Origin of the sequence: Campylobacter sp. US50a (genome assembly GCF_004379015.1) — a bacterium.
Lineage (GTDB): Bacteria > Campylobacterota > Campylobacteria > Campylobacterales > Campylobacteraceae > Campylobacter_D > Campylobacter_D jejuni.
On record NZ_RYYJ01000003.1, the window covers coordinates 57672 to 115342 of the forward strand.

Genomic DNA, 57671 nt, shown 5'->3' on the forward strand with positions numbered 1-57671 from the left:
AATTTTATCCTTGATTTTGAGTTCAAAAAAAGCTTGCCCTAGTTTATAAACTTCTAAATTTAAAGCATTATTTTCTTTTTTTAAAAAAGCTGCATCATTGATTTTTATCATAGGAGAAGCAATCAAAACCATCAAGCTTTGACTTGAAAAATTTTGATTTTTCACACTACAAGCACAAAGAAAAAAAATAAAACACAGAGCTAAACAATGTTTCAAATTTGACCTTATTTAAGATTTTTAAAACTGATATTTAACTCTAAATCAAGCTCTTTTACAAGCTTCATCACAGCTTGCAAATCATCGATTTGTTTTGCTACAACACGAATTTCTTCACCGCGAATCGAAGAATTAACTTTAAGCTTGCTATCTTTTATAGCTTTATTGATTTTTTTAGCATTTTCACTATCAATAGCATCGTTTGCTTTCAAATTTAAACGAAACATTGCTCCACTTTCACGAGAAAGCTCTTTAATAGCATTAGGATTAATTCCTCTTTTGATAAGTTTAGAAATCACTATATCTTTTAAAACATCAAGTTTTCCTTCACTAGAAGAACTGAGTTTAAAAATACTCTCTTTTTCGTTTAAATCAATCTCACACTTAATTCCTTTTAAGTCATAACGACTATCAAGTTCTTTTTTAGCTTGTTCAAAAGCATTTTTTAACTCTTGCTTATCTAAAGCTGCTGAAATATCAAAACTATGTTCACTTGCCATTTTCTATCCATTCTTTTAAATTATTATAAACTATATCCATTAAAGCATTTAAAGCTTCCTTACTCGCCCATGCAACATGAGGAGTGATAATAAGATTTTCTTTATTTTTAATGCTTAAAAGCGGATGATTTTTCATCATAGGTTCAATTTCTAAAACATCAAGTCCTACACGAATATTTTTTTCATCTATGATTTTAGCTAAATCATTTTCATTGATAATCCCACCTCTTCCTACATTAATCAAAATCGCATTATCTTTTAAAAGCTTTAATTCTTCAAAGGTGAGTAAATTTTTAGTTTTTTCACTTAGAGGTGCGTGAATACTTATAATATCGCAAGTTTTTAATAAATCTTTTAATTCCAAATGTACAAAATCTGCGTTTTTATTAGCTCCACTCGTAGAATAATAATAAATTTCAGCTCCAAAAGCCTTTGAAATTTTTGCCACTTCTTTACCTATAGCTCCTAAGCCTATAATACCATGTTTTTTACCGCTTAAGGTATTTAAAATTCTGCTATAATCTGTAAAAATAGGACTTTCACACCATTTACCCTCTTTACTCCATTTGTCATAATAAAGCACTTGATTTAAAAAAGCAAACATAAACGCAAAAGTATGTTGCACAACGCTCATAGTAGAATACCCAGCAGCATTTTTTACAATAATACCTTTTTCTTTAGCATACTCAATATCGATATTATTAACCCCTGTGGCAGTTTCTAAAATGAGTTTTAAATTTTTACAAGCATCAATCACATCTTTATCAATTACAACCTTGTTTGTCATGGCAACATTAGCATCTTTTAAACGCTCTATAGTTTGCTCTTTATTTGTTGTAGTATAAATTTGTAAAGAACCAAATTTTTCAAAAACACTTAAATCATAATCCCCTAAAGTTGCCGCATCTAAACAAACAATTTTCATTTCTAATCCTTTATAATATGTCCTACAAATTTAGAATAATTATCAAGCACAAGACCACCTTTTCTAAATCCTAAGCCACACCCTTCATAGGCAAAGAAAACACCTGCTTGATAGTATTCGTTTTCACATGAATTAAACTCTACATATTCTTGATAAATAGCCTTATTATTCCCATAAGGACCTACATTTTCATGCAAAGTTTTTCCATCTTTAATTATACTTATATTTGCGCCTTCTCTACCAAAAACAGGTTTTTTAACATAATTTTTACCCTCTAAAGGAGTATCTTTTGTTTCTAAAAGTAATGGATGATTTGGATAAAGCTCCCATAAAATTTTTAAAATTCCCTTAGATTGAAATAAAAGCGTATAAGCAGGATTTAAAATAATCGCTCTTTGATTACGCATGATCTGAGTTAAAAGCATAGCAAGTTCACCCTCTTCTATAGCTATATCCTCCCAAGGAATAAGCTTAAACCAATACTCATAATTTTCACCCTCTTTAAAAATTCCTTCTTCACTAAATTCTACCTCATCTACAAAGGAAAAATTAGTTTGAAAACCTGCTTCATTGGCTATATGGGAAAGTAATTTTGTAGTGATTTCTTCTTCTTTGCTTCCTGCAACACTTGAAAAAAGAATTTTCCACCCTTGGTAATGCTCTTCAAACTCTTCAACACTTTCATCAAGGGTAATAAGTCTTTTAAAATTATCCATCAAACTTTCATAAATGCTATTAAATTGTGCGCTTTCATCCATTCCATTTTGTTTTAAAAGTGCCCATTGTAAAATCGCACTTTCAAAAAGAGCAGTAGGGGTATCAGCATTAAATTCTATAAGTTTTATAGGCTTACCATCAAGCCCACCCGCTAAATCAAAACGCCCATATAAATGCCAATGAACCTCATTTTCCCAACTCATTTTAATCGCATCAATAAGATTAAAAGGGATTCCAAGCTCATCAAAACGATCATTGTCAATCACTTCTTGCGCTGCAGCAATAAACATATCATAAAGCTCATTTACCGCTTCATAATAAGCATTAGCTTCACTTTCCTTAACACAAACTAACTTATTGCTAATATAATCACTTCCATCTTCATCTGTATGCCAAGAAAAACCTATATTTTCTAAATAATCTTTTTGAAGTTTGTCTACTTGTAATAATTGCATTATTTATCCTTAAGAACCAAAAGAAGAACTAGAACTTGTGGCTTTAGAGCCTCCACTAAAAAAACCTGATTTTTTAGCACTTGAAGCGGAGCTTGTTGTACCTGCTTTATTAAAACTATTAACACTCCTTTGATAAGCACTTTGACTTGAAAAAGCACCGCGTTGTTGGTTGGCAAAATTTTGATTATTGAAAAGTTTTGAACCTATCCAACTTCCCAAAATAGCGCCTGCAGCACTTGCGAGTAAAGTTTCTCCCAAACTCAATCCTCCACTACTGATTTGTCCATTGTCTTTAGTTAAATTTGAAGTTCCATTATCAATTTTAGCTGCTTCTTCTTTAATCAAAGCATCCATTTCTTCTTTGGATAAAATTCTTTCTGTACCATTAAGATCTTTTAAAACTACCCTTGTTTCATCACTTGGATATTGATCTTTGATTTTATACTGCCCTGGAGCTGTTTCTTCGATAATTACAAAAGCTCCTTGAACATTAGCTGCTTGATTTAAAGTATCTGCATTGTCATTATTACTTCCACAACCTGCTAAAGCACCTCCAGCAACAGCTGCTAAACCACCTATCATACCAATTTGAATGATTTTTTTGATTTTTTTCATAAGTTTATCCTAAAAACAGAAAATTTAAATTAGAAATTTTAACAAAAAATAATAAATACTTTTTAATACCGAATGAAGATTTGTAGGTATAAAAAAAGCCCTTTCGGGCTTTTGGGTTAGAGTCTTGACTCGTAGCGTCTAAGCATATAAAGTCTTTTAAGCATTTTTTTGCGTGCTGAAATTTTTTGTTTTTTGCGAATTTCAGTCATAGGCTCGAAAAATCTTCTTGCTCTTACTTCAGTTACAACTAGATTTCTATCTACTTGCTTTTTGAATTTACGATACGCTTCATCAAAAGACTCGTTAGGATGCACCTTGATTCCTGGCACAGTCCTCACCACCTTTCTGTGTAAATTTTTGTTGTGAAATATAATTATAAAACACTTCTTATTAATTCTAACTTAGAAAGCATTTAAAAATTGTTTTAGTTTTTATCGGCTATAATCCTTAGTTACAAAGTGCTAAAAATTATAATTAAGGTCTAAAAATGCAAGGACACATTACAAACTATACAAAAAAACGATATTTTATATATTTAATTGCAAGTATGGTCATATTTGCTCTACCTTTCATAAGAATTAATGAAAATCGTTTTTTTCTTTTAAGTTTTGATCACTCTAAATTAAACCTATTTTTTATTTCTTTCTCAACACAAGAATTTTATCTTATGCCTTTTGTTCTTATATTTCTTTTTTTATTTATTTTTTTTATTACAACTTTAGGCGGAAGAATTTGGTGTGCTTGGAGTTGTCCACAAACGATTTTTAGAGTTATATATAGGGATATTATACAAACTAAATTTCTTAAAATTCGCAAAAATATTAATAATAAACAAAAAGAATATGAGGGACAATATTTTAAAAAATTTCTTGGAGTAATAATTTTTTATTTTATATCTTTAGTTGCTATTAGTAATTTACTTTGGTACTTTATTCCTCCTGAAGATTTTTTCAATTATATTCAAAACCCTGGTGAGCATCTACTTTTACTTGGAATTTTATTTTGCGCTAGCTTACTTTTTACTTTAGATATTACCTATTTACAAGAAAAGTTTTGTGTTTATGTCTGCCCTTATGCAAGAATACAATCTGTAATGTTTGATCATGATACAATGCAAGTGATCTACGATGAAAAACGCGGAGGTTTGATTTATGATGGACACACCAAACTTCATAAAAAACCGCCTGAAGGAGAATGCATAGGTTGTGAAGCCTGTGTTAGCATCTGTCCAACTCATATTGACATACGCAAAGGAATGCAACTTGAATGTATTAATTGTCTTGAATGTGCCGATGCTTGTTCTAAGGTACAAAGCAAATTTAATCGTCCAAGTTTGATCAATTGGACAAGTGCAAAAGCTATTGAAACGCGTTCCAAGGTTCATTATTTAAGATTTAGAACGATAGCATATTTTGTAGTTCTTTTAATTGCTTTACTGGCTTTAATCATCATGGGAAGCAAAAAAGAAAGCATGCTTTTAAATATCAATCGTAGTAGTGAATTATATAATATTTCAAATGTTAAAGGCAAATTAGTCATTTCAAATGCTTATACCTTTTTGTTTCAAAATACAGATTCTAAACCTCATGAATATTATTTTACAGCAAATTTAGAAGGAATAAATGATGGAATTGAAATCATAAGACCAAACAAACCTTTTAAATTAAAAGCGGGAGAGCAAGTTAAAAAAATAGTTGTTATCAAAGCTACAAAAAATTTAGTAAACAACGATAAAAAAGATGTAATCTTTCCTTTACATATAAAAGCTTATGCAAAAGATAATGAAAAAATTTCGGTTTTTAGAAAAAGTATATTTGTATACCCCAAAAACACTCTTACAAAGGATAAAAAATGAACTCAAATAGAACACCATCACAAAAAGTTTTAGCTAGACAAGAGAAAATCAAAGCAGTGGCCTTAGAGCTTTTTTTAACAAAAGGTTACCAAGAAACAAGTTTGAGTGATATTATTAAATTATCCGGAGGATCTTATTCTAATATTTATAATAGTTTTAAAAGCAAAGAAGGATTATTCTTTGAAATTTTAGATGACATATGTAAAAAACATTTTCATCTTATTTATTCCAAAACACAAGAAATTGAAAATGGTACTTTAAAAGAAATTTTAACTTCTTTTGGTTTAACTTTTATAGAAATTTTTAATCAACCAGAAGCTGTAGCTTTTGGTAAAATTGTTTATTCTCAAGTTTATGATAAAGATAGACACCTTGCTAATTGGATAGAAAACAATCAACAAAATTTTTCCTATAACATACTTATGGATTTTTTTAAGCAACAAAATAATTCTTATATGAAAAAAAATGCAGAAAAACTTGCTGTTCTTTTTTGTACTATGTTAAAAGAACCTTATCATCATCTTAATGTTTTAATTAATACTCCTGTGAAAAATAAAAAAGAACAAAAAGAACATGTTGAATTTGTTGTAAATGTTTTTCTAAATGGGATCAATGGTTCCAAAGCTTAAAAAATAATTTTATTAACCAAAATTAAGATATAATTAGCCAAAAATTTTTGTAATAAATATTACAATTTTTAATTTAATTTTTCAAGGCAAAACCATGAAATTATTTCAAAACAATACTATTTTAGCTTTAAGTGTTGTGCTTTTACTCACTGCTTGTAGCAAAGAAGAAGCACCAAAAATACAAATGCCGCCTCAACCTGTAACAACAATGAGTGCTAAATCTGAAGATTTGCCACTTAGTTTTACTTATCCTGCTAAACTTGTCAGTGATTATGATGTTGTTATAAAACCTCAAGTTAGTGGCGTAATAGTAAATAAACTTTTTAAAGCTGGAGATAAGGTAAAAAAAGGACAGACATTATTTATTGTAGAGCAAAATAAATTTAAAGCTAGTGTTGATTCAGCTTACGGACAAGCTTTAATGGCTAAGGCAACTTTCGAAAATGCAAGCAAGGATTTTAATCGTTCCAAGGCTCTTTTTAGCAAAAATGCAATCTCTCAAAAAGAATACGACTCTTCTCTTGCTACATTTAATAATGCAAAAGCTAATATAACAACTGCTAGAGCACAACTTGCAAATGCAAAAATTGATCTAGATCATACCGAAATAAAAGCTCCTTTTGATGGTACTATAGGAGATGCTTTAGTTAATATAGGGGATTATGTAAGTGCTTCAACAACTGAACTAGTTAGAGTTACAAATTTAAATCCTATTTACGCAGATTTCTTTATTTCAGATACAGATAAACTAAATTTAGTCCGCAATACTCAAAGTGGAAAATGGGATTTAGACAGCATTCATGCAAATTTAAATCTTAATGGAGAAACCGTTCAAGGCAAACTTTATTTTATTGATTCCGTTATAGATGCTAATAGTGGAACAGTAAAAGCCAAAGCTGTATTTGATAACAACAACTCAACACTTTTACCAGGTGCTTTTGTAACAATTACTTCAGAAGGTTTTATACAAAAAAATGGCTTTAAAGTACCTCAAATAGCTATTAAACAAGATCAAAATGATGTTTATGTTCTTCTTGTTAAAAATGGAAAAGTAGAAAAATCTTCTGTACATATAAGCTACCAAAACAATGAATACGCTGTCATTGACAAAGGATTGCAAAATGGCGATAAAATCATTTTAGATAACTTTAAAAAAATTCAAGTTGGTAGCGAAGTTAAAGAAATTGGAGCACAATAATGTTTTCTAAATTTTTTATCGAAAGACCTGTTTTTGCTTCAGTTGTTGCAATTATCATTTCTTTAGCTGGAGTCATCGGTCTTACAAATTTACCCATAGAACAATATCCTTCTTTAACTCCTCCTACAGTTAAGGTAAGCGCAACTTACACAGGAGCTGATGCACAAACCATTGCTTCAACAGTTGCAAGTCCTATCGAAGATGCAATCAATGGTGCAGATAATATGATTTATATGGATTCAACTTCAAGTTCTTCAGGAACTATGAGTTTGACTGTTTATTTTGATATCGGCACAGATCCTGATCAAGCCACCATAGATGTTAATAATAGAATTTCAGCTGCAACCGCAAAAATGCCAGATGCAGTTAAAAAACTTGGAGTAACTGTTAGAAAAACTTCTTCAGCAACACTTGCTGCAATTTCTATGTATTCAAATGATGGTTCAATGAGTGCGGTGGATGTATACAACTACATCGCTTTAAATGTTTTAGATGAGTTAAAAAGGGTTCCGGGAGTTGGAGATGCAAACGCCATAGGAAATCGTAATTATTCTTTAAGAATTTGGCTAAAACCTGATTTATTAAATAAATTTAAAATCACAGCTACTGATGTAATTTCTGCGGTTAATGACCAAAATGCTCAATACGCAACTGGTAAAATTGGAGAAGAGCCCGTAACTCAAAAATCCCCTTATGTTTATTCAATCACTATGCAAGGAAGACTACAAAATCCTAGCGAATTTGAAAATATTATTTTAAGAACAAATGATGATGGATCATTTTTAAGACTTAAAGATATAGCTGATGTAGAAATAGGATCACAACAATACAGCTCACAAGGACGATTAAATGGCAATGATGCAGTTCCGATTATAATCAATCTTCAATCAGGGGCAAACGCATTGCATACAGCAGAACTTGTCCAGGCTAAAATGCAAGAACTTTCAAAAAATTTCCCAAAAGGTTTGACATATAAAATTCCTTACGATACAACAAAATTTGTAATAGAATCAATCAAAGAAGTTGTTAAAACTTTTGTTGAAGCTTTAATTTTAGTTATCATTGTTATGTATATGTTCTTAAAAAATTTCCGTGCAACCCTTATTCCTATGATAGCTGTACCTGTTTCATTGTTAGGAACTTTTGCTGGACTTTATGTTTTAGGTTTTAGTATTAACCTACTTACGCTTTTTGCTTTGGTTTTAGCTATAGGGATTGTTGTAGATGATGCGATCATAGTTGTAGAAAATATCGATAGGATTTTACATGAAAATGAACAAATAAGCGTAAAAGATGCTGCCATTCAAGCGATGCAAGAAGTTAGCTCTCCGGTTATTTCAATTGTTCTTGTACTTTGTGCTGTTTTTATACCCGTTTCTTTTATATCAGGTTTTGTTGGAGAAATTCAAAGACAATTTGCCCTTACCTTAGCAATATCTGTAGCCATATCAGGTTTTGTTGCTCTTACTTTAACACCTTCTTTATGTGCACTCTTTTTACGACGTAATGAAGGAGAGCCATTTAAATTTGTAAAGAAATTTAATGATTTTTTTGATTGGAGTACTTCTGTATTTAGCACAGGAGTAGCATATATTTTAAAAAGAACCATTCGCTTTGTTTTAATTTTTTGTATTATGCTTGGGGCAATTTTTTATCTTTATAAAGCTGTACCAAGCTCTTTAGTTCCTGAAGAAGATCAAGGTTTGATGATTGGCATTATTAATCTTCCTTCGGCTTCAGCACTTCATAGAACAATCTCAGAAGTTGATCATATAAGTCAAGAAGTTTTAAAAACTAATGGAGTTAAAGATGCAATGGCTATGATAGGATTTGATCTTTTTACAAGTTCACTCAAAGAAAATGCCGCTGCAATGTTTATAGGCTTGAAAGATTGGAAAGATAGAAATGTGAGTGCTGATGAAATCGCCATGGAGCTTAATAAAAAATTTGCTTTTGATCGCAATGCTTCAAGTATATTTATAGGCCTACCTCCTATACCTGGATTAAGCATCACAGGTGGTTTTGAAATGTATGTTCAAAACAAAAGTGGAAAAAGTTATGATGAAATACAAAAAGATGTAAATAAACTTGTTGCTGTAGCCAACCAAAGAAAAGAACTATCAAGAGTAAGAACAACCCTTGATACAACTTTCCCTCAATACAAGCTTATAATTGATAGAGATAAATTAAAACACTACAATCTTAACATGCAAGATGTTTTTAACACAATGAATGCAACTATAGGCACTTATTATGTTAATGATTTTTCTATGTTAGGCAAAAACTTCCAAGTAAATATCCGTGCAAAAGGTGATTTTAGAAATACACAAGATGCATTAAAAAATATTTTTGTAAGATCAAACGATGGAAAAATGATACCACTTGATTCTTTCTTAACTTTACAAAGAAGTTCAGGGCCTGATGATGTAAAACGATTCAACCTTTTCCCAGCGGCACAAGTTCAAGGTCAACCCGCACCAGGTTATACTTCAGGTCAAGCTATAGAAGCGATTGCTCAAGTAGCAAAAGAAACTTTAGGGGATGATTATTCCATAGCTTGGAGTGGATCAGCCTATCAAGAAGTTTCTAGCAAAGGAACAGCAAGCTATGCTTTTGCTTTAGGGATGATATTTGTCTTCTTAATTCTAGCTGCCCAATATGAAAGATGGCTTATACCTTTAGCAGTTGTAACAGCTGTGCCTTTTGCGGTATTTGGATCATTTTTATTGGTATATTTAAGAGGATTTAGCAATGATATATATTTTCAAACAGGACTTTTGCTCTTGATTGGACTTTCAGCTAAAAATGCTATCTTGATCGTAGAATTTGCAATGGAAGAGCGCTTTAAAAAAGGCAAAGGAGTTTTTGAAGCAGCTGTTGCAGCAGCAAAACTTCGTTTTCGTCCTATCATAATGACTTCTTTGGCATTTACTTTTGGGGTCTTGCCAATGATTTTCGCAACAGGAGCAGGAAGTGCTTCAAGACACTCTTTAGGAACAGGGCTTATTGGTGGAATGATCGCAGCATCAACTTTAGCGATATTCTTTGTGCCTTTATTTTTCTATCTTTTAGAAAATTTTAATGAATGGCTAGATAAAAAAAGAGGTAAGGTTCATGAATAAAATAATTTCAATTAGCGCTATAGCAAGTTTTACTCTTTTGATTTCAGCTTGCTCTTTAAGTCCAAATTTAAATATTCCCGAAGCAAACTATAGCATTGATAATAAGTTTGGAGCCTTATCCTGGGAAAAAGAAAACAATAGCTCTATCACAAAAAATTGGTGGAAAGATTTTGATGATGAAAATTTAAATAAAGTGGTTGATTTAGCACTTAAAAATAATAATGATTTAAAACTTGCCTTCATACACATGGAACAAGCTGCTGCTCAATTAGGCATAGATTTTAGCAGTTTGTTGCCAAAATTTGATGGTAGCGCAAGCGGTAATCGTGCAAAAACAGCTATAAATGCTCCAAGCAATCGAACCGGGGAGGTAAGTTACGGTAATGATTTTAAAATGGGGCTTAATTTAAGCTATGAAATCGATCTTTGGGGAAAATATCGCGATACATATCGCGCCTCAAAATCAGGCTTTAAAGCAAGTGAGTATGATTATGAAGCTGCAAGACTTTCTGTTATTTCAAATACGGTTCAAACTTATTTTAATCTTGTAAATGCTTATGAAAATGAAAATGCTCTTAAAGAAGCCTATGAATCTGCAAAAGAAATTTATAGGATTAATGATGAAAAATTTCAAGTTGGCGCTGTAGGTGAATATGAACTTGCTCAAGCAAGAGCCAACTTAGAAAGTATGGCTTTGCAATATAATGAAGCAAAATTAAATAAAGAAAATTACCTTAAAGCTTTAAAAATTTTAACTTCAAATGATTTAAATGACATACTTTACAAAAATCAAAACTATCAAGTTTTTAATCTTAAAGAATTTGACATTCCAACTGGAATTTCAAGTACCATCTTGCTTCAACGTCCAGATATTGGCTCCTCTTTAGAAAAATTAACTCAGCAAAATTATCTTGTTGGAGTAGCTCGCACGGCTTTCTTACCTAGCCTTTCTTTAACAGGATTATTGGGATTTGAAAGTGGGGATTTAGATACCTTGGTTAAAGGAGGTTCTAAGACTTGGAATATAGGTGGAAACTTTACTCTGCCTATTTTTCATTGGGGTGAAATTTACCAAAATGTAAATTTAGCTAAGCTTAATAAAGATGAAGCTTTTGTAAATTATCAAAATACTTTGATTACTGCTTTTGGAGAAATTCGCTATGCTTTAGTAGCTAGAAAAACTATACGCTTACAATACGATAATGCACAAGCAAGCGAACAATCTTACAAAAGAATCTATGAAATTGCTAAAGAACGCTATGATATAGGAGAAATGTCTTTGCAAGATTATTTAGAGTCACGTCAAAATTGGCTTAATGCTGCGGTTGCTTTTAATAATACTAAATATTCTTATGCTAATTCCATAGTAGATGTAATCAAAGCATTTGGTGGAGGATTTGAGCAAAGCGAAGATACAGGCAAAAATATAAAAGAAGAATCAAAAAATTTAGATATGTCTTTTAGAGAATAGTTTATTCTATTCTCTAAATAAATTAAAAATCTTTGTCTAAATCTGCATCTGTAATTTCATAAGCCTTGTAAATAGCAGGCAATAATTTTCTTATAGCATAATCAAAATGATAAAATTGCCTATATACCTCTTCTGGATTTAAATTTTTAGCATTCTTAAAATCAAATACTTCAGTATTATTGATTTTGGCAATATTTTCATCAAAATAAGAGTAAAACTCTGCTCTTTGTTTAAACAAAGCATTTAAATTTTGAACAATTTTGGCTTTATCCATTTTATATCCTTTTTAAATAATTTAAAAACTTAATCCCATTTTTTATTTAAGAAATAAAAAATTTACTCCTATTTTAGCTAAAAATTGATAAAGTTATATCTTAAATATTTTAATATATAGGCCACTTATGAATTTATTTCAAAATTTAGCTTTAAAATACTCTCATACTATGATGGAAAAATCCCTCCAAAAAGGTTTCAATGTCGAACTTTTAAAACAACCCGAAGAAAAAATTCCAAAACAAGACAAAAGCTATATGCTTTATGCCCATGTACCTTTTTGCCATACTTTTTGTCCTTATTGTAGCTTTCATAAATATTATTATGATGAAAATTTAGCCAAAGTGTATTTTCAAAATCTTAGAGAAGAAATTAAAATCATGAAAGATAAAGGTTTTGATTTTACTTCCATGTATGTGGGTGGTGGTACAACACTGATTAACGAAGAGGAATTATTAAAAACCTTAGAACTTTGTAAAAAATTATTTAATATAAAAGAAATTTCATGCGAAAGTGATCCAAATCATATTGATCCAAATAAGCTTTTTATGTTTAAAGGTATAATTGATCGTTTAAGTTGCGGAATTCAAAGTTTTGATGATGAAACTTTAAAAAAAGTGGCAAGATATAATAAATTTGGTTCATCTAAAGAACTTCAAGAAAAAATTTCAAAAGCTTTAGGAATTTTACCTATTTTTAGTATAGATCTTATTTTCAATCTTCCAGGACAAAGCGAAAAACAACTTTTAAATGACTTAGGAATTGCTAAAAATTTAGCCCCGCAACAAATCACAACCTATCCTTTAATGAAATCAAATCTTACCAAAGATAATATCGCTAAAAGTCTAGGAGTGAGCATTAAAGATAATGAATTTACTTATTATCAAATCATACGCGAATTTTTTAAAGACTATACCCAAAACAATGGTTGGAGTTTTTCTTTAGAAAAAAACAAGCTTAATGACGAATATGTCAGTTCTCATCATGAATACCTAGGAGTGGGCAGTGGGGCTTTTAGCTTTTTAGATGGGGAGCTTTTAATCAATGCATTTAATCTAAATGATTATGCTAAATTTATACAAGAAAAACAAAATGCTAATATAGCCAAAGCTTGTTTTGATAAGAAAGAAATTATCAAATATGTCTTTTTAACTGAAATTTTTTCAGGGAAAATAGAAATTGATAAATTTAATAAAACTCTAAATTGCAATCTCGAAAAAGAACTTTTCATAGAACTTTTAGGGCTTAAAACAAGTGGTGCCATCATAAAAGATCAAAATGCTTTAATCGCAACTGAATTTGGTCAATATCTTTTTGTGGTTTTAATGAAAGATTTTTACACAGGAATGGATCTTGTGCGTGCAGTATTTAGAGATGATAAGCGTCTTAAAAATAAAGATTATATCGATATCATGAAAGAAAATATTGATCCGCTTAACTCCGCTAGTATGGAATTTAAAGCGGAGACAAACTAAAAGGGGCGAACAACCATCATTAAAGCGATAATAATAAACATTATAGTTGGGAATTCATTATAAATTCTAAAATATTTCCCACTTTTAGCAGAAGTATCATTTGCTAAAGCTTTTAAACAATAATAATTATGTATATGGAAAATAATCAAAAGTGTAACACAGGTAAGTTTAACATGCATAAAACCCGAACCTACCATTAAAACTTCCTTATGAGCATGCAACATTAAACTTCCTGTGATTAAAGTCACAATCATTGCAGGAGTTTGTATATAAAAATAAAGTTTTCTTTCTTGAATTTTTACAATCTCGACAAAACCTTTATTGTCTTTATGTTCAGCATGATACACAAAAAGACGAGGTAAATAAAAAAGACCCGCCATCCAAGAAACAAATGCCAAATAATGCACCCATTTAATCCAAAAATAATAATCATTAATCCATTCTGTCATCTTTTTTCCTTTTTTTAAATATTTCTTGTATTAAAATCAAAGCCACACTTATATTTATCATGACATCTGCAACATTAAAAATAGCAAAATTAAACCATTTATGCCAAAAAAACATATCCACTACACCTCCATGTATAAAACGATCCAATAAATTTGAAACACCAGCACCAAGCATCATTCCAAAAGCTATACTATGGGTTTTTAAAAGTGTTTTTTGCCAAAAAAGATAAATAAAAAGCACGCCAATTAAAACAAGATGTAAATATTTTAAATTATGTTCTAAAAAACTCAACATTGAAAAAGCTACGCCTGTATTTAGAGCATAAGTTAAATCTAAGTATTCACTCTGCCATCTAAGTCCTGCTAAAGTTAAGGATTTTACCCATTGATCAAGAGTAAAAACCAAAACAAAGGCACCCCAAAAATAAAAAATAAATTTAAAAGTTTTAGCCATTTAAAGCTTTCTTAAAAAACTCCACAACATTTTTCATTTCTTTTTCTAAGAGCTTAATATCTTTAGCTTCTAGCAAAAGTCTTATCAAATTTTCTGTTCCAGAATAGCGAAATAAGGTATTAATATTTTTATTTTCTAAATCTTTTTTTAATTCTTTTAAACCTTTAATTTTATCTAAATCTTTTTTTTCTGCAATTTTAAGATTGATTAAAAGCTGAGGATAAGGTTTGACTTGACTCAAAATAGAGCTTGCAGATTTTTTCTTAGAAAGCATTAAAGCGCTAAATTGCAAAGCAGCTATCAAACCATCTCCAGTTTTTGCATAATCGCTAAAAATAATATGTCCGCTTTGCTCTCCGCCAAAATTTCCACCATTAGCTTTTAATTTTTCAAGCACATATTTATCGCCCACATTACAAGTATCAAGTTCTATGCCATGTTTATTTAAAAACTCTTTTAAAGCACCATTACTCATTATAGTAGCCACAACACTTGATTGTAATTTACCTTGTTCTTTAAGATAAAGCGCTAAAACCCCTAATAAACTATCTCCATTAGCCACTTCTCCTTTTTCATCTACAACCACCAAACGATCTGCATCACCATCAAAAGCAAAGCCCACATCTGCACGCAAACGCTTTACCTCAGCAGCTAAATTTGCAGGATGTAAAGCTCCACAATTTTCATTGATATTAAGTCCATTAGGTTTATCGCTCATTACTATAACTTCAGCACCTAATTCCTTAAAAACAGTAGGTGCTACCTTATAAGCTGCCCCATGAGCCACATCTAAAACCACACGCAAAGACTTTAAAGTAAGATCTTTTGGAAAAGAATTTTTAATAGAAACAATATACCTTCCTATAACATCATCAATTCTTTTTGCTTGACCAATTTTTTCCATATCCACCTTAGAGGCTTGTATAAGCTTATCATCAAAATAAATTTCTTCTATTCTTTTCTCTATATCTTCACTGAGTTTATTTCCATGAGCATCAAAAAATTTAATACCATTATCATAATAAGGATTGTGAGAAGCTGAAATCATAATCCCTGCATCACAACGCATATCTTCAGTTAAGAATGCAATCGCAGGAGTTGGCATAGGACCAATTTGTATAACATTATATCCTATAGAAGTAAGCCCTGAAACAATAGCATTTTCTATCATATAGCCGCTTCTTCTTGTATCTTTTCCTACTAAGATATTATTAGTAATACTTTTATCTTTAAAATAAATACCCGCAGCCATTGCTAAACGCATAGCCAAAAAACTATCTAAAAATTCACCCGCTTTTCCACGAACTCCATCGGTTCCAAAAAGTTTCATTGCAAACCTTTCTAGCAAAATTTAAAGACAATTATAACAAAGCTAAGATAAAGAAATTTAAACAAGCTCTAAAAATAGAGCTTGTTTGGAACCTTATAGTTCAGGTTTAGGAGTTTTTTCAGTAGAAATAGGAAGTTGTGGATAAACAATTGCTGGTTTTGTTCCTGTTAAAGATTTTAAGAAAGTTTCAATACTTTTTGCTTCTTTATCAGAAATTTTAATGCCAAGTTGCACACTACCCATTTCCTTAATAGCATCTTTTAGATTCCAAATAGCGCCATTATGAAAATATGGAGCAGTTTCAGCAACATTTCTTAAAGTTGGAGTTTTTACCATGCCATTTGCATCACCTTTAAAATCACCTAAATTTGCAAATTTATATTTACCAGCAACTTCAAACGCTTGCATATTGCCACCTAAATTCACACCATTATGACAAGCTACACAACCCTTGTCTATAAAAAGCTTTAAGCCTTTTTGTTCTTCTTTTGTTAAAGCTTTTTCATCGCCTTCTAAAAATTTATCAAAACGAGATGGAGTGATCAAAGTTCTTTCAAAATTTGCAATTGCATCAGCAATATTGTCAAAATTTACACCGCTTTTACCATAGATTTTTTTAAACTCACTAACGTATTCAGGCAAAGATGAAATTTTTTCTACTGCAAGTTTAGCAGGAGTTGCCATTTCAGGATCAGCTTGGATTGGACCTTTAGCTTGATCGGCTAATGTTCCTGCACGACCATCCCAAAATTGAGTATTATTTAAAACTGCATTATAAACTGTTGGTGAATTTAAATGATGAGGATTTGCTGTCCATTTATGACCTATTGCAGTACTGACTCCATCTGTTCCACCAAGTCCTACATTATGACAGGTATTACAAGAAATGATACCACTTTTTGAAAGGCGTGGTTCAAAATAAAGCTTTTTACCAAGCTCTGCTTTTTCAAGAGTAAATTCACTAGCCTTTACTCCATTTTGTTTTAAAATTTCATCAACGCCTTTTTGATCTTTTGGTAAGGCAACAAGACCTGAATTTTTAGCTTCATCTATAAGACTTGCAGCATTTAAGCTTGAAAAAGCAACTAAGGATGCGATTAGCAATGATTTTACTTTCATTTACAAACTCCTATTAAAGATAAATTAAAATAAAATAATAATCATTTAGAGCTTAAATAAAAATAAATATTATTAAAAAATATTTATAATTAATTAATACTATTTTTATCTTAAAAATTATTTTTTGTTTATTTATTTTCATAAGATATAATTTTTAGTTATAAATCTTAAAATTTTAAGATGATTTGAAAAGGATATTATGGAAAATTTAATAATTTACGCTTTTATATATCTTTTAGGTTCAATCCCTTTTGGGCTAATCCTAGCTAAATTTTTTGCTAAAACTGATATCAAAAAAGAAGGTTCAAAAAGTATAGGGGCAACCAATGTTTTAAGAGTAGTAAAAGAAAAAAATCCCAAACTAGCAAAAAAACTTGCCATTGCTACAATAATTTTAGATTTTGCAAAAGCAGCTATTCCTTTACTAATCTTAAAATTTCTTCATTATGATCAAGCTTTGCTTTGGAGCGTGGCAGTTTTGGCTATTTTTGGACACTGTTTTTCAATTTACTTGTTATTTGAAGGAGGGAAAGGCATAGCAACAGGAGCAGGTGCTATGATAGTTTTGCTTCCATTGGAAGTGCTTACAGCATTTATTGTGTGGGCAGTTATTGGAAAAATTTTCAAAATATCTTCGCTAGCTTCTTTAGCAGCGTTACTTGCTTTTGTTGCAAGTTCTTTTATATTTAATTATGACTTAGAAATTCATACACATGCACCCGTTTTCATTATCGCTTTTATTATAGTATATAAACATCTACCTAATATTAAAAGATTGATTTTTAAAGAAGAATGCAAAGTCATATAAAAATAAAATTTCACTTTAAGTGTATCATCGGTATATTAGATTTCGAAAGAAGGAAAAAACAAAAAATTATTATCAAGCTTAAAGCTAAAGCAAATGAATTTTTAAATTATGCAGAGGTAATTACCAAAATTAAAAAATGGTATAAAAAAGAAGAATTTTACACCCTTGAAGAGTCTTTAGACTTTGTAAGCTTAAATTTAAAAAAAGATTTTCCTAATTTAACCAATCTTAACATAAAAATTTTCAAACCCCATATAATAAAAAATGCTACAGTTGGGGTTAAATTGAAAAAAAAATATTAATTTTTTTTTAAAGATATCTAAACATTTACTTAAACTATGATATAATTCTTTAAATTTTTCTTAATAAGGATAGAACAAATGAGAATTTTAGTTATAGAAGATGAGATTAGCCTAAATAAAACAATTATAGACAATCTTAATGAATTTGGTTATCAAACCGATTCTTCTGAAAATTTTAAAGATGGAGAATACTTTATCGGCATTAGACATTATGATTTAGTTTTAGCAAACTGGACTTTACCTGATGGAGATGGAGCTGAACTTGTTAACACTATTAAGCATAAATCTCCAAGAACTTCAGTTATGATTATGTCTTCAAAAACAGACAAAGAAACAGAAATCAAAGCTTTGAAAGCTGGAGCTGATGATTTTGTTAAAAAACCTTTAGATTTTGATATTCTACTCGCAAGAATTGAAGCAAGACTAAGACTTGGCGGAACCAATGTTATTAAAATTGAAGACTTAGTTATTGATCCAGATGAGGAAAAAATTACTTATAAAGGTCAAGATATAGAACTTAAAGGAAAACCTTTTGAAGTTTTAACGCACTTAGCAAGACATTCGGATCAAATTGTATCCAAAGAACAACTTTTAGATGCTATCTGGGAAGAACCTGAGTTAGTAACTCCAAATGTTATCGAAGTAGCTATCAATCAAATTCGTCAAAAAATGGATAAACCGTTAAACATATCTACCATAGAAACAGTTCGTCGTAGAGGATACCGTTTCTGCTTCCCTAAAAAATCTTAACAATTTTGCACCTTCGGTGCAAAAAATTTATCTTTATTTCTATTTTTATATTTTATTTAAGTTTTGTTATTGTATAAACTAAAATTATTTTTTAAATTTTTGAAAGGTTATGATGTCTCTTTTAATTACAAAAGACTGCGTATGTTGTGATGCTTGCAGAGAAGAATGTCCTGATGAAGCTATTTATGAAAATAGTCCAATTTATGTAATAGACCCTGATCTTTGTTCAGAGTGCGTTAATGATTTTTCAGAGCCTGCCTGTATTGTTGCTTGCCCATATGAATGTATCATTCCTGATCCTGATAATGTAGAAACTATAGAAGAATTAAAACTCAAACATAGAGATAGAGAATTTTAATGGCAAAAAAAACAGCCGTTGTTGATCTTGGCTCAAACTCCATTAGAATGGTGATTTTTGAAAAAACTTCTAGATATGGTTTTTATACAACTTGCGAATACAAACGCAAAGTAAGACTTGGAGAAAATGCTTATAATAATGGCAAAATTCTCCAAGAAGAAGCCATGCAAAGAGCCGAAGATGCCTTAGCTTTTTTCAAACAATGTGCTTTAAAGCATAAGTGCAAAAAAATATTTATAGTAGGCACATCGGCCTTAAGAGATGCCCCAAATTCAAAAAATTTCATTAAAAGAATCAAAGATAATCTGTCTTTAAATATACGCTGTATAGATGGAAAAAGCGAAAGTTACTTAGGTGGTCTTGCGGCTTTAAATTTATTAAGTCCTTTTAAGGATGGAACCACTTTAGACATAGGTGGTGGTTCTAGTGAATTGTGTTTAATAAAAAATAATAGAATTATTTCTTGTATATCTCTTGATATTGGCACTGTTAGGCTAAAAGAATTGTTCTATGATACTGGAAAAATGGATTCTTTAGAAGAATTTATAAAACCAATTTTAGAACAAATTCCTAAAGAATTTTGCAATCAAAACCTTATTGCAATAGGTGGAAGCTTAAGAGCAATATCTAATTCCATTATGCAAAAAAATTCCTATCCACTGAAAAATTTACATGATTTTCGCTATATGCTAGATGAAGAAAAAGGACATATTTTAAAAATTTTTAATTCACACTTAGACTCTTTAATCAATTTTGGCATAAAAAAGGATCGTTTTGATACCATTAAAGAGGGTATATTTATTTTTTTAAAGATTGCGGAAAAAATAAAAGCCAAACAAGTTATCACGAGTGGGGTTGGAATCAGAGAAGGAGTTTATTTACAAGATTTGCTTCGTCCTAAAATCACTTTTCCACCAAATTTCAATCCCAGTTTAAAATGTTTACAAGATAAATTTTTACAATCAAAACAAAAAAATAAAACTCCACATTTTGCTCTGCAAATTTTTACAACCCTTAAAAATCTTCATAAACTTAACGATAACTATAAGCATACTTTACTAAATGCTGCTAAATTATGCCATATTGGAGAATATTTAAATTTCTATTTTGCTAATGAACACTCTGCTCATTTTGTACTAGGTGGATTAAATTATGGATTTTCACATAAAGAAAAAGCTTTAATTGCTAGCATTATTAAGCTTAATGGAAAAAAAGTTAATCCTTATAATCTTGAACCCTATAAACAACTTTTACCCAATATTCATACCATTTCATGGCTTAATTTTATTTTGTGCCTAGCTAAAACTTTAAGCACAAATGAAGATAAGATTGATTTTGCTTTTGCAAACAATACTCTTTATATATATCAAGAAAACAAAATTCTTAATTTACCCAAAGATGAGCTCAAAAAAATTGCAAAACCAGCTACCATAGCATTAGCAATCAATCAAAAAATTTAAGATTTTTTACCTTTTTGACGCTGCTCTATAAGATTTTGAATTCTTTTTTTATTCTCTTCAAAAAAAGAATCAAAATTTTTCTCTGTTTTTTCTGTATGTTTTATTGTTTGTTCCTCTGGAATTTCAACACTTTCTAAAAGCACATTGGAATTACCTATTATCATTGTATAACGTTTATTAGCGTGATCAAAAACAACAAGTTGATTATTTTTATCTAAAAATCTTTGGAAAATCATAGTAAAATCTCTAGAAACATTGTTATTTTTATAAACCATAGTCTTTTTAAACCACCAAAGCACTATTAACAAAATAACTAAAATCAGCATTACCAAGATATAATTCGTATAATCATACCCTTCTAAACTTGTACTTTTTGGTTTAGGCATTAATTCTTGAGAATTATTCGCAGTAGTTGTAGGTACAGATTCGATATTTGCTTTCCCTTGCTCTATAGCTCGTATTCTTACTCCAAATTTATCATTGATAGAGCTAAGTTCTAAATTAATATTTTGTTTATTTTGTAGCATAATATAGGTATTATTATTTTTAGAACTAATACTAATTTTATCTACAAGTTGAGAGTTAAGTTCTTTTAATTCATCTTTAGAATACGTTAAATCACTAAAAGTTAAAAGAGTTAAATTTTTTTCTTTTTTTTGAGAAATCTTGCCATTATAAGTATTATCAAAAGAAAGCATTAAATCTACTCGGTCATTTCTATCGTAGATATTATAACCAATCAACTCAACACTATATAAAGGTAAAATTAAAAAAAATAATACTAGCAATCTCATTTAAATTTCTTTTTTAAAGTATTGAAGCACAGTCTTAGAATCCAAAATTTCATTAATTCTTATAGCGAGATTTTTTTCATAAACCATAACCTCGCCTTTGCCAAAAATTCTTTTATTGATATAAAGCTCAACGCTTTCTCCAGCAGGCTTTTCAAGATCAATAACCGAGCCTACTTCAAGTTTTAAAAGCTCCGCTACACTCATATTTGTAGTTCCAAGCTCGCTTACAAAATCTACTGTAATATCTAAGATATCTTCATAAGATTGTAAAAGCCCATGATGAATATTAAACTCTATATCATCGCTCATTATTTGCAATATCCTATTCTAAAATAACAATTTTCAAATTTATAAGTTAAAGCTTCATCTAGAACTATTTCAGAAAAATCAACTTTTCCTAAATATTCCGGAATTCCGAGTTTATACTCGTCATCACCCTTGGCATCATTTAACAAATTTTTAGCATAACCTATAATCTGATTGGCGCATTCTTTAGTTAAATCGCACCAGTCATCTTCTTTAAATTTTTCATCATTAATTAAAATTTCTGCAATTTTTTTTAAAAATTCTTTTGGAAAAAATAAATAAAAATTACATTCTCCTTCGCTTTTGCCCATGATAGGAATACTCGCTCCATAAAGTTCACCGCTTATATCTTGAGCTGCTTCAATGCGAAGTCTTAAGATATGCTCGCAAAAATGAGTGATGGAATACTCAAGAATTTTTAACATAGCTACCACCTTTATAAAAAACTTAATTTAAAATTATAGTAAATATAAAATAAAAATATGTTTTAAAATTTTATTTTTTGAAAATTTCTTCAATATCTTTCATTATTATATCCAAATTTCCTTGTTTAAAACACTTTACTATGCTAGTTCCCACAATCACTCCATCAGCAACTTTTCTCATTCTTTTTACATCTTGATTATTTTGAATGCCAAAACCTACAAAAATAGGCAAATTTGTAAAAAATCTGATTTCTTTTACTTTATCTTGCAAGATTGCTTCTTCGACACTTTTCGTACCTGTAATACCTATGCTTGCTAATAAATAAATAAAACCTTTAGCATGTTTTACTAATTTTTTAACCCTTTCTTTAGGGGTTGTAACGCTTACAAGTGTGATTAAAGCTATATTATATCTTTCACACTCTTTAATTAAATCATCACTTTCTTCAAAACTCAATTCAGGCACAATCAAAGCACAAATCCCTAAAGATTTTGCTTTTTTCACAAATTTTTCCAAGCCATAAGAAAAAATTAAATTATAATAAACCATAAAAACCAAAGCTTTTTTAGTTTTTATCCTAGCTAAAAGCTCAAAAACACTATGAATATCCACGCCTTGATTAAGAGCTATTTTTGCCGCATCTGCAATAATCTCACCATCGGCAATAGGATCACTATAAGCAACACCAAGTTCTAAAATATCAATAGGGCTTTGATCTAATCTTTGCAAAAAAGCTTCGCTTGTTTGAAGATTTGGATAACCTAAAACCGTATAAGCCACATTTGCATTTTCTTTATAAAATTTTCTAAAATCAACCATAAATCACCCCTTTTTTATAATCTCTAATCATTTGCATATCTTTATCTCCCCTGCCTGAAAGATTTACTACTATCACGCTTTTCTTTTTTAAAGTTGGACAAAGTTTTTCTAAAAACGCTAAAGCATGCGAACTTTCAATCGCTGCAATAATACCTTCTTCTTTGCAAAGTAATTTTAAAGCTTGCATACATTCTTCATCACTTATAGCATGATATTGTGCTCTTTTACTTTCAAATAAAAAAGCATGCAAAGGCCCAATTCCTGGATAATCAAGCCCTGCAGAAACACTATGTATAGGCAAGATATTGCCTAAATCATCTTGTAAAACCTTGGTTTTCATACCGTGAATAATGCCTGTTTTTCCCTTATTTAAAGTCGCTGCATGATAAGGCGTATCAATGCCAAGCCCCCCTGCTTCAATACCTATAAGTTTAACATTTTCATCTTTGATAAAATCATAAAAAATCCCAGCTGCATTGCTTCCACCCCCAACAGCTGCGATAATATAATCTACTTTTTTTTTGAGTTTTTGAAGTTGCATTTTGCATTCTTTTCCTATAATGCTTTGAAAATGGGTTACCATTTTAGGATAAGGATAAGGACCTACCGCACTTCCAACCACATAAAAAATATTTTTAATATCTCCAACCCAAGCTTGAATAGCTGCAGTAGTAGCTTCTTTTAGAGTTTTAAGCCCACTTTGTACTGCATGAATTTTAGCACCCAAAAGCTCCATTTTATAAACATTTAAAGCCTGTCTTTGCACATCGGTTGCCCCCATATAAATTTCACATTCAAGTCCTAAAAGTGCTGCTGCAGTGGCTGTTGCAAGCCCGTGTTGACCTGCTCCTGTTTCTGCTATGATTTTTTTCTTTCCCATTTTTTTTGCTAAAAGGGCTTGAGCGATAGCATTATTGATTTTATGTGCTCCAGTATGATTTAAATCCTCGCGTTTTAAATAAATTTCATGCTGATATTTTTTGCTTAAATTTCTAGCAAAATAAAGCGGAGTAGGACGCCCCACATAAGTTTTTAAAAGATCGTTTAATTCTTTTTTAAAGAGTTTATCTTTAGAAAATTTCAAAAAAGCACTTTCTAGCTCATTTAAAGCAAACATTGCACTTTCAGGCAAAAACTGCCCACCAAAATCCCCATAATACGCTTTTTTCATTTTTTCAGCTCCTTTAAAATTTGTTTTATTTTGTTGATATCTTTTAAGCCTTTTTCATCTTCAAGTTTTGAATTAAGATCTAAAATTTTAGCTCCTGTTTTTACAGCCTTATGAATATTATCCAAACCTATGCCTCCAGCTAATGCAAAATCTTTAGTATAAGAACTTAATAAAGTCCAATTAAAACTTATTCCATTACCGCCCTTTAAAATTCCCTTAGCATCAAAAAGCACTAAATCAGCAAAAATTTCACTTTTTAAATCTAAACTATTTTCCACACTTATCACCTGCCAAACAAAAACATTTTGCACCTTTAAAATTTTAAATTCTTCTTTGGTAATAGTGCGATAAATTTGCATCCCATCAAGCTTAACTTCTTTAATACATCTTAAAATTTGTTCCAAATTTTCATCTACAAAAACACCAACAACTTTTTTATCTTTCTCATGAAAAATTGCACTTAAATTTCTTGCTTGATTTAAACTCACTCTTCTTGGACTTTTAGCAAAAATAAGTCCAAAAAAATCAATATTTAAAAAAGCTAAATCTTTAGCATTTTTTTCATCTTTAATGCCACAAATTTTAAGCTTTAGCATAAGCTTGATACTCCTTAAAATACTCTATAACTTTACCTGAATAAATGACTTCTAAAATCATATCTTTAGCCACTAAAGGCGAACTTGCTTTATTGGCTGTATAAAGTGCAAACATAGCATTTAAAACTACTAAATCAAATTTTGCCCCTTGCATTTTACCACTTAAAATATCTTTTAAATCCTTAGCGTTTTCATATGCACTAGACCCTATGATTTCACTATGAAAAGCTCTTTTAAAACCAAATTGTTCAGGACAGATAGAATACTCTAAAATTTCTCCTTCACAAAGCTCATAAATTTTACTTTCATCGCAAATACTAAGCTCATCCATACCATCATTTCCTCTTACCACTAAAGCTTTTTTGCGTCCTAAATTTTTTAAAACCTCTATCAAAAGCCTATGCACAGGTGCGTGATAATTTCCCATAAGTTGATATTTTAACTTTAAATTAGGGTGCAATAAAGGACCTAAAACATTAAAAACCGTTCTTACTCCAAGCCTTGATCTAATCTCTTTAAGTTCTCCTACTAAAGGATGGAAAAATGGAGCATGTAAAAAACTAAGCCCTTGATTGTTTAGTTGTTTTAAAGCTAATTCTAAAGTATTTGGAGTAGGTATATTTAAAGCTTCTAACACATCTGTACTTCCACTAGAACTTGAAATGGCACGATTTCCGTGTTTGGCTACTTTTACTCCTAAAGCTGCTAAAATAAAAGCACTAGTCGTAGAAACATTGATACTTTTAAAACCATCTCCACCCGTTCCACAAATATCAATCATCTCACTCTCATCACTAAAAGTTTGAGAATATCTTAAAATTTGTCTTACAAAAGCACTTAAAGATTTTTCGTTTAAAGACTTTTCCGTGATTAAAATCAACAAAGCCACCACTTGCAAAATTTCATAATCTTTAGACATAATAATCTTACAAATTTGCTCAAAATCATCGCTTTGTAAAAAATGATTTTCACTCATTTTTTGCAAATAAAAACTTAAAGGATTTTCTTGTTTTTGTGATTTTTTTATATCTTGTTTTAAAAAATTAGAAAAAAGCTGTAAGCCATATTCACTAAAATAGCTTTCAGGATGAAATTGCACACCATAATAAGGTAAATTTTTATGTCCCAAAGCCATAATCACACCCTTTTCATCAAGGGCTAAAATTTCAAGCTCATCACTAAGCTGTTTAACCTCTAAAGAATGATAACGCATCACGCTAAAATTTGAAGGCAAATTAGAAAATAATTCATTTTCCTTGCATTGTTTTATCAAAGAATTTTTTGCATGCATAGGCTCTTGCATCTTAACCACTAAAGAATCAAAAGCTAAAGCTAAAGCTTGATGTCCTAAACAAATGCCCAAAACAGGGATATTAAGCCTTGCTTTAAAAATTTCAAGACAAATCCCACTTTGACTTGGATGCTTTGGACCAGGACTTAAAATAATATGAGTAGGATTTAAATTTTTAATTTCACTCAGAGAAATTTCATCATTTCTTCTTACTAAAATTTCATCATTGCTGAGTTGTTCTAACATGCTTTTAACATTAAAAACAAAAGAATCATAATTATCAATTAAAAGTATCATTGATTTTCCTTTTTTAATTTTTCAAAAGCTACCAAAAGTGCCTTGCGTTTAGCACAAATTTCTGCATATTCTTTTTGACTCTCACTTTGCAAAACAATACCCGCCCCACTTGCCAAATAAGCCTTATCTTGAGTAAAAAAAGCGCAACGGATTAAAATCGCTAAAGTTATATCTTCATTGAAATTTAAAAATCCTACCGCACCACCATAAACTCCACGATCACAATCTTCAAGCTCACTAATGATCTCTAAAGCTCTTATTTTAGGAGCTCCACTTAAAGTTCCCGCTGGAAAAACTGCTTCAATCGCATCGAAAATACTCGCATCTTCTTTCATATTGGCATACACTTCACTCACTATATGCATTACAAATTTATTTTTAATAATAGAAAAAAGATTTTCCACTCTTGTTTGAGTGCCAAATTTAGAAGCATCATTTCTTGCTAAATCTACAAGCATCTTATGTTCACTAAGTTCTTTTTCATCACTTAAAAGATTTTTTTCTAAAGCCAAAAGATCGCAGTTATTTTCCAAATTTCTAGTTCCAGCAATAGGGGCTAAATAAATCTCTCTTTTTTTAATTTTTAATAAAAACTCTGGAGAAGAACCCAAAACAACACCATATTTACTTGGAAAATAAAACATATAAGCGCTTGGATTTAAAACACTTAAACTCTCATAATAATCAAAAGCATTTACTTGATGCTTGATACAAAGTTGCTTACTTAAGACCACTTGAAAAATATCTCCACTTAAAAGATATTCTTTAGCTTTTTCACATATTTTTAAAAAATCATTTTTTTCATCTTCTAAAGAGTTTAAAATTTCAAAATCATTTTTTTGTTTCTTTTTCATTGGTTCAATATCATCTTTTAAATATTCAAAATATTTTGAAGCACCAAATTTAAAAAACATTTTGCTATTTTTCTCATAAATCAAATAAGCTTTAGCATTGGCAAATAAAAATAAAGGAAAATCATAATTTTTCTTAGAAGAAAGTGGAATTTTTTCAAACAAAGATACAAAATTCGCACTAAAAACTCCAAAAAATCCAGCAAAGTCGCAAATTTTATTCTTACTTAAAGCTTCATAATATTTTGCCTTAAACTCGCTAAATGATAATTCATTAGCATCTAAATAATCACAATCAATCCCTATAATTACCTTAGTCAAATCCTCTGCAAAATAAGAATTTTCAAATTTTTCAAGGATTTGTCTGTAATAAAAATTTACATTTTTAACAAACATAATAGGCCTTTTTTAAAAAAATAAAATAAATAAAAATAATACTAAAGAAAAAATTTAGATAAAAAGAAGTTTAGAAACGCCAAGAGCGAAGAGTGTGTGTAAGTTTTAAAATCAAAGAATTACCAAAAAAATCATTTTCACTCATCTTTTACCTTTCTTATAAAATATTTCAAAAATTAAGACTTTTATGAAAATTTTTAAAGTCTAAGTTAATTTTAATCAATAAATATAAATTTTGCTTTAAATTTAAAATAAATATTATAAAATCTTTAATATTTTATAATATTTTGAAACATTTTTACAATGCTTAAAATTACCAAAAAAATATTCTATTTTTATAAAAAACTAAGATAATACTTAGCTTAGTAAGATAAAATTATTCCGTATTTGAAATATTTAATATTTTTTAGGAAAAGCTATGGAAATCACAGATTTACCTTATCTAATTATAGGAATCATTTCAGGTATTGCTTCTGGACTTTTTGGTATTGGTGGAGGTATGATTATCGTTCCTTCTATGTTCGCACTTGGAGCAAGTGCTCACCATGCTATCGGAATTTCAGTATTGCAAATGATTTTTGCAGCAGTTTTTGGCTCTTATATTAATTATAAGAAAAAAAATCTAAATCTTAAAGATGGTGTTATGATAGGTTTTGGAGGGCTCATAGGGGCAAGCTTTAGCGGAATGCTTTTAAAAGCTTTAAGCGATGTAGCTCTTACTAGCGTATTTTTGACGGTAAGTTGTATATTTTTTATCAAATATGCTTTTGGAATTAAAGAAAACATTGTGCAAATTCAAAGAAGCGTTTGGGTAAAGAATGTCATTTTATTTATTGCTGGAGCTTTTACTGGTATTTTTGCTATTTCTTTGGGAATTGGTGGTGGACTTTTAATTGCTCCAATTTTAGCTTATTTTTTAGGCTATGATAGTAAAAAAGTTGTTTCCTTATCCTTGTTTTTTGTTATTTTTGCTTCAGTCTCTGGTGTTATATCTTTTTCAAATTCTGGAGTTATAGACTCTGAAGTTATTCATAAAGGAATACTAGTAGGTATAGCTTCTATGGTTGGAGTTTTTATAGGAATTAAAATCATAGAAAAAATGCATATTTCAGCTCATAGAAAAATTTTACTTTGCGTATATGCCTTATCAATACTTGGAACCACCCACTCTTTGCTTAATAAGCTAAATCTTATAAATTTTTAACTTGGATTTATCCAAGTTCTTTTAATATTATTATGCTAAAATCTTAAATTTATTTTAATGTTTAGGAAAGACTATGAACGATACCATCAAAATCATTGGTGCAAGAGAAAATAACCTAAAAAATATCCACCTTGAAATTCCCAAAAACAAACTCATTGTTTTTACAGGACTGAGTGGAAGTGGAAAATCAACCCTTGCTTTTGGCACTCTTTATGCTGAAGGACAACGCCGTTATATAGAAAGTTTAAGTGCTTATGCCAGACAATTTTTAGATAAGGTAGGCAAACCTGATGTCGATAAAATCGAAGGTTTAACTCCAGCCATTGCTATAGATCAAAAAACTACTTCTAAAAATCCACGCTCTACTGTAGGAACCATCACTGAAATTTATGATTATCTAAGACTTTTATATGCAAGAGTTGGCATTCAACATTGTCATCAATGTGGACAAAAAATCTCATCTATGAGTGCAAGTGATATAGTCAGTGAAATTTTAAAATTTCCAAAAGGTGCAAAAATCATTATCTACGCTCCACTCATACGAGAAAAAAAAGGAACTTATTCAGATTTACTTGAAAATTTACGTAACAAAGGCTATGTAAGAGCTCAAATTGATGGAGTTTTAGTAAGGCTTGATGAAGAAATTGAACTGGCTAAAACCAAAAAACACACCATTAAACTTGTCATAGATAGGCTTGAAATTCAAGAAGATTTACTCTCTCGCCTTGCAAGCGATATAGAAAAAGGCTTACAAGAAAGCTTTGGAGAAATAGAAATAGAAGTTTTAAATCACGAAGAAATAAATCTTAATAAACACTATCATTTTAGCGAGCACTGCGCTTGTTTTGATTGTAAAATTTCTTTTGTTCCACTCGAGCCTTTAAGCTTTTCTTTTAATTCTCCAAAAGGAGCATGTGAAGCTTGCGATGGACTTGGAATTCGTTATACTTTAGATATGAAAAAAATCATCGATGAAAATTTAAGTCTCGAAAACGGTGCTGTTAAAATCATGTATGGTTTTAATAAAAGTTATTATTATAAATTCCTAATCGCCTTTTGCGAACAAAATGAAATTCCTATCAAAATACCTTTTATGCAATTAAGCGAAGAACAAAAACGCCTTGTATTGTATGGTAATGCCAAAACTATAGAATTTCTTTGGAAAAGAAATCGTCTAAAACGCACTTTTGAAGGCGTGGTTAAAATGGCTTATGAAATGCTAAAAGATGAAAAAGATTTAGCCGAATATATGAGTGAAAAAATTTGCAAAGACTGCGGTGGGCATCGTTTAAAACCCGAAAGTTTAGCCGTGAAAGTAGCCAAAAAAGGCTTGGGTGAAATTTTAGATATGAGCATAGAAGATAGTACGGCCTTTTTTGCAGATGAGAAAAATTTTTCTTATTTAAGCGAGCAACAAAAACTTATTTCTAAACCTATCCTAAAAGAAATCAACGAAAGATTGTTTTTCTTGTATGATGTGGGGCTAGGCTATCTTTCCTTAGGGCGCGATGCAAGAACGATTAGTGGGGGTGAAGCACAAAGAATCCGCATAGCTTCACAAATTGGCAGTGGTTTAAGCGGAGTGATGTATGTCTTAGATGAGCCTAGCATAGGACTTCATGAAAGAGATACTGCAAAACTGATTAAAACTTTAAGAAATTTACAACAAAAGGGCAATACCCTAATTGTCGTAGAACATGATAAAATGACTATAGAAGAAGCAGATTTTATTGTAGATATTGGTCCAAAAGCAGGAAAATTTGGGGGTGAGGTTGTATTTAGTGGAACTTATAAAGAACTTTTAAAAAGCAAAAGCGAAACTGCACTTTATATGAATGGTAAAAAGCGAATTTCACAGCTTAAAAATAGAGAGCAAAAAGAATGGCTAGAGCTTAAAAATGTAAATATTAACAATATCCAAGATTTAAGCGTAAAATTTCCTTTGCAAAATTTAGTCGCTATAACGGGAGTTTCAGGTTCTGGAAAAAGTTCTTTGATACTTCAAACCCTACTTCCTTTTGCGCAAGAGGAATTAAACCGTGCGAAAAAAGTTAAAAAACTTGGTGGAGTGCAAATAGAAGGACTTGAAAAACTTGATAAAGTCATTTATCTTGATCAAAGCCCAATTGGGCGCACACCACGTTCAAATCCTGCCACCTATACAGGCGCTATGGATGAAATCAGAAATCTTTTTGCCGCCACTAAAGAAGCCAAAATGCGTGGTTATAAAGCCGGACGCTTTTCTTTTAATGTCAAGGGTGGAAGATGTGAGAAATGTAGTGGAGATGGAGAAATCAAAATAGAAATGCATTTTTTACCTGATGTTATGGTAGTTTGCGATACTTGTCAGGGCAAACGCTACAATGATGCCACGCTAGAAATCAAATATAAGGGTAAAAATATCAGCGAAATTTTAAATATGAGTGTTTTAGAAGCGAGTGAATTTTTTACAGCCGTTCCTAAAATCAAACAAAAATTAGACACTCTAGTAAAAGTGGGCTTAGACTATCTAACCCTAGGACAAAATGCCACCACCTTAAGCGGGGGTGAAGCACAAAGAATCAAACTTGCTAAAGAACTAAGCCGTAGCGATATAGGAAAAACTCTTTATATACTTGATGAACCTACAACAGGACTACATTTTGAAGATGTCAATAAACTCATCTTAGTTTTACAACATTTGGTTGATCTTAAAAATTCGGTTTTTGTAATAGAACATAATTTAGATGTGATTAAAAATGCTGATTATATCATCGATATGGGGCCTGAAGGCGGAGTTAAAGGTGGAAAAGTTATAAGCACAGGAAGCGTGGAAAAAGTCGCTAAAGAGCATAAGAAAACAAAATCCTATACAGGATATTATTTAGATCTAGAGCTTAAAAACGCAAGAAATTGAAATGACACACGAACAAAAAATTGCATTTTTTAAGATTAAAAGATTAAGTGTTTATATATTTTTCTGTGCTTTATATAATTTTTATTACTTTTTTTCTTATGAAGGGGTGACAAGTTCATATGAAGCTGGGAACGAAATTCTTTATATTGGCGGTATATTTTTATGCTTCTTTTCTTGTATTTACATAGTTCTTGCTTTTATTTTTATGGTGGTCAGAATTCATTTTTTATTTTCTTCTAATAAGATTTTAATTTATTTTTTGCTTGCCATTATAAACCTTGGTGCATCTTTTTTTCTTTTGGAAAATAAAATTTTATTTTTAGGGCTTTTAGCTTTATTTTTCGTTTTTTATTTTTTATTTTCACTTACCCTTGCTTTGCTTTTTAAAGAAGTGAAAATGTCTTTTTTATTTGCATTTTTGTGCATGCTTTTGGCATTTTTATCTTTTATATCTGTCTATAAATCAAGCCTTTTATTTCTTTTCCTTACTTTGCATTTTTTGAGTTTTGCTTATGCCTTTGAAAGGTATAAAATTTTAAAAAAGCTAGATTGAAATATTTTAAAGAAGAAAAGTGTCAAATTTAAACTTTCATCAAATGTTTGAAATTCGAAGACAAAATGATTTTAAAAGCGTTAAAAAGTTTGCTTGGATAGTTTTTATAAGTTTTTTACTTTCAATTTGTTTTTATTTTTTACCTATCGTTCTTGATTTTATCTATGATTTAAAATTGTATAATTTTGATTCTATCGCTAACATTCTAACTATAATTTTTTGTGTGATTTTTTTAATTTCTTATTCAATTATGATTTTAAAACTTTATTTTACAAGTAAAAGTAAAGTTTTGTTGATAAGTTTTTTTATAGGTGCAAGCACTCAATTTATCACTTTGTTTAACTTAATTCTTATTATGAGTGCTTCTTATCCTCTCAGTCAGATATCGCGTATTGCTCTATATAGCTTTTCTTTTTTATGTCTTATAGTAGCCATTTTTTGTACTTTTATATTTTTTAAAACACTAAGAGCTTTATGTGAAAATCAAATTTATTTTCTCTTATGTTTTATTTTTAAAAGTATGATTTTGATAATTGTTTTTATATTTATGTTTTTTTTAATTCATAGCAAGCCTTCACTTGCTTTAGCCATAACTTTGTTTATGTTTTTTTTCTTTACAGGTTTATTGTTTGTCATTTATTACGCCCTATTTGCTTTCGCACTTAGTAAAAACCAAAATATCAAATTTATCCCAAATTTAAAGCTTTTATCCAATGAAAAAGAAAATAATTAACTATAGTATTTTATTTGTTATCTTTTTAAGCCTAAGTCAAATCACCTTAGTTTTTGTTTTTAATCACTATTTAACCATTGATTATAGCCTTTATGAATTACCACCGCAAAACCTTCAAATGCTAAATTTAGCCGATCAAAAGCTTTATCTAAGAGAAAATTTGCATTTTTTAAATTCTATTTTAACTTTTTTACTGCTAATTTTATTTTGTTTTATACATTTATTTTATTTTTTTCTTTTTAGAAAAGAAAAATTGATATTTCCTTTGGCTTTTTGTTTTATTTATATAATGTTTGTTTGTTGTATTGATATGTATTTTCATCTAGAAAACGCTAACTTATGGCAATTTTTCATTTATTTAGCTTTTATTCTTTCTTTTATTTATATATTTCTTTTAGATAAATTTTTTCAAAGCCATCTTTTCAAAATTTATTTTATTTTTATCATTGTAGGTGCTATTTTTTTAAGATTAGATCTTGGAAATTTAAATTTGTATTTTGAAATTATCAAATCTTTTTTATTTCCTATCCATCTTTTTATTTTGTTTATTTTAATGCGTAAAAAAGAGTTTTAATGTTTGATTTTTTATATAGTGATATAAGTTATTTAGGACTTTTTATAGTGTGTTTTCTTTCAAGCACACTATTACCCTTAGCAAGTGAAGCCTTTGTTTTAGGCTTTATAAAACTTGATTTTAATCCAAATTTGGTACTTATCGTAGCCACTTTGGGTAATACCTTAGGAAGTTTAAGTACTTATGCTTTAGCGTATTTTGGAAAAGAAAAAATTTTAGAAAAATACTTTAGCAAATCCTTGAAAAAATTAGAAAATTTCAATGCTAATTTTGCTAAATTTGGAAGTATATTTGCTTTTTTTACTTTTTTGCCTTTAGTAGGAGATCTTTTTGCCTTGGGACTTGGTTTTGCAAAATATTCTTTTTTAAAAACTATATTTTTTATCTTACTTGGAAAATTAAGTCGTTATGCTTTCATAATTTTCATAGCAAACTCCTTTTAAAAGCCTCATTTTTATCAACTCTAAAAGCTTTGCATTATTAACATTTTTTAAAATTTTAACACAATTTTTAGTGCTTAAATCCACCCCCATACTCATTTTTGGTTCTTTAAAACAACGCCAACTCATACCTCTTGCCAAAGAACTATCGCAAATAACATCAGCATAACACTCATCAAAATCTGCAATACTAGAATCTAATGCGTAAGCTATCGTTAAAGCGTCATGTATCCAAGTTCCCTTTGTACCACGTGTTTTAGAGGCATAATCAATCCAAACACCTAAAGTTTCGACGATAAAATCACATAAAATATTCTTACCTTGCAACTCTTTTAAATCCTCGTGTGTTAATAAAGTCTGCATGGTTGCATTATAAGGTACGAGTGTAATTTTAGCTCTTGAATTTAGCACTATACTAGCCGCCTCAGGATCAAAACCAAAATTTGTATCTTTAGTGTAATAAGGCATATCAAAACTGCCTCCCATAATAAAAAGCTCTTTAAGATTTATATCAAAATCTTTAAAAATTTTCATAGCCATAGCAATATTTGTCAAAGGTCCTATCGCACAAATAGAAATTTCTTTAGGATTTTTACTCACTAACTCACCCATTTTAAAAATCGCATCAGGATTTATATTTTCTAAAATTTCAGGACTTTTTATATTTTCCCAAAGATATTCAAGTTTAAAATTTTTTACACTTTCATCAAGTCTTTGACGCCAAGCTTTACTTGATTCTTTTAAGGCTTCATTCGCTCCCAAATAAACGGGGATATTTAAATTTAAACGTTTAAATAAATCCTTAGCCACACTATAGGCAACAAAGCTTGGAACATTACCGCAAACTGTGCTTAGCATTTCAAGTTTGATTTCTTTAGATGACAAAATCAAAGCAAGTGCTAAACCATCATCAGTATTTGCTCCTGCAATAGCATTGCCTATGTCCGTGTCTAAAATAAGTCTCATATCGCATCTTCTATTTTATTTAAATCTCTACCTCTAGTTTCTGGCGCAAAAAATGTAGTCACAAAACCTATACTTGCAGTTAATACAAAATATGTTGCAATAGGCCACCAAGTGCCATAATACGCAAGTAAAGCAGAAGCCACCATAGGCGCTGTTCCTCCTGAAAGAATAGAACCTAGCTCCTTAGCAAAAGCCATTTTTGTATAACGGTTTTTTACCCCAAAAAGCTCCACACCCCAAGCCGCTTGCACACCAAAAATCCCTAAAGATGCTAAAGACATACCTACAATAATAGTTAAAATCACAATAATTTCATTTTTACTATCTAAAAGTATAAAAGCAGGAAAAGCATAAATCATTAAAAGCAAACAAAACATTCTATAAGTAATACGTCTTCCAAATTTATCACTTAAATAACCCGCCAAAGGAATAACTAAAAACCCTACCAATGAAGCTATCATTACCGCTGTAGTAGCAACTGATTTGTCTAAAAGTAAAATTTTAGTCACATAACCTACAATAAAACCTTGCGCAAGATAAGAATGTCCATTTTCGCCTATTCTTAAACCCACCATAGTCCAAAAAGCACGACTTCTTTGCCAAAAACTTCTTTCATCTTTTTTTTATATGCTTTTCGTTATTAAGACGCAATTTCATCATTTCATTTTTTTGCTTTTCAAAAACAGGGGTTTCTTTGACATGAAAACGAATATATACAGCAAAAAGAGCGATTAAAATACTTCCCATAAAAGGAACTCTCCAACCCCATTCTTTAAAACTTGCTTCATCCATTTGTACCATCAAAAGCCATACAAAAGACGCAAGCAAAGTTCCGCTATTTGATCCTAAAGCAATCACAGAAGAAACAAGCCCTCTTCTCTTGCTAGGAGCATATTCTCCAAGCATAACTGTTCCACCTGAAAGTTCAGCTCCTGCACCAAAACCCTGCATAAAACGTAATATAACCAAACAAATAGGCGCCCAAACACCAATTACTGCATAGCTTGGGATAAAACCTATAAGAGTAGTTGAAATTCCCATTAAAGCTATTGTAGCCATCATAACATTTTTTCTTCCATGTTTATCGCCTAAATAGCCAAAAAACAAAGCCCCAATAGGTCTTGCAATAAAACCTATGCCATAAGTTACAAAACTAAGCAAAAGTGCAATTACTGGAGTTTGCTCAGGAAAAAACACTTCTGAAAAATTGTTGCAGCTGCTAAACCATAAAGTGCAAAATCTGCATATTCCATAGCAGTTCCCAACCAGCAAGAAAAAACTGCCTTTTTAAAAACTTTCCTACCTTCAGGTGTGTTAAAATTCTTATCCGCAATTCCATCAATTTGCTGATTTGTCATTACATTATCCTTATATTTTAATATATTTTTTTATAAATAATTTGTAATTATGGCTAAAAATTGCAGTGTTTTTGCTTAAAGATCTTAAATTGTAGACATTTTAAGCAAAATTTTGAAATAATACAACTTAAAAATATATTTTATCAAAAGAAGAAATTATTATGAAAACTTTAACTATTATCGATACTTTTGGATTTTTTTTCAGACTTTACTACGCATTAAAAGGTTTTAAAAATTCACAAGGACAAGCTAGTGGAATGATTAGCGGTTTTGCAAATTTTATTTATAGCTTAAAAAATGAACATAAAAGTGATTATATTGTTTTTGCATTAGACTCCAAAGGAAAAACTTTTCGTAGCGAAATTGATCCAAACTATAAACAAAATCGCACTGCACCACCACCTGAACTTCTAGAACAAATTCCAATTTGCATAGAGATGATAGAAAAAATGGGTTTTATAAGCGTTTCTAGGGAAGGTTATGAAGCCGATGATATCATCGCTTCTTTTGTAAAAACTTGTGAAGATAGGGATATTTTTGTACGCATTATCACTCAAGATAAAGATCTTTATCAGCTCATAAAAGATGGCAAAACGAGCATTTATAGCCCTATTTCTAAAAACGACTATGATGAAGCAGCGTGTTTAGAAAAATACGGAGTAAAACCTCATCAAATCAGAGATTTTTTAGCTCTTTGCGGAGATAGTTCTGATAATATTCCAGGCGTTAAAGGTATAGGTGCAAAAGGGGCTAAAACCTTACTTGATGAATTTGGTAGCATAGAAGGAATTTATGGAAATTTAACTCTAATACGCAATGAAAGAAGTCGTAACTTGCTTTTAGAGGGTAAGGAAAATGCATTTTTAAGCAAAAAATTAGCCTCTTTGTATGAAAATTTAGAAGTGCAAGATCTTATAGAAAAAGCAACTTATCCTAATGAAGAACCTCTTTTAAAAATACTTGAAATTTTAGAACATTACGAACTTAATACTTTACTTAAAAAACTGCGTCAAAATCCTGATAATAAAGATAAAAATTTAGGTTTTAAAGCCACTTTAATACAAGATGAAAACAAACTTTTTGAAATTTTAAATACCCTTGATAAAGAAAGTATTATTGCTTTTGATACCGAAACCACAGGACTTGATACAAAAGAAGCAAAAATTGTTGGTTTTAGTTTTTGCATGAGTGAAAATGAAGCTTTTTACGTGCCTTTAACTCATAACTATCTTGGAGTAGGTGAGCAAATTTCATTGCAAAGTGCCAAAAAAGCTATAGAGCTAATCTTTAATCATTTTGTTATAGGACACAATCTCAAATATGATTTTAAAATCATTCAAAACAATTTTGGATTAAATTTACCTCAAAAATACGCAGATACAATGATTTTAGCATGGCTTAAAAATCCTTCTTTAAGAGTAAATATGGATGATTTAGCCTTAAGACTTTTTAATTATGAAACCTTACATTTTGAAAGCCTTGTTAAAAAAGGAGAAAATTTTGCAAGTGTAGAACTTGAAAAAGCTTGCAAATACGCCGCAGAAGATGCTTATATCACGTTAAGATTTTATCTTTATTTTTTAAAAAATCTTGAAACTCCTTTATTAGAACTTGCTAAAAACTGTGAATTTGATTTCATTAAAATCATTATGATGATGGAAGAAAATGGCATAAAGCTTGATACAAATGCACTTGAAGCCCTTATGAAAAAATTTGAAAATGAAATCAAAAATTTAAGTGAAGAAATTTATACTCTTTGTGAGGATAGATTTAACCTAAACTCACCTAAACAAGTAGGTGATATACTTTTTGAAAAACTTAAACTTCCAAGTGGAAAAAAAGGAAAAACAGGATATTCTACCGATGAAAAAGTTTTAAATGCACTTTTAGATAAACATCCTGTAATTGCCAAAATTTTAGATTATAGAGAACTTGCCAAACTTTATTCCACTTATTGCGAACCTTTGTTAAAACTAGCGTTAAAAGATGAAAATTCACGCATTTACTCAAGTTTTTTACAAACTGGAACTGCAACGGGTCGCCTTTCATCTAAAGATCCAAATTTGCAAAATATTCCTGCACACGGACAATACGCAAAAGATTATAAATCTTGCTTTGTAGCTAAAGATGGATTTAGTTTTATCTCTCTTGATTATTCTCAAATCGAACTGAGAATGCTTGCACATTTTAGCGAAGATGAAAAACTTTTAAATGCTTTTGCTAACGATGAAGATATACACGCAAGAACAGCTATAATGATTTTTGGAGAAAGCAATTATGAAACCAGAAGTGTTGCAAAAAGTATAAATTTTGGACTTATTTATGGCATGGGCTATAAAACTTTAAGTCAAAATTTAAAAATAGAAGCTCATTTAGCCAAATCTTATATAGAAAAATATTTTGAAAATTTTACTAGCATTAAAAAATATTTTGAAACAGTTAAAAACGAAGCTAAACAAAATGGTTTTATCACTACTTTAAACAGTCGCAAGCGTTATTTTGATTTTGAAAATGCAAAACCTATGCAAATTGCCATGTATGAAAGAGAAAGTATTAATTCAATCTTACAAGGCTCAGCAGCAGATGTAATTAAACTTGCTATGTTAGAAATCGATAAAGAATTAAATGAAGACAAAAAGCTTATTTTACAAATTCATGATGAATTAATTTTTGAAGTAAAAGATGATTTATGTGAAAATTTTGTAAAAAAAACTAGAGATATTATGGAAAATATAGTAAAATTAAAAGTAAAATTAAAAACAAGCTCAAGTATTGCCAAAAATTGGGGCGATTTAAAATAATCAAGGAGATATTTATATGGATCTTTCAACCATACTGGGAATGGTGCTTGCAGTTACTAGTATTTCGGTAGGAGATATACTAGAAGGTGGTAATCCTTTACATGTTGTACATCTTTCTTCCTTTCTTATAGTTATGCCAACGGCTGCATTTTGTGCAATGACTTCTACACATAAAAAAATCGTAAAAGCAGCTTATAAAGAACTCAAAGTTGTCTTTAAAGGCTCTGGAGTAAATCTACCTGAAAGGATAGCCCAGTTAATAGAATTTGCTATTATTGCAAGAAGAGATGGGCTTTTAGCATTAGAATCAAGAACCAATGAGATTGAAAATGAATTTTTAAAAAATGCTATGATGATGCTTGTAGACGGTAAAAGCTTTGAAGAAATTCACGAAAGCATGGAAATACAAACCGAACAACTTGAAGAGCATTATAAAGAATGTGCAGAATATTGGATAGTATTTGGAGAAACTTGCCCTACCATGGGACTTGTTGGAGCGGTTTTTGGTCTTATTCTAGCTCTTAAATTGCTAGACAATCCCCAAGCAATGGCAGCGGGTATTTCAGGTGCTTTTACAGCTACGGTTACTGGGATTTTTGGTGCTTATGCGCTTTTTGCACCTTGGGGAAGAAAAATGAAAGCTAATGGAATGGATCTTGTAAAAGAGCAAATTGTCATCACTGAAGCCATAAAAGGAATTGCAGAAGGTGCGAATCCTAGAGATTTGGAAGCTAAGCTTTTTAATTTCTTAAGTCACGATGATCCAAAAATTTCACAATTTGACAAAGGTTAAAAATGGCCAAGAAACATAAATGTCCAGAATGTCCTGCAGGTGAAAAATGGGCTGTACCTTATGCAGACTTTCTAAGTTTGCTTTTGGCACTTTTTATTGCTCTTTGGGCAATTTCTAAAACAAATCCTGCTAAAGTAGAGGCTTTAAAAACCGAATTTGTTAAAATCTTTGATTATACCTCTACTCAAACAGTCAAAGAAGAGAGCAAAACCCAAGAAAAATATAAGGGTGCAGCAAAAGAAGAAAGTGATGAACTCAAATCGTTAAAACAAATGACTATGACACAGCAAGAAACCATCAAACGTCTTCAAGCGGCTCTAGATCAAAGCGACAATCAGGTTGCTCTTAACCTTCCATCCAAAGTTGAATTTGAAAGAGGTAGCGCTCAAATCGTTTCAGCTGATATACAAGATTATTTAAAACGTATGGCTGAACTAACAACATATTTGCCACCTCAAGCAAAAATAGAAATTAGAGGCTATACAGACAATAGCGACTCTATTATAAGAAGTTATGAACTCGCCTACCAAAGAGCAGAAAATGTATTAAAATATTTTATAGAAGGTGGAGCAAATTTGAAAAATATTAGCATTAAAAGCTACGGGCTTAATAATCCCATCAATGGAAATCCGCAAGCCTTAGAAAATAATAGAGTAGAAATATATTTTAAAGTCGACACAGCAGATACAAGTACTCAAAAATCGGTTCTTGAGCTTATTAACAAAATAGGAACTAAAACACCTTAAAAGTTTTAGTTTCCTTTTTTTACTTGATCAGCTAAACGACTCTTATTATTTGTATTATAAACAAATCCTAGCACCTCAGCTACAGCTTTAAACATTTCCCTAGGAATAAGATCATTAACATCACAAGCTTTATAAAGCTCTCTTGCTAAAGGAGGATTTTCATAAACCACAACATTATTTTCATAGGCTACTTGTTTTATGCGAAGAGCGAGAAAATCCACTCCTTTAGCAACAACCCTAGGGGCTTGTTCTTTACTTGTATCATAACGAATAGCTACGGCATAATGCGTTGGGTTTGTGATCACCACATCCGCACCTGCAACATCTTGAACCATACGACGACGCGCAGCTTCCATTTGAAGTCTACGAATTCTACCTTTAACCTGAGGATCTCCTTCCATTTGTTTATACTCATCTTTTATTTCTTGTTTGCTCATACGCAAACCTTTAAAATACTGAAAACGCACCAAAAAAACATCTAAAACAGCAATAATTAAAAAAGCAACTATAACAATAGCTGCTAAAACAATAGCTCTGTCTCTTAGCCAAGTAAGCTGTGCAACCATAGTATAAAGCTCAACTCTTGGAAGCTCTTGCATAAATTTAAGTAAAACTATAAAAGCTATAGTAAAAACAATACCCACTTTTAAAATAATTTTTATACTTTCAACAATTTTTTTCAATGAAAAAAGGTTTTTTAAACCTTTTAGAGGATTGATTTTTCCTAAATTTGGCATAATAGGTTTAGTTGTAAAAATAAAACCAAATTGCATAATATTTCCCAAAACCCCAGCAATCATAATACTTAAAACAATAGGTGCAAGAATAATTAAAACCTCAAAAATGCTTTTAATCATAATGGCTTGAATAATACGCAAATCAAATTCAACACCAATAAAACTTTGATAGTATCTATATAAATTTACAATTCTCTCGCCCATAAAACTCATCATAAATAAAGTTATAGTTACTCCAATTATCAAAGTTACAATAGCTGCCGCATCTTGAGACTTTGGAACATTACCTTCTTTACGCGCATCTTCTATCTTTTTGGACGTGGGTTCTTCTGTTTTTTCTTGATCTTCGCCTGCCATATTTTAGCCTAAATAAAAATTTTAATATGTGTGTAAAATTATAGTAGAAAATTTATGAATTTCAATTAAAGAATAAAAATGAAGAAAAAGCCTCGTAAAGAGGCTTTATACTAAGAAATTAAAGTTTAGCTTCGTTTTTGCCAAGATATTCAGCCACGCCTTTAGGGTTAGCTTTCATACCTTCATCGCCCTTATTCCATCCTGCAGGACAAACTTCACCATGCTCATTTGTAAAAAGCATGGTATCAACCATTCTTAACATTTCATCTATATTTCTACCTAGTGGTAAATCATTAACCACAGCATGGCGAACTGTTCCATCAGCATCAAGCAAGAACGAACCACGAAGGGCAACTGCTTCTGCATAAAGTACATCAAAATTTCTAGCAATCTGCTTAGTTAAGTCAGCAACAAGCGGAAATTTAACCTGACCAATACCACCTTGATTTACTGGAGTATTTTTCCAAGCAAAATGTGAAAATTCATTATCTCCTGAAATTCCAATTACTTCAATGCCACGATTTTTAAATTCTTGATATCTTTTGTCAAAAGCTATAATTTCTGAAGGACAAACAAAAGTAAAATCTTTTGGATAAAAGAATACTACCGCTCCTTTTGGACCTATGTTTTTATAAAGATTAAAATCTTGAACAATTTCATTGTTTCCCAATACTGCTGGAGCAGTAAAATCTAAAGCTTTTTTAGTAACTATCATATTTTCTCCTAAATAATAAATTTTATTGATAACGAAATTATATCGTTTAAATCTTTATTTTTTTTTAAATATCTAAAATAATATTAAAAATTTAAGAAAGTTATAATTATTATCAAATAATGTAAATTTTTGATTATCAAAATTTACATTATTTAAGAATTTTATGCTAAAATCTTTTAAATATTAATATTAAAAAGGAGAAAAAATGGCTGTAAAAATTACAGATATATGTATTGCTTGTGGTTCTTGTATTGATGAGTGTCCAGTGAGTGCTATCGTTGATGATGCTAACAATCCAGAAGGTGAAGATAGATATTATGTTTATGCAAACAAATGCGTTGAATGCGTAGGACATAATGATCAACCAGCTTGTGCCAGTGCTTGCCCAACAGATGGATGTATAGTTTGGAGTGCTGTAGAATCAGGACAACCAAGTCGTGATAATATCGGCGCTGATATGAGAAGCGGGGACACTCCAGTTTTTGCATAATTTTAAAAAATTAAAAAGCTAGAGATTCCTAGCTTTTTCTTTTAATTTAACTTTTTTTAAACAAATTCAAGTATAATTTTAAGCTTTATTAAAATAAGGAGTTATTACAAAGATGGAAAAAACTTTATCTATAATTAAACCTGATGCTGTTAAAAAAGGTGTTATAGGAAAAATTTTAGATCGTTTTGAAAGCAATGGATTAAGAATCGCTGCAATGAAAAAAGTTCAACTTAGTAAAGAACAAGCTGAAAATTTTTATGCTGTTCATAAAGAAAGACCTTTTTTTAAAGACTTGGTTGAATTTATGATTAGCGGTCCTGTTGTTGTTTCTGTGCTAGAAGGAGAAGGTGCCGTATTAAAAAATAGAGATTTAATGGGAGCGACAAATCCTAAAGAAGCTAAAGCAGGAACAATTAGAGCCGATTTTGCTGAGAGTATTGATGCTAATGCTGTTCATGGAAGCGACAGCTTGGAAAATGCAAAAATAGAAGTTGAATTTTTCTTTAAACCAAACGAAATTTGCTAAATGAAAATCCCTTTTTCTAAGATTAACATAAAGGAATATCCTTTTAAACTTAATCTTGAAAATATGATTTTTGAGGGAAATTTAGTAAAAATAAATCCTAAGCTTGTTAAAATAAATGCTATTATGCAAGGTTTTATCTATAGACCTTGTGATAGCTGTGGAACTGAGTTTGAACTTGAAATTAAAGAAAATTTAGAACTTTTTGCAAGTGATGGTATTTTTAAAGATGAAGCAAACGAATTGAGCAATACTATAGAATTTTTCGATGGACATATTGATTTAATAGAAGTTGCTATCAGCGAGCTTGAAGCTTATTTGAGTGATTATTTTTATTGTGCAAATTGCAGTAATTAATTAAATTTTATAAAGGAGAAAAAATGGCAGTACCAAAGAGAAGAGTGAGCAAAACTCGCGCAGCTAAACGCAGAACTCACTATAAAGTTAGTCTTCCTATGCCTGTAAAAGACAAAGATGGAAGCTATAAAATGCCTCACCGTGCGAATCCAACAACTAAGGAATATTAAAATCAATGATTAACATTGCCATCGATGCAATGGGTGGTGATTTTGGAGAAAAACCCATTATAGAAGGCGTTTTAAAGGCACTAGAAGCAAAACCTTTTAACGCTATCTTGGTGGGAGATTCTAAAATTCTAAAACCTTTAATACCAAAAAAATTAGAACAATATATACAATATGAAGAAGCTAGTGAAATTTTTTCAATGAATGAAAGTGCCACTGATGCTTTAAAAAATAAAGAAACAACCATTTATAAAGCTATTAATCTATTAAAAGAAAAAAAAGTAGATGCTGTAGTTTCAGCGGGTCATAGTGGAGCAAGCATGTCCTTAGCCACATTAAGACTTGGGAGACTCAAAGGTATTTCAAGACCTGCTATCGCTACTTTAATGCCAAATATTACTAACAAAACTTTACTTTTAGATGTTGGGGCTAATACAGATTGTAAAGCTGAAAATTTATTTCAATTTGCCGTAATGGGTGAAGTTTATGCTAGAGAAATCATGCAAATTCAAAAACCGCGTCTTGCTTTGCTTTCTAATGGCGAAGAAGAATGCAAAGGTAATGAACTTACCAAAGAAAGCCATCAACTTATGAAAAAAATTCCAAATTTTATAGGTAATGCTGAAGGTAGAGATATTTTCAATGGCGAAATAGATGTTTTAGTCTGTGATGGTTTTAATGGAAATGTGATTTTAAAAGCTTGTGAGGGTGTAGCAACAGCAATTTTTCAACTTTTAAAAAATGAAGTAAAACAATCTTTTATTTCTAAAATAGGTGCTTTACTTATGAAACCATCTTTTAAGAAATTAAAAAAACATATTGATTGGCAAGAATATGGCGGAGCACCCCTTCTTGGAGTTAATGGTTGCGTGATCATAAGTCATGGAAAAAGCGATTCTAGGGCCATTAAAAATGCAATTTTTCAAGCTATAAATTTTAGCCAATCTCATATCAATGAACTTATAGAAAATGAACTTGGGAAATACAATGCTTAAAGCCAGTCTTAAAAGTATAGCTTCTTATATTCCAGAAAAAATTTTAAGCAATGCCGATCTTGAAAAGATGGTAGATACCACCGATGAATGGATCACTAGACGCACAGGCATTAAAGAAAGACGTATTGCTGGTGAAAATGAGAATACTAGCGATTTGGGTACAAAAGCTGCATTAAAAGCCATAGAAAGAGCAAATTTAAAACCTGAAGATATTGATGCAATTCTTGTAGCCACTTTAAGTCCTGATTATTTTACTATGCCTTCAACGGCTTGTAAAATTGCTTCAAATTTAGGACTTGTAAATATTAGTGCTTTTGATATTTCAGCAGCTTGTTCTGGTTTTATCTATTTGCTTGAACAAGCTAAAGCCTTAATAGAAAGTGGTTTGAAAAAAAATGTTTTAATCGTAGGAGCTGAAAAAACAAGTTCAATTATGGATTACAATGACAGAAGCATTTGCATACTCTTTGGAGATGGTGCGGGTGCTGGAGTTGTAAGTTTGGACAATGAAAATCATATCCTTGATGTACATACTGCAAGCAATGGTAATTATGGAGATCTTTTAATGACTCAAAGATCACAAAAATCAAGCCTATGTCAAACACTTTCTATGCAAATGAGGGGCAATGAAGTTTTTAAAATAGCAGTAAACACGCTTAGCAATGATGTTGTAGAAATTTTAGCTAAAAATAACATTTTAGCACAAGAAATTGATCTTTTTATTCCTCATCAAGCTAATCTACGCATCATTAAAGCCGTCCAAGAAAAACTCAATCTAAGTGATGAAAAATGTGTGATTACCGTACAAAAATATGGCAATACTTCAGCTGCTTCTATACCTATGGCAATGAATGATGCCTATGAAGAAGGTCGACTTAAAAAAGGAAGTCTGATCTTACTGGATGCTTTTGGTGGTGGTTTTACTTGGGGATCTGCGCTTTTAAAATTTGGAGGGGAGAATTTTTAATTCTCTCTTAACTTTCCAAAAGCTTGAATTTCTACCAAATAACCCTCTGCTAAAGCACTTCCCACACAAGCTCTAACAGGTTTAGGGTAATTTTTAATCCAAGCATCATAAATTTCATTCATTGCATCAAAATCTTTCATATTAGCTAGCCAGATTTGAATTTGAATTAAATCTCCTTTGCTTGCGCCTATTTTTTCAAACAAAGCATCAAGTTCTGCAAGCGCTTCTTTGGTTTGTTTTTTAATATCTCCGCTAGGTTCAAAAGCCACTTGTCCTGCGGTCTTAAAATATTTATCAAAAACAATAATTTGCGACATTCTATCGCACTCATCAAAACGCTTTATCATGTATATTTTCCTTGAAATTCTTTCATAAATTCACACAAGGTTTTTACCTGATCCAAATTAAGTGCATTATAAATACTTGCACGAATTCCTCCTAAAATTCTATGTCCTTTAAGTCCTATCATTCCAGCTTCTTCGGCTTCTTTTACAAAAAGAGGTTCTAAATCTTTATTTTTAGCAATATTAAAACTCACATTCATTAAAGATCTATCCTTTTTATCTGCATGTCCTTTATAAAATCCATTGCTTAAATCAATACATTCATAAAGCATAGTAGCTTTTTGAGAATTTTTCTCATACACTTTATCAAGCCCACCTTGATTTAAAAGCCAATCCATTTCAAGATTAAACATATAAATGGCAAAGGTTGGAGGCGTGTTAAACAAGGACTGATTCTCGGCATGAGTCAAATAATTTAACATACTAGGAATTTGTTTATTTTTAGATCTTTCTAACATATCTTTACGGATAAAAATACAACTTAAACCCGAAATTCCAGCATTTTTTTGCACTCCGCCATAAAAAAGAGCGATATTTGAAAAATCTACTTTTCTAGAAAAAAAATCACTCGATGCATCCACAATCAAAGGAGCTTTAGTTTTAGGATAATTTTGATATTGAGTGCCGTAAATAGTATTATTAGAACAAATATAAGCATAATCAGCATTATCACTAAATTCCGCACTAGGAATATGATCGAAATTACTTTCCTCACTACTTGCTACGGTTTTAACATTGACACCTAAAATTTGTGCTTCTTTAATTGCTTTTTTTGTCCAAACTCCTGTATTTGCATATTCACAAACCCCGTTTAAAGCTAAATTCATAGGAATCATAGCAAATTGCAAACTTGCTCCACCTTGTAAAAATAATACTTCATAATCATCATTTAACCCGTAAAGTTTTTTAGCTTTCTCTTGTGCTCCAAAATGCACTTCTTCAAATACTTTTGTGCGGTGAGAAATTTCCATTATAGAATAACCCCTACCTTGATAATCACAGAGTTCTTTTTGAGCTTGCTCTAAAATTTCTAAAGGTAAAGTTGATGGCCCTGCACTGAAATTGATTTTTCTCATAATCTATCCTTATAAAATTTTTGCTTCTTTTTGAGAAGTTTGAGAACTTAAAATAACGATATCATCACTCTTAAGATCTTCTAAATTTGCTATTTTACCATTTTTTCTGATACAAATAAACTTTTTGCTTTTATTAAAAAAATTCTCATGTTGCAAATAAGCATTTTGCAATTTATCTAATTTTAATTCATTATAACGCATTTGATTTGCCAGTAGATGATTTAATTGCTTTTCTATATTATAGCTTTGTTTTATTTTTTCATCTATTATTTTTGGTAAAGAATTAAATTTGAAAAATTTACTTAAATTTAAAAGCAAATTTTCATAATTTTGTATTTTATGATTCCAAAGTTGCATTAATTTTTCTTCCATTAAATCTAAACTTTGTTCTATATCTAACTTAGAATAAAACAAAGCATCTATAGCAGCTGAGGGTGTTGGAGCTCTAAAATCTGCAACAAAATCACTAATAACATAATCAATCTCATGTCCTATGGCTGAAATGATAGGAGTTTTTGCTTTAAAAATCTCTCTTGCTAAATTTTCATCATTAAAACAAAAAAGATCTTCCCTGCTTCCTCCGCCACGTGCTATAATAAGAACATCTAAATCCATATCATCGGCTTTTTTTAAAGTTTGTATAAGAGAAAAAGAAGCATTATTTCCTTGAGTTAAAGCATCAAAAATATAAATTTTTGCCAAAAAATATTCTTTTTGATGAATAAGTTTTAACATATCTTGTAAAGCAGCAGAAGTTTTTGAAGTGATAATGCCTACTTTTTTAGGAAATTTTGGCAAAGATTTTTTAAAGCGTGGATCAAAAAGTCCTTCTTTTTGCAAACGCTCTTTTAAAGCCAAAAACTGTGCTTCCAAATCCCCAAAACCTGCTTTTTTCATACTAGTAGCGATAAATTGATAACGACCGCTTTCAGGATATAAACTCACACTTCCACAAAGCTCTAAAAAATCCCCCACCGCTGGTTTAAACCCGACTTTTAAATTAACTCCTTTAAACATAGCACAAGCAATGCTTGATCTTTCATCTTTTAAATCAAAATACCAATGCCCTGAACCATGCAAAGTAATTTTTGAAATTTCTCCACTTAAAACTATATCATCAAAATGTGTTTCTAATAAAGCCTTTGCTTTAAGATTTAATTCTGTTGGTGTCATAGTTTTTTTGCTATAAACATTGAACTCACGCCAAAGCTAAAACTTTTATAATCAAGCATTTCAAAACCAGCATTTTTAAGTTCTAAGATGAATTCTTCCTTACTTAAAAATCCTTCAATAGAGTTTGGCAAATACTCATAAGCACTTTTATTTTTACTGATTATCCCACCTATACTTGGTAAAATATTTTTAAGATAAAAATCCCTACAAGCTGCTATAAATCCACCCTTTTCTCTTTTTGTAAATTCCAAAACTACCAAAATACCATCTTTTTGAAGTACTCTAGCAAATTCGCTTAAGGCTTTTTGTCTTTCTACAACATTGCGAATGCCATAACTAATGCTTAAAATATCTAAACTTTGACTTTCTAAAGGTAAATTTTGTGCCTCTGCTTCTATAAATTCAACATTTGGAAATTTTTCTTTTGCAACATTTAGCATACCACTACTTGGATCAATGCCTTTAATATTTAAAATATTTTTTTTCATTTTTAAAGCGCTCTCTTGCCAAATCTCTATCATATCCCCTGTGCCACAAGCAATATCAGCGATTTTTAAATCTTTTTTTAAATATAAACTCATCACTCTTTGACAAGCTTTTTTGCGCCACACTACATCAGCTCCAAAGCTTAAAATTCTATTCGCCTTATCATAAGTAGGTGCAATTTGATTAAACATTTCTATAATTTTTTCTTGTTTTTGCATTTTTATCCTTTGTAAATTTTCAAATTTTTACTTGATTTTTTAAGTAATTTGCAAAATTTATTTTTATTATTGATTATTTTGGAAAAAATATTTTTATCCCTATCTTTACAATATTTTTCATAAAGTTTGTTTAAATTTTTTATCTCTAAAAAACGGTAAAAATATTCTAAAAATATTGCTAATTCAAAAAAACTATTTTCAAAAAGCTCTAAATCAAAATTTTTTAGTATATTTTTTCTAAATAAAATAATTTTTTTTCTAAGTTCTAACGCAACAAGTTGTTTAAAAAACCTATCTTTGCAATCGCCTTCATAAAAAGAATTTTCCTTTATGAAAAAATCAAAATCATTAAACAAATCTTGGATTTTTTCATCGCTTAAAAATAGCAATAAATCTTGATTTGAATTTTCACTTGCTAAAATATCTTGAGTTTTTTTCGTTATATCTTTAAACTTTAAAGCCAAAATATTACTCAAATTTTTATCTAAAATAGTATTCATGCTTGATAAAACTATATACAAACTTCTTGAATAAAATAAAAATTCACATAAACTTTGCTTATCTTTTCTCTCTAAAGATAAAGTCCAATAAAATTTTAATTTTTTAAATAAATAAAATAAAAAAATCCTAAATCCATCATAAGCATTAATATAATTTGGAAAATCCAAGCTAAAATTCTGATTTTTTTCTATAATTTTAAAACATTTCTCTATATCAAACTTTTGATATTCAAAACCATATAAAACGATATGTTTAGAATTTAAATCATGATGTAATTCTTTTTGAATTTTAAAATCTTTAGGGATTTTAAATTCATTGGAACTATCCAATGTTGGAAAAAATATTTTTAAAATACAAATTTTAGGCTCTTCATAAATATCAATATAACTTTTTAAAGAACACAATTTAAATTCGAAGCGTTCTTTTTTAATGCTCTTTCCTATAATCTTTTTTCGAGCTTTTTCAAATTTTTTTTTAGAAATTTTCTCTTCTTGATTCTGTTCTAAAATTGAATTATTAAATTTTGTAATTTTATAAAATTCATTGCAAAAACTTTGAAATTTAACACTATGATTTGAAGTTATTTGAGTATAAAAAGTTTCAAATTTAGAATTTCGAAAAGGTATATTATCTTTTTTTAAATTCTCTAAAAGAGTGCAATCAGATAGTAAAAAGTTTTTTTGAATTTCATAAACCATTAAAATAACCCTTAAAATATATGGGCTATTTTAACCTTATTTTGCTTAATGACACTTTTTACAACTATCAACATAAGCACAAACGGACAGATGATTGACGAGATTGCCTATCTTTTTTTCTAAATGCTCTTGATATTCATAAAGCTTAGCATCTTTAAAACTTAAATCCTCTATACCACCACATTTGGCGCAAACTACATGAATATGTTCTTCTTCATAAATATCGTAACAAGTTTTTTGATTTAAAACATTGATTTCAACAACTAAACCTTGTTCTTGTAAAGTATTAAGATTTTTATAAACCGTCGCTAAAGAGATTGAAGGGTATTCTTTTTTAATTTCTGCATATAATTCATCAATATTAGGATGCTCATGTCTTTTTAAAATTTTTAAAACACATAGTCTTTGCGGAGTAGCTTTTAACTCATGTTTTTTAAGCATTTGTAGTAATTCCATTGTATTTATTCCTTGCTTTTTTAAGTGGAAATAATAATAAAATTTTTATTAAAAGAAGTTTATATTAAATAATATTTTTTATTATTTAATGATAAAATTTTAAAACTTTCGTCAACAAACTATTGACATCTTTTTCTAGATTTTTTTCCACCTCACTTGTTTTTCCATGTTCAATAAATTTGTCTTCATATTCAAAGCTAATAACTTTTACATGCAAATCATATTTTTGTAAAAAATTATTAATTAAACTTTCTATACCGCCAATTTTAACATTTTCACTAAAAATAAACCAAATTTTACTTTTTTTAGCAAGCTCACGCAAAAGTTCTTCATCTAAAGGTTTAGCAAAAATTAAATCAATCAAATTAGCATTATTATTCATTTCTTGCAAGGCTCTTAAAACTTGCCACGCTTTTGCCACACCTTGTCCATAACCTAAAAAAGCAATTTCACTACTATTTTTTACAAGCCATTGTGCCTTACCAAGTTTTATCTCACAAGGATTAAATTCTTTATCCAAAATAAAACTCCCTCTAGGATAACGAAAAGCAATAGGTCCTTGATGTAAATAAGCGTACTCCATTATATTTTGCATCATTTGCTCATCTCTTGGGGCTAAAAGAGTGAAATTTGGCAAAGGAGCTAAAAAACTAAGATCAAAAACACCTTGATGTGTCTCCCCATCTTCACCTACTATCCCTGCTCTATCCATAGCAAAAACCACATTTAAATTCATAATTGCACAATCATGAATCACTTGATCATAAGCACGCTGCAAAAAGGTGCTATATATTGCAATAAAAGGTTTAAATCCTTCTTTTGCCATAGCAGCCATAGAAGTTACTGCATGCTGTTCTGCAATAGCCACATCCCAAAAACGATTTGGATATTTTTCTATAAGCTTATCAAGACCTGTTCCACTTGGCATAGCCGCCGTAACCCCAACAATATTTTCATATTTTGAGGCTAAATCAAGCAAATTTTTAGAAAAAATTTCAGTAGCAGATTTTTTAGTATCACTTTTTTTAACACTCTCTCCACTATCTATATCAAAAGCTCCTACCCCGTGCCATTTAGCATGTTTTCCTTCAGCTAAAGCATAGCCTTTACCCTTTATGGTTTGAGCATGTATCACACAAGGCTTTTGCATAGCTTTTGCTTGTTTTAATGCAGAAATAATTTCACCTAGATTATGTCCATCAATAGGCCCTATATATTCAAGCCCTAATTCTTCAAACAAAAGCCCAGGAGTAATAAGTTTGAAACTCTCTTCAAAACGCTTGGCCATATAAGTAGCACTATCAGGCAATATATCCAACATTTTAGCAATACGCTTTTTAAAACTTTGATAAAACTGCGTTGCCATAGCCTGAGAAAGATACTTTGAAATTGCTCCAATTGGTTTTGAAATACTCATTTCATTATCATTTAAAAGTATTACGCAAGGAAATTTAGAATCACCCAATTCATTTAAAGCCTCATAGGCCATACCCGCACTTAAAGCACCATCTCCAATCAAAGCAACAGGAATACGCTTTTCACCTTTTAAAGCAATGGCCTTACAAGCACCTACTGCCAAAGAAATAGAGGTGCTAGAATGCCCTGCTACAAAATAATCCCCCTCACTAGGTTTTGTATAACCACTTAAACCATTGATTTGTCTTAAAGTATCAAATATTTCTTCTTTTCCGCTTAAAAGCTTGTGTGTATAAGACTGATGTGACACATCAAAAATAAAAGGATCTTTTTTTGCATCAAAAACCAAATGCATTGCTATACTAAGTTCTACAGCACCCAAATTTGAACTTAAATGCCCACCATTTTTACTCACAACTTGTATGATTTTTTCACGCATAGATGCTGCTAAATTTTCTAATTCTTTTAAACTTAGCTTTTCTAACTCTTCTTGAGTATGGGCAAATTTTTTACTCATTATTCACCATTTTTTTAATTTTAGTTAGACGAGAGTTAAGATTGGACTCTATATTGCCTGCGTCACTTATAATAACAACGCTTCCTTTGCTAATTGCATCATCAAGACTTATTTTAATATGAGTATTCTGATCAAATTGCTCTTTTAAATACTCATAATCCTCTGCATTAACCTTAAGCTCAATTGCACTAGCACCCTTAAGCTCGCCGATTAAATCTTTAGCCAAAGCATAAGCTATCTTACTTGAATTTAGTTCAAGCTCTTTTAAGATTACTTCTTTAGCGATATCTATAGCGGTATCTGCTAATTCTTTCTCGTTTTTTTCTATAAAATTTTCAAGATTTTCACAAGCATTATCGAGCTTGGCTATACTTTTTAAATACTTATCTTTAAAATCACTCAATTCCTTTTGAAATTCTTCTTTTGCTTTCTCATAACCTTCTTTGGCAAATTTTTCTTTAGCATTTTCAAGTTCTGAATTTAAGCGGTTATTAAATTCATTCTCTTGACTTTCTATTTGCATTTGAAGTTTAATAATATTGCTTGACATTTCATCTGTTTTTTTAAGCAAATCTTCAACAAAACTTGGTTGAAATGTTGGAATTTGAGTTTCCATAACAGCTTGCGTAGGGGCAATAGCATGATTTTCTTCGACTGGTTTTTCGTCATTTAAAGATATATTAGCATTTTCTTCATCTGGAGTTTGAGTATGTTTTTTTTCACCTGTATGATTATCAAATTCTGAAATAACTTTAAAACGATATCCTTCAACAACATGCTGATCAGAATCCCCACCGGAAATTACATTACTACGATTAACCATCTCTCACCTACTCTATCATTTCATCCGCATCGCCTGTTTGAACAAGACCTTGTTCTGCAAGTTTTTGCACCACTTCAACAACCTTTCTTTGTGCATCTTCAACATCTTTAACACGCACAGCACCCAAAAAACCCATTTCTTCAAGAAAAGCTTCGCTTGCACGCGTAGACATATTGGCTAAGAATTTTTGCTTTAACTCTTCACTTGCACCTTTTAAACCTATCATTAAATCACGCTTATCAGCTACTTTTAAAATTTCTCTTATAGCTTGAGTACTAAGTTTTTGTATATCATCGAAAGTGAACATAAGCTCTTTAATAGTCTCTGCTAAGCGTTCATCACTTTGTTCAATATAAGTAATGGTTGATTTGCTTGCTTTTTGACCCAAACGATTAAGCACTTCTGCTACTGCTCTTGGGCCACCCACTTCAACCTTATAAGAGGTAAGACTTTCAAGCTTGCTTTCTAGCACTGCAGAAACTCTTTTAATAATACTTGGAGAAATATCGCCAAGATTTGCCATTCTTATAACCACCTCAGCCCTTAATTCATCACTAAAATACTCTAAAGTTTCTGCCGCATGAATAGAATCCATGTGTGCCAAAATAAGAGCGATGGTTTGCGGGTGCTCTTTAGTAATAAAGTCTGCAAGTTGCTGTGGTTTAATTTGCGCCAAATAAGCAAAATTTTGATTATTCTCCATACTTTTAGTGAGTTTTTCAAGAATTTTATTTGCAATCTCTGGCCCAAAAGTACGAAAAAGTATTTCTTTAGCATATTCCAAACCACCACTTTTAATATATTGATTTGATTGAAGCAGAGTGTAAAATTCTTCTAAAACTGCAGTAGCTACGGATCTATCAACATTTTTAGCCATAGCAATATAACGTGAAATTTCTGTAATTACATCAATTTCCATATGTGAAAACACAGAAGTTGTTGCATCTTCGCCAAGTTGTATAAGAAATATCGCCACCTTTTCAGGCATCGATAAATCATCATAGACCATTTTTTGTTCTTCACTTAGCTTTATCATCACATATCCTTTTCACCAAATTCACTATCGTTTTGAATTAAATTTTGCAAAAGTGCAGCAATTTCCTCGCTTTTATCACTTACCAAACCACGCAATTTTTCAAGCAAAACCTCATACTGGATAGAATCTTCATTGAAATTATCTCCGAAACCAAGTTGTTCTTCAACTTTTTTCCTTGCTGCATTCATTTTTTCCAAAGTATCTTCAACATCATCTAAAACAGCATTTGGACCTTGCTGCATTTCTTCTTGTGCTGCGACATCTTCAAGCATTTTTTGAGTAAATGGAGTAATAACTTTTTTGTAAAAAATAAAAAGTAAAATCGCTGCAATAAAATACTTAACCGGTGGAATAAACGGCTCAATAAAACGATTATAAAAAGTTTTAACTTTACTTTCAACTCTAATCGACTCGCGATGAAATGGTAAATTTTGAACTACAACACTATCACCTCTAGCGGCACTAAAATTAATAGTATTTTTAACTATACTCTCAACACTTGCAAGCTCTTCTTTGGTTAATGGAACATATTCGCTTTTTACATTTCCATTTTCATCAACCACATCTTGATATTTTCCATCTATAGTAACAGCTGCTGAAGTGCGTAAAACTGTTGCAAATTGTTTTTTGGTATTTGTAATAGTTTTAGAAAGTTCATTATTTGTAGTAACTTGATTTTTTTTATAAGTGTCAATTTGACCCTTATTGTCAAGTCCTTCAACAGGACCTATATTAGAAACAGCACCTGGAACACCCTGAATTTCTGGATCTTTTCTACCTGTTCTTTCCTCGTTTAAAGTTTGCTCACTACGCACTATAGGATTTGGATCATAAATTTCACTTTGAGATTCTTGCTTGGAAAAATCAAAATCTATATTTACACTCACTTTTACTTTATCCATACCACCTGCAAAAGGAGCTAAATTTTCTATAATCTTATCTTCTAAAGCTTTTTCTTGATCACTTTTAAATTTAATTTGCGCACGAACCAAGTCATCTTCATATGCTTCTTGCTCATCTAAAGGTACACCACTTTGATCACTAATCTTAACATTTTCTTTAGTAAGTTTTGGAACTGCCGCTGAAACAATATTTTTTATACCATCAATTTGTTTTCTAGTAAGCTTTAAGCCTTCGCGAACATTAACAACAACTGAAGCTGTAGGCGGAATTTGCCTTTCGGTAAAAACACTATCTTTAGGAAATGCTATGTGTACAACAGCACTACGAATAGGTTCTAAAGTCTCAATAGTTCTTGCAAGTTCGCCTTCTATGGCTCTTTGGTATTTTACCTTTTGCTCTTCATTTGTAGCTCCAAAAGCTTGAGTATCAAAAGCTTCAAAACCCACGCGACTATCTTTTATAAGACCTTCGCTTGCAATAAACATTCTTTGACGATAAACCTGATCTTGTGGAACTAAAATTTTATTTTCACTTTCTAATTTATAGGGAATATTATTTTGTTCAAGTTTAGCTACAATTGCAGCAGAAGAACTTGGACTTACATTTTCAACTAAAACTGCATATCCATTATTTGCATTACTACCACTTCCGCGAAATAAAGCTAAAAAAACCAAAAACCCAACCACCACTACAATAGATGCAGCAATCACTATACGCTGCTTGCGAGTTAAATTTTGATAAAGTTGCCCAATTTGATGAAACATATTTTTAAAATCCATTAATTCTCATCCCTTAGTTTGGCGAATTTCACATATTTTTATTTGATTTATATCTATCTTAAAATCTTATCAAATTCTGTAAAAAATCTTTCATTTTCATAAGATGTTCCTATAGTAATGCGTATAGCATTTAAACCATAGCTTTTTAAATTTCTTATTATTATACCCTTTTTAAGCAATTTTTCAGACAAATCTGTACTATTTTTTTCATCAAAAAAATAAGTGATGAAATTTGTATAACTATCAATGATTTTGATATTATGTTTTTTAGCAAATTCTTTATAAAGCTCCATTTGAGAAAAATTATTCTCTAAAGTTTTTTCAGTAAATTCATCATCATCCATTGCTGCAACTGCTGCTTTTAAAGCAAGATTGCTCACATTAAAAGGCGCACGAAGCTTGTAAAATGCACTAATAATACTAGCATCAGCTATGCCATAACCAATGCGTAAGCCTCCTAATCCATAAAGCTTAGAAAAAGTTCCCAAATAAAGTACATTGTCAAATTCTTTAATCAATTCACAAGGTTCTAAATGTTTTTTGCTATCTTTAAAACTTGCAAATTCATTATAAGCTGCATCAATCACAACTAAACAATCCTCCTCCACACCTTTAATAAATTTGGTCACTTCACTTGCATCCAAACACTCGCCTAAAGGATTGTTTGGCAAGCATAAGAAAATGAGTTTAATTTCATCTTTGTGCGTTTCATAAAGCTTTTTAAACTCATCTAAATTATGAGTAATGCTTTGAGTTTTATAGCACTTTGCACCGCATTGTTTGGCGTAAATTTCATACATAGCAAAGGTAACTCCAGCTTGCAAAAAAGTATTTTTAGAATTTAACTTAGCATGTATAGCAAATTCAATCACTTGATCACTGCCTGCACCGATAATAATATTTTCATTTTGAACTTTGTATTTTTGAGCCAATGTGCTTTTAAGTTCTATCATACTATCATCAGGGTAAAGATGGGCTTTGTTTGCATTTTGTCTTAAACATTCTATAGCTTTTGGTGGCGTGCCAAAAGGATTTTCATTACTTGCTAATTTTATCACTTCTTTAACGCCATATTCTTTAGCAATAACTTCTATATCTTTGCCGGGTTCATAATTGCTTAAATGATTTAAAAATTCATTAAATTTCATCTTTCTCTCCTGATAAATAAGATCCAAGCCAAACAATCTCTTGTATATCTTTTAAAGCTTTTTTTACATTTTCATCATCAATATGCCCTTCAAAATCTATATAAAAACTGTGTAAAAATTCTTTTGATTTTACAGGACGAGATTCAAGCTTGGTAAGATTGATATTTTCTTTTTTAAACTGCTCTAATAAAAAGCTAAGCCCCCCAGGTTTATGTGCTGTGTGTGCTAAAATAGAAGTTTTACAATTTGGCATTTTAGGATTTTTAATATCGCTTAAAATTAAAAATCTTGTTTTAT

At 30.4% G+C, this 57671-nt stretch carries 60 protein-coding genes and 2 pseudogenes (2 of these 62 cut by a window edge); 26 read left to right on the forward strand and 36 right to left on the reverse strand.

The window, feature by feature from the left end:
- The 6 genes from ELQ11_RS02875 to rpsU all read right to left on the reverse strand — a co-directional run.
- Positions 1-216: the 5' end (the start) of a hypothetical protein gene (locus ELQ11_RS02875; protein ID WP_002870780.1), read on the reverse strand. It extends 261 nt beyond the left edge of the window; 216 of the gene's 477 nt are visible here — the first part of the coding sequence; it begins with the start codon at positions 214-216; its stop codon lies off the left edge, out of view.
- An 8-nt stretch (positions 217-224) separates the two neighbouring features.
- Positions 225-716 (reverse strand): YajQ family cyclic di-GMP-binding protein, encoded by a 492-nt coding sequence (locus ELQ11_RS02880; RefSeq protein WP_002861136.1) that lies wholly within the window; start codon positions 714-716, stop codon positions 225-227.
- Complete coding sequence (locus ELQ11_RS02885; RefSeq protein ID WP_052949527.1) at positions 706-1641, reverse strand: D-2-hydroxyacid dehydrogenase; 936 nt, start codon at positions 1639-1641, stop codon at positions 706-708. The genes ELQ11_RS02880 and ELQ11_RS02885 overlap by 11 nt, the downstream gene beginning before the upstream one ends.
- A 2-nt stretch (positions 1642-1643) precedes the next feature.
- Positions 1644-2813: a glutathionylspermidine synthase family protein gene (locus tag ELQ11_RS02890; protein WP_002870777.1), complete on the reverse strand. Its 1170-nt coding sequence runs from the start codon at positions 2811-2813 to the stop codon at positions 1644-1646.
- A gap of 9 nt (positions 2814-2822) precedes the next feature.
- Positions 2823-3428, reverse strand: a complete 606-nt coding sequence (locus ELQ11_RS02895) for a UPF0323 family lipoprotein (RefSeq protein WP_072223973.1) — start codon at positions 3426-3428, stop codon at positions 2823-2825.
- A 116-nt stretch (positions 3429-3544) separates the two neighbouring features.
- Positions 3545-3757 (reverse strand): 30S ribosomal protein S21, encoded by a 213-nt coding sequence (rpsU, locus tag ELQ11_RS02905; protein ID WP_002780697.1) that lies wholly within the window; start codon positions 3755-3757, stop codon positions 3545-3547.
- Between the two features lie 158 nt (positions 3758-3915).
- Between rpsU and ccoG the strand changes: the two genes are divergently transcribed.
- From ccoG to cmeC, 5 genes are all read left to right on the forward strand, one after another.
- Positions 3916-5283: a cytochrome c oxidase accessory protein CcoG gene (gene ccoG / locus ELQ11_RS02910; protein WP_072223974.1), complete on the forward strand. Its 1368-nt coding sequence runs from the start codon at positions 3916-3918 to the stop codon at positions 5281-5283.
- Complete coding sequence (gene cmeR, locus ELQ11_RS02915; RefSeq protein WP_052949523.1) at positions 5280-5912, forward strand: multidrug efflux system transcriptional regulator CmeR; 633 nt, start codon at positions 5280-5282, stop codon at positions 5910-5912. Before ccoG ends, cmeR begins: the two co-directional genes overlap by 4 nt.
- Positions 5913-6006: 94 nt before the next feature.
- Positions 6007-7110: a multidrug efflux RND transporter periplasmic adaptor subunit CmeA gene (gene cmeA, locus ELQ11_RS02920; protein ID WP_072223975.1), complete on the forward strand. Its 1104-nt coding sequence runs from the start codon at positions 6007-6009 to the stop codon at positions 7108-7110.
- The gene (cmeB, locus tag ELQ11_RS02925) at positions 7110-10232 is read left to right on the forward strand and encodes a multidrug efflux RND transporter permease subunit CmeB (protein WP_126264456.1); all 3123 of its coding nucleotides are present in this window, start codon (positions 7110-7112) and stop codon (positions 10230-10232) included. Before cmeA ends, cmeB begins: the two co-directional genes overlap by 1 nt.
- Positions 10225-11703: a multidrug efflux transporter outer membrane subunit CmeC gene (gene cmeC / locus ELQ11_RS02930; protein WP_002861129.1), complete on the forward strand. Its 1479-nt coding sequence runs from the start codon at positions 10225-10227 to the stop codon at positions 11701-11703. Before cmeB ends, cmeC begins: the two co-directional genes overlap by 8 nt.
- Positions 11704-11725: 22 nt before the next feature.
- Here cmeC and cmeU read toward each other — a convergent pair whose 3' ends face one another.
- Positions 11726-11977 carry a CmeU family protein gene (gene cmeU / locus ELQ11_RS02935; RefSeq protein ID WP_002861128.1) on the reverse strand — a complete coding sequence of 84 codons (252 nt, stop codon included), beginning with the start codon at positions 11975-11977 and terminating at the stop codon, positions 11726-11728.
- Positions 11978-12104: 127 nt separating this feature from the next.
- Between cmeU and ELQ11_RS02940 the strand changes: the two genes are divergently transcribed.
- A complete protein-coding gene (locus ELQ11_RS02940; protein ID WP_002861127.1) occupies positions 12105-13451 on the forward strand; it encodes a coproporphyrinogen III oxidase family protein in 1347 nt (448 codons plus the stop codon).
- On the opposite strand, the gene hemJ is transcribed toward ELQ11_RS02940, so the two are convergent.
- From hemJ to ELQ11_RS02960, 4 genes are all read right to left on the reverse strand, one after another.
- Positions 13448-13900, reverse strand: coding sequence for a protoporphyrinogen oxidase HemJ (gene hemJ, locus ELQ11_RS02945; protein WP_002861126.1), 453 nt, complete (start codon positions 13898-13900; stop codon positions 13448-13450). The genes ELQ11_RS02940 and hemJ overlap by 4 nt on opposite strands.
- Positions 13884-14354 carry a signal peptidase II gene (lspA, locus tag ELQ11_RS02950; protein WP_052858530.1) on the reverse strand — a complete coding sequence of 157 codons (471 nt, stop codon included), beginning with the start codon at positions 14352-14354 and terminating at the stop codon, positions 13884-13886. Before lspA ends, hemJ begins: the two co-directional genes overlap by 17 nt.
- A complete protein-coding gene (glmM, locus tag ELQ11_RS02955) occupies positions 14347-15684 on the reverse strand; it encodes a phosphoglucosamine mutase (protein ID WP_134225138.1) in 1338 nt (445 codons plus the stop codon). The genes lspA and glmM overlap by 8 nt, the downstream gene beginning before the upstream one ends.
- 93 nt (positions 15685-15777) lie before the next feature.
- Positions 15778-16803: a cytochrome-c peroxidase gene (locus tag ELQ11_RS02960; protein WP_002870765.1), complete on the reverse strand. Its 1026-nt coding sequence runs from the start codon at positions 16801-16803 to the stop codon at positions 15778-15780.
- Between the two features lie 199 nt (positions 16804-17002).
- On the opposite strand from ELQ11_RS02960, the gene plsY reads away from it, so the two are divergent.
- The 5 genes from plsY to ELQ11_RS02985 all read left to right on the forward strand — a co-directional run bounded on the left by plsY (position 17003) and on the right by ELQ11_RS02985 (position 20481).
- On the forward strand, positions 17003-17611 hold the full coding sequence (gene plsY, locus ELQ11_RS02965) for a glycerol-3-phosphate 1-O-acyltransferase PlsY (protein WP_070252428.1): 609 nt from the start codon (positions 17003-17005) through the stop codon (positions 17609-17611).
- Positions 17596-17913 carry a dihydroneopterin aldolase gene (locus tag ELQ11_RS02970; protein WP_002857609.1) on the forward strand — a complete coding sequence of 106 codons (318 nt, stop codon included), beginning with the start codon at positions 17596-17598 and terminating at the stop codon, positions 17911-17913. Before plsY ends, ELQ11_RS02970 begins: the two co-directional genes overlap by 16 nt.
- A gap of 78 nt (positions 17914-17991) precedes the next feature.
- Positions 17992-18663 (forward strand): homeostatic response regulator transcription factor HsrA, encoded by a 672-nt coding sequence (gene hsrA, locus ELQ11_RS02975; protein ID WP_002857553.1) that lies wholly within the window; start codon positions 17992-17994, stop codon positions 18661-18663.
- 112 nt (positions 18664-18775) lie between these two features.
- Entirely contained in the window at positions 18776-19021 is a 246-nt protein-coding gene (locus ELQ11_RS02980; RefSeq protein ID WP_002854647.1) for a YfhL family 4Fe-4S dicluster ferredoxin, read from the forward strand.
- Positions 19021-20481, forward strand: a complete 1461-nt coding sequence (locus ELQ11_RS02985; protein ID WP_126233526.1) for a Ppx/GppA phosphatase family protein — start codon at positions 19021-19023, stop codon at positions 20479-20481. The genes ELQ11_RS02980 and ELQ11_RS02985 overlap by 1 nt, the downstream gene beginning before the upstream one ends.
- On the opposite strand, the gene ELQ11_RS02990 is transcribed toward ELQ11_RS02985, so the two are convergent.
- The 9 genes and pseudogenes from ELQ11_RS02990 to ELQ11_RS03030 form a co-directional block, all read right to left on the reverse strand.
- A complete protein-coding gene (locus tag ELQ11_RS02990) occupies positions 20478-21275 on the reverse strand; it encodes a hypothetical protein (protein WP_126233527.1) in 798 nt (265 codons plus the stop codon). The two genes, ELQ11_RS02985 and ELQ11_RS02990, sit on opposite strands and share 4 nt — an antisense overlap.
- Positions 21276-21584, reverse strand: a complete 309-nt coding sequence (fliN, locus tag ELQ11_RS02995) for a flagellar motor switch protein FliN (RefSeq protein ID WP_002824739.1) — start codon at positions 21582-21584, stop codon at positions 21276-21278.
- Positions 21584-22006, reverse strand: a complete 423-nt coding sequence (locus ELQ11_RS03000) for a chemotaxis protein CheX (RefSeq protein WP_002854524.1) — start codon at positions 22004-22006, stop codon at positions 21584-21586. Before ELQ11_RS03000 ends, fliN begins: the two co-directional genes overlap by 1 nt.
- Positions 22007-22076: 70 nt before the next feature.
- A complete protein-coding gene (trpA, locus tag ELQ11_RS03005; protein WP_002861119.1) occupies positions 22077-22826 on the reverse strand; it encodes a tryptophan synthase subunit alpha in 750 nt (249 codons plus the stop codon).
- Entirely contained in the window at positions 22819-23997 is a 1179-nt protein-coding gene (trpB, locus tag ELQ11_RS03010; protein WP_134225139.1) for a tryptophan synthase subunit beta, read from the reverse strand. The genes trpA and trpB overlap by 8 nt, the downstream gene beginning before the upstream one ends.
- Positions 23994-24593: an N-(5'-phosphoribosyl)anthranilate isomerase gene (locus tag ELQ11_RS03015; RefSeq protein ID WP_002861117.1), complete on the reverse strand. Its 600-nt coding sequence runs from the start codon at positions 24591-24593 to the stop codon at positions 23994-23996. The genes trpB and ELQ11_RS03015 overlap by 4 nt, the downstream gene beginning before the upstream one ends.
- Positions 24580-26181, reverse strand: coding sequence for an anthranilate phosphoribosyltransferase (gene trpD, locus ELQ11_RS03020; protein WP_126264458.1), 1602 nt, complete (start codon positions 26179-26181; stop codon positions 24580-24582). The genes ELQ11_RS03015 and trpD overlap by 14 nt, the downstream gene beginning before the upstream one ends.
- Entirely contained in the window at positions 26178-27428 is a 1251-nt protein-coding gene (locus ELQ11_RS03025) for an anthranilate synthase component I family protein (protein ID WP_126264459.1), read from the reverse strand. The genes trpD and ELQ11_RS03025 overlap by 4 nt, the downstream gene beginning before the upstream one ends.
- A gap of 169 nt (positions 27429-27597) precedes the next feature.
- A pseudogene (locus ELQ11_RS03030) lies at positions 27598-27724 on the reverse strand (hypothetical protein).
- 122 nt (positions 27725-27846) lie between these two features.
- Between ELQ11_RS03030 and ELQ11_RS03035 the strand changes: the two are divergent.
- From ELQ11_RS03035 to ELQ11_RS03060, 6 genes are all read left to right on the forward strand, one after another.
- Positions 27847-28632 (forward strand): sulfite exporter TauE/SafE family protein, encoded by a 786-nt coding sequence (locus ELQ11_RS03035; protein WP_002870758.1) that lies wholly within the window; start codon positions 27847-27849, stop codon positions 28630-28632.
- Between the two features lie 73 nt (positions 28633-28705).
- Positions 28706-31528: an excinuclease ABC subunit UvrA gene (gene uvrA / locus ELQ11_RS03040; protein WP_134225140.1), complete on the forward strand. Its 2823-nt coding sequence runs from the start codon at positions 28706-28708 to the stop codon at positions 31526-31528.
- A 1-nt stretch (position 31529) separates the two neighbouring features.
- Positions 31530-32081 (forward strand): hypothetical protein, encoded by a 552-nt coding sequence (locus ELQ11_RS03045; RefSeq protein ID WP_072223985.1) that lies wholly within the window; start codon positions 31530-31532, stop codon positions 32079-32081.
- A 19-nt stretch (positions 32082-32100) separates the two neighbouring features.
- The gene (locus tag ELQ11_RS03050; RefSeq protein ID WP_002870755.1) at positions 32101-32814 is read left to right on the forward strand and encodes a hypothetical protein; all 714 of its coding nucleotides are present in this window, start codon (positions 32101-32103) and stop codon (positions 32812-32814) included.
- Positions 32795-33388, forward strand: a complete 594-nt coding sequence (locus ELQ11_RS03055; protein WP_002870754.1) for a hypothetical protein — start codon at positions 32795-32797, stop codon at positions 33386-33388. The genes ELQ11_RS03050 and ELQ11_RS03055 overlap by 20 nt, the downstream gene beginning before the upstream one ends.
- On the forward strand, positions 33388-33831 hold the full coding sequence (locus ELQ11_RS03060; protein WP_002870753.1) for a YqaA family protein: 444 nt from the start codon (positions 33388-33390) through the stop codon (positions 33829-33831). The genes ELQ11_RS03055 and ELQ11_RS03060 overlap by 1 nt, the downstream gene beginning before the upstream one ends.
- On the opposite strand, the gene ELQ11_RS03065 is transcribed toward ELQ11_RS03060, so the two are convergent.
- Positions 33787-34794, reverse strand: a complete 1008-nt coding sequence (locus tag ELQ11_RS03065; protein WP_072223986.1) for a nucleoside hydrolase — start codon at positions 34792-34794, stop codon at positions 33787-33789. The two genes, ELQ11_RS03060 and ELQ11_RS03065, sit on opposite strands and share 45 nt — an antisense overlap.
- Positions 34791-36152 (reverse strand): annotated as a pseudogene (locus ELQ11_RS03070) (MFS transporter). The gene ELQ11_RS03065 and the pseudogene ELQ11_RS03070 overlap by 4 nt, the downstream one beginning before the upstream one ends.
- Positions 36153-36313: 161 nt before the next feature.
- Here ELQ11_RS03070 and polA point away from each other — a divergent pair.
- Genes polA through motB form a run of 3 tightly spaced genes read left to right on the forward strand, consistent with a single transcriptional unit; the run spans position 36314 to position 40492 of the window.
- Positions 36314-38953 carry a DNA polymerase I gene (polA, locus tag ELQ11_RS03075; RefSeq protein ID WP_072223988.1) on the forward strand — a complete coding sequence of 880 codons (2640 nt, stop codon included), beginning with the start codon at positions 36314-36316 and terminating at the stop codon, positions 38951-38953.
- Between the two features lie 16 nt (positions 38954-38969).
- A complete protein-coding gene (gene motA / locus ELQ11_RS03080) occupies positions 38970-39746 on the forward strand; it encodes a flagellar motor stator protein MotA (protein ID WP_002854170.1) in 777 nt (258 codons plus the stop codon).
- A gap of 2 nt (positions 39747-39748) precedes the next feature.
- Positions 39749-40492 (forward strand): flagellar motor protein MotB, encoded by a 744-nt coding sequence (motB, locus tag ELQ11_RS03085; protein ID WP_002861111.1) that lies wholly within the window; start codon positions 39749-39751, stop codon positions 40490-40492.
- A 5-nt stretch (positions 40493-40497) separates the two neighbouring features.
- On the opposite strand, the gene flhB is transcribed toward motB, so the two are convergent.
- Together flhB and ELQ11_RS03095 are read right to left on the reverse strand one after the other, a co-directional pair.
- Positions 40498-41586, reverse strand: a complete 1089-nt coding sequence (gene flhB, locus ELQ11_RS03090) for a flagellar biosynthesis protein FlhB (RefSeq protein WP_070243301.1) — start codon at positions 41584-41586, stop codon at positions 40498-40500.
- 118 nt (positions 41587-41704) lie between these two features.
- Positions 41705-42301: a peroxiredoxin gene (locus ELQ11_RS03095; RefSeq protein WP_002854219.1), complete on the reverse strand. Its 597-nt coding sequence runs from the start codon at positions 42299-42301 to the stop codon at positions 41705-41707.
- Positions 42302-42506: 205 nt separating this feature from the next.
- On the opposite strand from ELQ11_RS03095, the gene ELQ11_RS03100 reads away from it, so the two are divergent.
- The 6 genes from ELQ11_RS03100 (at position 42507) to ELQ11_RS03125 (ending at position 45800) form a co-directional block, all read left to right on the forward strand.
- Entirely contained in the window at positions 42507-42791 is a 285-nt protein-coding gene (locus tag ELQ11_RS03100) for a 4Fe-4S dicluster domain-containing protein (protein WP_002854354.1), read from the forward strand.
- Positions 42792-42903: 112 nt separating this feature from the next.
- Positions 42904-43317 carry a nucleoside-diphosphate kinase gene (ndk, locus tag ELQ11_RS03105; RefSeq protein WP_002870750.1) on the forward strand — a complete coding sequence of 138 codons (414 nt, stop codon included), beginning with the start codon at positions 42904-42906 and terminating at the stop codon, positions 43315-43317.
- Complete coding sequence (locus ELQ11_RS03110; protein ID WP_002870749.1) at positions 43318-43671, forward strand: hypothetical protein; 354 nt, start codon at positions 43318-43320, stop codon at positions 43669-43671.
- Positions 43672-43694: 23 nt separating this feature from the next.
- Positions 43695-43841 (forward strand): 50S ribosomal protein L32, encoded by a 147-nt coding sequence (gene rpmF / locus ELQ11_RS03115; RefSeq protein ID WP_002862578.1) that lies wholly within the window; start codon positions 43695-43697, stop codon positions 43839-43841.
- Positions 43842-43846: 5 nt separating this feature from the next.
- Complete coding sequence (plsX, locus tag ELQ11_RS03120) at positions 43847-44833, forward strand: phosphate acyltransferase PlsX (protein WP_002870748.1); 987 nt, start codon at positions 43847-43849, stop codon at positions 44831-44833.
- Positions 44826-45800, forward strand: coding sequence for a beta-ketoacyl-ACP synthase III (locus ELQ11_RS03125; protein ID WP_052949500.1), 975 nt, complete (start codon positions 44826-44828; stop codon positions 45798-45800). The genes plsX and ELQ11_RS03125 overlap by 8 nt, the downstream gene beginning before the upstream one ends.
- Here ELQ11_RS03125 and ELQ11_RS03130 read toward each other — a convergent pair.
- The 12 genes from ELQ11_RS03130 to pheA form a co-directional block, all read right to left on the reverse strand.
- A complete protein-coding gene (locus tag ELQ11_RS03130) occupies positions 45797-46147 on the reverse strand; it encodes a RidA family protein (protein ID WP_002861107.1) in 351 nt (116 codons plus the stop codon). The genes ELQ11_RS03125 and ELQ11_RS03130 overlap by 4 nt on opposite strands.
- Entirely contained in the window at positions 46144-47220 is a 1077-nt protein-coding gene (serC, locus tag ELQ11_RS03135) for a phosphoserine transaminase (RefSeq protein WP_134225141.1), read from the reverse strand. Before serC ends, ELQ11_RS03130 begins: the two co-directional genes overlap by 4 nt.
- Before the next feature lie 9 nt (positions 47221-47229).
- Positions 47230-48393, reverse strand: coding sequence for an exodeoxyribonuclease VII large subunit (gene xseA, locus ELQ11_RS03140; protein WP_126264461.1), 1164 nt, complete (start codon positions 48391-48393; stop codon positions 47230-47232).
- Entirely contained in the window at positions 48390-49097 is a 708-nt protein-coding gene (gene ubiE, locus ELQ11_RS03145) for a bifunctional demethylmenaquinone methyltransferase/2-methoxy-6-polyprenyl-1,4-benzoquinol methylase UbiE (protein ID WP_072223991.1), read from the reverse strand. Before ubiE ends, xseA begins: the two co-directional genes overlap by 4 nt.
- A gap of 2 nt (positions 49098-49099) precedes the next feature.
- Positions 49100-50296, reverse strand: a complete 1197-nt coding sequence (locus ELQ11_RS03150) for a hypothetical protein (RefSeq protein ID WP_002880500.1) — start codon at positions 50294-50296, stop codon at positions 49100-49102.
- 45 nt (positions 50297-50341) lie between these two features.
- Entirely contained in the window at positions 50342-50752 is a 411-nt protein-coding gene (perR, locus tag ELQ11_RS03155; protein ID WP_002861102.1) for a peroxide-responsive transcriptional repressor PerR, read from the reverse strand.
- 85 nt (positions 50753-50837) lie between these two features.
- On the reverse strand, positions 50838-52685 hold the full coding sequence (dxs, locus tag ELQ11_RS03160; protein WP_002870742.1) for a 1-deoxy-D-xylulose-5-phosphate synthase: 1848 nt from the start codon (positions 52683-52685) through the stop codon (positions 50838-50840).
- Entirely contained in the window at positions 52678-53508 is an 831-nt protein-coding gene (gene fliH, locus ELQ11_RS03165) for a flagellar assembly protein FliH (RefSeq protein WP_052858505.1), read from the reverse strand. Before fliH ends, dxs begins: the two co-directional genes overlap by 8 nt.
- Positions 53509-53515: 7 nt before the next feature.
- The gene (gene fliG, locus ELQ11_RS03170; RefSeq protein ID WP_002854670.1) at positions 53516-54544 is read right to left on the reverse strand and encodes a flagellar motor switch protein FliG; all 1029 of its coding nucleotides are present in this window, start codon (positions 54542-54544) and stop codon (positions 53516-53518) included.
- Positions 54544-56226, reverse strand: a complete 1683-nt coding sequence (gene fliF / locus ELQ11_RS03175) for a flagellar basal-body MS-ring/collar protein FliF (RefSeq protein WP_002870740.1) — start codon at positions 56224-56226, stop codon at positions 54544-54546. The genes fliG and fliF overlap by 1 nt, the downstream gene beginning before the upstream one ends.
- 53 nt (positions 56227-56279) lie before the next feature.
- A complete protein-coding gene (gene hisC, locus ELQ11_RS03180; protein ID WP_002870739.1) occupies positions 56280-57374 on the reverse strand; it encodes a histidinol-phosphate transaminase in 1095 nt (364 codons plus the stop codon).
- On the reverse strand, positions 57364-57671 hold the end of the coding sequence (gene pheA / locus ELQ11_RS03185; RefSeq protein WP_070239982.1) for a prephenate dehydratase. It continues 766 nt past the right edge of the window; only the last 308 of its 1074 coding nucleotides appear in the window; its start codon lies beyond the right edge, outside the window; it ends in the stop codon at positions 57364-57366. Before pheA ends, hisC begins: the two co-directional genes overlap by 11 nt.

Excerpts from the sequence above, each read along its gene's own strand:
- ELQ11_RS02880 (WP_002861136.1), bottom strand. The coding sequence starts at position 716 with ATGGCAAGTGAACATAGTTTTGATATTTCAGCAGCTTTAGATAAGCAA.
- ELQ11_RS02885 (WP_052949527.1), bottom strand. The coding sequence starts at position 1,641 with ATGAAAATTGTTTGTTTAGATGCGGCAACTTTAGGGGATTATGATTTA.
- ELQ11_RS02890 (WP_002870777.1), bottom strand. The coding sequence starts at position 2,813 with ATGCAATTATTACAAGTAGACAAACTTCAAAAAGATTATTTAGAAAAT.
- ELQ11_RS02895 (WP_072223973.1), bottom strand. The coding sequence starts at position 3,428 with ATGAAAAAAATCAAAAAAATCATTCAAATTGGTATGATAGGTGGTTTA.
- ccoG (WP_072223974.1), top strand. The coding sequence starts at position 3,916 with ATGCAAGGACACATTACAAACTATACAAAAAAACGATATTTTATATAT.
- cmeR (WP_052949523.1), top strand. The coding sequence starts at position 5,280 with ATGAACTCAAATAGAACACCATCACAAAAAGTTTTAGCTAGACAAGAG.
- cmeA (WP_072223975.1), top strand. The coding sequence starts at position 6,007 with ATGAAATTATTTCAAAACAATACTATTTTAGCTTTAAGTGTTGTGCTT.
- cmeB (WP_126264456.1), top strand. The coding sequence starts at position 7,110 with ATGTTTTCTAAATTTTTTATCGAAAGACCTGTTTTTGCTTCAGTTGTT.
- cmeC (WP_002861129.1), top strand. The coding sequence starts at position 10,225 with ATGAATAAAATAATTTCAATTAGCGCTATAGCAAGTTTTACTCTTTTG.
- cmeU (WP_002861128.1), bottom strand. The coding sequence starts at position 11,977 with ATGGATAAAGCCAAAATTGTTCAAAATTTAAATGCTTTGTTTAAACAA.
- ELQ11_RS02940 (WP_002861127.1), top strand. The coding sequence starts at position 12,105 with ATGAATTTATTTCAAAATTTAGCTTTAAAATACTCTCATACTATGATG.
- hemJ (WP_002861126.1), bottom strand. The coding sequence starts at position 13,900 with ATGACAGAATGGATTAATGATTATTATTTTTGGATTAAATGGGTGCAT.
- lspA (WP_052858530.1), bottom strand. The coding sequence starts at position 14,354 with ATGGCTAAAACTTTTAAATTTATTTTTTATTTTTGGGGTGCCTTTGTT.
- glmM (WP_134225138.1), bottom strand. The coding sequence starts at position 15,684 with ATGAAACTTTTTGGAACCGATGGAGTTCGTGGAAAAGCGGGTGAATTT.
- ELQ11_RS02960 (WP_002870765.1), bottom strand. The coding sequence starts at position 16,803 with ATGAAAGTAAAATCATTGCTAATCGCATCCTTAGTTGCTTTTTCAAGC.
- plsY (WP_070252428.1), top strand. The coding sequence starts at position 17,003 with ATGGAAAATTTAATAATTTACGCTTTTATATATCTTTTAGGTTCAATC.
- ELQ11_RS02970 (WP_002857609.1), top strand. The coding sequence starts at position 17,596 with ATGCAAAGTCATATAAAAATAAAATTTCACTTTAAGTGTATCATCGGT.
- hsrA (WP_002857553.1), top strand. The coding sequence starts at position 17,992 with ATGAGAATTTTAGTTATAGAAGATGAGATTAGCCTAAATAAAACAATT.
- ELQ11_RS02980 (WP_002854647.1), top strand. The coding sequence starts at position 18,776 with ATGTCTCTTTTAATTACAAAAGACTGCGTATGTTGTGATGCTTGCAGA.
- ELQ11_RS02985 (WP_126233526.1), top strand. The coding sequence starts at position 19,021 with ATGGCAAAAAAAACAGCCGTTGTTGATCTTGGCTCAAACTCCATTAGA.
- ELQ11_RS02990 (WP_126233527.1), bottom strand. The coding sequence starts at position 21,275 with ATGAGATTGCTAGTATTATTTTTTTTAATTTTACCTTTATATAGTGTT.
- fliN (WP_002824739.1), bottom strand. The coding sequence starts at position 21,584 with ATGAGCGATGATATAGAGTTTAATATTCATCATGGGCTTTTACAATCT.
- ELQ11_RS03000 (WP_002854524.1), bottom strand. The coding sequence starts at position 22,006 with ATGTTAAAAATTCTTGAGTATTCCATCACTCATTTTTGCGAGCATATC.
- trpA (WP_002861119.1), bottom strand. The coding sequence starts at position 22,826 with ATGGTTGATTTTAGAAAATTTTATAAAGAAAATGCAAATGTGGCTTAT.
- trpB (WP_134225139.1), bottom strand. The coding sequence starts at position 23,997 with ATGAAAAAAGCGTATTATGGGGATTTTGGTGGGCAGTTTTTGCCTGAA.
- ELQ11_RS03015 (WP_002861117.1), bottom strand. The coding sequence starts at position 24,593 with ATGCTAAAGCTTAAAATTTGTGGCATTAAAGATGAAAAAAATGCTAAA.
- trpD (WP_126264458.1), bottom strand. The coding sequence starts at position 26,181 with ATGATACTTTTAATTGATAATTATGATTCTTTTGTTTTTAATGTTAAA.
- ELQ11_RS03025 (WP_126264459.1), bottom strand. The coding sequence starts at position 27,428 with ATGTTTGTTAAAAATGTAAATTTTTATTACAGACAAATCCTTGAAAAA.
- ELQ11_RS03035 (WP_002870758.1), top strand. The coding sequence starts at position 27,847 with ATGGAAATCACAGATTTACCTTATCTAATTATAGGAATCATTTCAGGT.
- uvrA (WP_134225140.1), top strand. The coding sequence starts at position 28,706 with ATGAACGATACCATCAAAATCATTGGTGCAAGAGAAAATAACCTAAAA.
- ELQ11_RS03045 (WP_072223985.1), top strand. The coding sequence starts at position 31,530 with ATGACACACGAACAAAAAATTGCATTTTTTAAGATTAAAAGATTAAGT.
- ELQ11_RS03055 (WP_002870754.1), top strand. The coding sequence starts at position 32,795 with ATGAAAAAGAAAATAATTAACTATAGTATTTTATTTGTTATCTTTTTA.
- ELQ11_RS03060 (WP_002870753.1), top strand. The coding sequence starts at position 33,388 with ATGTTTGATTTTTTATATAGTGATATAAGTTATTTAGGACTTTTTATA.
- ELQ11_RS03065 (WP_072223986.1), bottom strand. The coding sequence starts at position 34,794 with ATGAGACTTATTTTAGACACGGACATAGGCAATGCTATTGCAGGAGCA.
- polA (WP_072223988.1), top strand. The coding sequence starts at position 36,314 with ATGAAAACTTTAACTATTATCGATACTTTTGGATTTTTTTTCAGACTT.
- motA (WP_002854170.1), top strand. The coding sequence starts at position 38,970 with ATGGATCTTTCAACCATACTGGGAATGGTGCTTGCAGTTACTAGTATT.
- motB (WP_002861111.1), top strand. The coding sequence starts at position 39,749 with ATGGCCAAGAAACATAAATGTCCAGAATGTCCTGCAGGTGAAAAATGG.
- flhB (WP_070243301.1), bottom strand. The coding sequence starts at position 41,586 with ATGGCAGGCGAAGATCAAGAAAAAACAGAAGAACCCACGTCCAAAAAG.
- ELQ11_RS03095 (WP_002854219.1), bottom strand. The coding sequence starts at position 42,301 with ATGATAGTTACTAAAAAAGCTTTAGATTTTACTGCTCCAGCAGTATTG.
- ELQ11_RS03100 (WP_002854354.1), top strand. The coding sequence starts at position 42,507 with ATGGCTGTAAAAATTACAGATATATGTATTGCTTGTGGTTCTTGTATT.
- ndk (WP_002870750.1), top strand. The coding sequence starts at position 42,904 with ATGGAAAAAACTTTATCTATAATTAAACCTGATGCTGTTAAAAAAGGT.
- ELQ11_RS03110 (WP_002870749.1), top strand. The coding sequence starts at position 43,318 with ATGAAAATCCCTTTTTCTAAGATTAACATAAAGGAATATCCTTTTAAA.
- rpmF (WP_002862578.1), top strand. The coding sequence starts at position 43,695 with ATGGCAGTACCAAAGAGAAGAGTGAGCAAAACTCGCGCAGCTAAACGC.
- plsX (WP_002870748.1), top strand. The coding sequence starts at position 43,847 with ATGATTAACATTGCCATCGATGCAATGGGTGGTGATTTTGGAGAAAAA.
- ELQ11_RS03125 (WP_052949500.1), top strand. The coding sequence starts at position 44,826 with ATGCTTAAAGCCAGTCTTAAAAGTATAGCTTCTTATATTCCAGAAAAA.
- ELQ11_RS03130 (WP_002861107.1), bottom strand. The coding sequence starts at position 46,147 with ATGATAAAGCGTTTTGATGAGTGCGATAGAATGTCGCAAATTATTGTT.
- serC (WP_134225141.1), bottom strand. The coding sequence starts at position 47,220 with ATGAGAAAAATCAATTTCAGTGCAGGGCCATCAACTTTACCTTTAGAA.
- xseA (WP_126264461.1), bottom strand. The coding sequence starts at position 48,393 with ATGACACCAACAGAATTAAATCTTAAAGCAAAGGCTTTATTAGAAACA.
- ubiE (WP_072223991.1), bottom strand. The coding sequence starts at position 49,097 with ATGCAAAAACAAGAAAAAATTATAGAAATGTTTAATCAAATTGCACCT.
- ELQ11_RS03150 (WP_002880500.1), bottom strand. The coding sequence starts at position 50,296 with ATGGTTTATGAAATTCAAAAAAACTTTTTACTATCTGATTGCACTCTT.
- perR (WP_002861102.1), bottom strand. The coding sequence starts at position 50,752 with ATGGAATTACTACAAATGCTTAAAAAACATGAGTTAAAAGCTACTCCG.
- dxs (WP_002870742.1), bottom strand. The coding sequence starts at position 52,685 with ATGAGTAAAAAATTTGCCCATACTCAAGAAGAGTTAGAAAAGCTAAGT.
- fliH (WP_052858505.1), bottom strand. The coding sequence starts at position 53,508 with ATGGTTAATCGTAGTAATGTAATTTCCGGTGGGGATTCTGATCAGCAT.
- fliG (WP_002854670.1), bottom strand. The coding sequence starts at position 54,544 with ATGATAAAGCTAAGTGAAGAACAAAAAATGGTCTATGATGATTTATCG.
- fliF (WP_002870740.1), bottom strand. The coding sequence starts at position 56,226 with ATGGATTTTAAAAATATGTTTCATCAAATTGGGCAACTTTATCAAAAT.
- hisC (WP_002870739.1), bottom strand. The coding sequence starts at position 57,374 with ATGAAATTTAATGAATTTTTAAATCATTTAAGCAATTATGAACCCGGC.